Source organism: Streptomyces melanogenes, assembly GCF_014649795.1.
In the GTDB taxonomy this organism is placed as follows: domain Bacteria; phylum Actinomycetota; class Actinomycetes; order Streptomycetales; family Streptomycetaceae; genus Streptomyces; species Streptomyces noboritoensis.
The window spans coordinates 285,171-340,290 of sequence record NZ_BMTS01000008.1; the positions used below are offsets into that span (position 1 = coordinate 285,171).

Here is a 55,120-nt window from a genome sequence, read left to right on the forward strand (position 1 = left end):
GAGCACCACGTCGTCCAGGCCGACCCGGGAGACCAGCGCCACCCCGTTCCACCGCCCCGTCGCGTGGACCGCCGACTCGTAGCCCAGCTCGCGGAGCTCGGCGGCGGGGAAGCCCTCCAGGGTGGTCTTGGTCTCCTGGATGCACAGCACATCCGTGCCGGTGCTCTCCAGCCAGGCCAGGAGACGGGGCAGCCGGGCGGTGATCGAGTTGACGTTCCAGGTCGCGATGCGCATGTCCCCCAGCCTAACGGCGGGGTGTGACACTCACCCGTGTCAGAGCTGCGCCGAGTCCCCCGGGCTCAGCCGGGCGTGGTCGGCGCCGCCCAGATTGCCCAGGTGGGTGTCGTAGATGGGCCGGGCCAGGTCGGTCAGGAGCGCGTCGTGGATGTCGATGGCGCGGCGCGGCTTGACCTCCCGTACGTACTCGATCACCTCGGAGATCTTGCTCCAGGGCGCCTGCACCGGCAGCATCAGCGTGTCCACCGGGTGGTCCGGGACGGTGAGCGCGTCGCCGGGGTGGAAGAGCGAACCGTCCACCAGGAAGCCGACGTTGGTGATCCTCGGGAGGTCCGGGTGGATCACCGCGTGCAGCTCGCCGTGGACCTGGACGTCGAACCCGGCCGCGTGGAAGGCGTCGCCGTGCCCGACGGTGTGGACGCGGCCGGGGAACGCCGCCGAGATCTTCTCCGCGACGCTGCGCAGGGTCCAGATATCGGCCGCCGGATTGGCCTCCAGGGCGGTCCGCAGCCGGTCCTCGGCGAAGTGGTCGGGGTGCTCGTGGGTGACGAGGACGGCGTCCGCGCCGAGCGCGGCGTCCGCCTCGCTGAAGGCGCCGGGGTCGATGACCAGCGTCCGGCCGTCCTTCTCCAGCCGGACGCACGCGTGGGTCTTCTTGGTCAGCTTCAGGCTCATGACCCCATCCTGCTACGGCGGGCGCCGCCTCGCCCGGACGGCTCAGTGCTGCGGGGTGGTCTCCTCGCGGATGACGGCGGCGGCCGCCCGGAAGGCCGCGCCCGCCGCCGGGAGGCCGCAGTACACGGACGTCTGGAGCAGCACTTCCCTGATCTCGTCGGGGGTGAGCCCGGCCCGCAGCGCGGCGCGGGTGTGGGCCGCGACCTCGTCGAGGTGGCCGCCCGCGACCAGCGCGGAGAGCGCCACGACGGCCCGGGTGCGCCGGTCGAGCCCGTCGCGGGCCCACACCTCGCCCCAGGCGTAGCGGGTGGCGAGCTCCTGGAAGTCGCCGGTGAAGCCGTCGGCCTCGGCGGTCTCGGCGTCCACGCGCGCGTCCCCGAGGACCTCGCGCCGCAGCTTCATGCCCTGTTCGTACGGGTCGGGCCGGCCGGGGACCTCGGGCGCCGGGGCCGGTACGGGCTCGGCGGCCATCGGGACGGGCACGTGCAGGGTCTGCGGCGACGGCGAGGCGGCGGCGACCGGCGGCGCGGGCGGCACCGGGATCGCCGGGAGCGTCTCGTGCCAGGCCGTCGAGAAGTGGTGCACCAGCAGGTCGGTGACGGCGGCGGGCTGCTCGACCGGCGCCAGGTGCGCGGCGCCCGGCACCACCGCGAGCCGCGCGTCGGGCACCCCGGCGACCAGGGTGCGCGCGTCGCCGGGCCCGGTCACCCGGTCCTCGGCGCCGGCCAGCACCAGCGTGGGGACGCCGATACGGGCGAGGTCGGCGCGGATGTCGAAGGCGGCCAGCGCCTCGCAGGCCGCGATGTAGCAGCCGGGGTCGGTGGTGCGGACCATCTGGACGGCCCACTCGACGATGGCGGGCTGCGCCGCCGCGTACGCGGGCGTGAACCAGCGCTCGGGCGCGCTGCGGGCCATCGGGTCCATGCCGTTGCTGCGCACGACCACGCCGCGCTGGCGGAACTCGTCGGCGGTGCCGAACCGGGCCGAGGCGGCGATCAGCGCCAGCGAGGCGAGCCGCTGCGGGTGGCGCAGGGCCAGATCGGCGCCGACGGCCGCGCCGATCGCGCTGCCCGCGTAGCCGAACCGCCGCACGCCCAGCTCGTCCAGGGTGGCGATCAGCCGGTCGGCGAGCTCGGAGACCGAGACCGCCGGGTGGGCCGGGGCGCCGCCGTGGCCGGGAAGGTCGAACCGCACGATCCGCCAGGTCCCGGCGAGTTCGGGTATCTGGCGGTCCCACATGTGCCAGGTCGTCCCGAGCGAGGGGCCGAGCACCAGGACCGGCGCGTCGTCGGGACCGTCGATCCGGTACTGGAGGGTCGGCGCCTTCGCGGGCTCGGGCGTCTCGGTCACAGGCGTCTCAGTCACGTCGCTCACTCGCTCCAGACTAGTGAGCGGACCGGCACGCTCCGGTCAGGGGGTCGCGGTAGCCGCCCGTCCGGTCACGGCGTCGCCGTGGAGACCACGAAGACGACCGGGTTGTCCGGGTCGCTCTCGTCCACCGTGATGTCCTGCGTGGGCAGCGGGTCCTTCTGGGCGTGCCGGGTGCCCGCCCAGTCGTGGCCCGACGGGAAGGACCAGCCGACCGTCCTCGCGTCCGTCGCTCCGATCGCCACCGAACCGGGCCGCAGCGCCGCCGTACTGGTGCCGGAGTCCTTCAGGAACTCGGCGAGACCGGCCGCGGTGGTCTTGAACTGCACGTACAGCTTGCTGACCGCCCAGCTGTTGGTCTCGAGGTACTTGACGTCCGTGGCGGACGAGGGGACCGGCACGTCGTAGATGCGCCGCTGGGTCTTGGACGGCCAGTCGTTCTGCAGCCCGGTCGCCGAGGCCTCGCTCTCCTTGTCGCGGCCGCTGTCGCGGCTCTGCCCGGCGGAGATGGCCAGGTAGCCGGCCGGGACCCCGATGAGCAGCACGATGATGATCGCGGTGAGCCAGCGGCGGCGGATCATGTGCCGGTGGTCCTCCGGGGCCGGGGGCTGGTCCGGGGACGGGGACTGGCGCGGCACGGCGGGCCGCTCTGCGGGGGTCATCACGGCGATCCCTGGGTGGTGCGGGCGGAGCTCGACTTGCGGACGGCCTCGGCGACCTGGGCGTACCGCTCGTAGCGCTCCACCCGGCGGCGGTTGGCTCGGCGGAAGCGGCGGGCGACCAGACGGGCCAGGTCGGCGGCGCCGACCATACCGGCCTCGGGGCCCAGCTGCGCCTTGGCGATACGGGCCTCCGGCCGGTAGCCGCGGCCGGTCAGATGGCGCCGGAAGGCGTCCCTGGCCGGGCCGATCAGCAGGTCGTCGGCCGCGCTGACGCCGCCGCCGACGACGAAGCAGGACGGGTCGAGGGCGGCCGCCAGGTTGGCGATGCCGACGCCGAGCCACTGGCCGATGTCCTGGAGGAGCTCGACGCACATGGCATCGCCCTCCCGGGCGAGCTCGGTGATCAGCGGCCCGGTGATGTCGGGGATGTTGCCCTTGACCCGCTCCAGGATGTTGTACGCGACCGGCGAGTCCGCGACCGCCAGCTCGCGGGCCTCGCGGACCAGGGCGTTGCCCGAGCTGTACTGCTCCCAGCAGCCGCGGTTGCCGCACGGGCAGCGGTGGCCGCCGGGCACGACCTGCATATGGCCGAACTCGCCGGCCACGCCGTACTTGCCGCGCTTGACCCGGCCGTCCTCCAGGATCGCGCCGCCGATGCCGGTGCCGAGTGTGATCATGACGAGGTGGTCCTCGCCGCGGCCCGCGCCGAACCGCCACTCGGCCCAGGCGGCCGTGTTGGCGTCGTTGTCGACCATGACGGGGACGGCGAGCCGGGACTGCAGGGCGTCCCGCAGCGGCTCGTTGCGCCAGGCGAGGTGCGGGGCGAAGAGAATGGTGCTGCGGTCGGCGTCGACCCACCCGGCCGCGCCGATGCCGACGGCGTGCACGTCGTGGCGGTCCGAGAGGTCCAGGACCAGCTCGGTGATGGTGTCCTCGACGACCTTGGGGCTCTTGGACTTGTCCGGCGTCTCGGTGCGGATCTTCTCCAGGATGGTGCCGTCGGCGTCGACGACGCCCGCCATCACCTTGGTGCCGCCGATGTCGATGCCGACGGTGGGGACGCGGGGTGCGGTCAGGTGCGAGCGGCGCTCGCGGGTGCCGACGGTGCGCAGGACGGTGGCCCGGGCGGAGCCTCGGTAGGTGTTCATCGGGCCGCACCCCTTCGCGCAGGGAGAGGGGTGTCCTGGAGTGCTCGCACGAGGGGTGTCGTCCCTGGAGGTCTCGGGGAGCCGGGGTGACCGGCGGCGGACGGCGCCCGCCGTGCCCGATTCTGCCACCCCGGCCGGGACCCGACCTCGTGTGCCCGGGCCGCCCCGGCCGTTACTCGCCGGTGTCGGCGGCCCCGCCGCCCAGGTGCGGCTCGGGGGCCCGCTGGAGCTCGTGGCTGAGCTCCTCCAGCTCGCTGCCGCCCGCCATCTGGCGGGTGAGCTCGTCCAGGGTGATCTGGGTGCGCAGATGGCTGCCGGTCATCGTGCCGCGCTTGAGCAGCACGAACCGGTCGCCGACCAGATAGGCGTGGTGCGGGTTGTGCGTGATCAGGACCACGCCGAGGCCCGCGTCCCGGGCGGCCGCCACGTACTTGAGCACGACGCCGGACTGCTTGACGCCGAGCGCGGCGGTGGGCTCGTCCAGGACCAGGACCTTGGCGCCGAAGTAGACGGCGCGGGCGATCGCCACGCACTGGCGCTCGCCGCCCGACAGGGTGCCGATGGGCTGGTCCACGTCGCGCAGGTCGATGCCCATGCGCAGCAGCTCCGCGCGGGTGGTGCGGCGCATCAGGTCGACGTCGAGGCGCTTGAAGGGGCCCGCGCCCTTGGTCGGCTCGGAGCCGAGGAAGAAGTTGCGCCACACGGGCATCAGCGGGACGACCGCGAGGTCCTGGTAGACGGTGGCGATGCCCCGGTCCAGCGCCTCGCGCGGGTTGCTGAGCGAGACGTCCTCGCCCTCGATGCGGAAGGCGCCGGCGTCGTGCCGGTGCAGCCCCGCGATGATCTTGATGAGGGTGGACTTGCCGGCGCCGTTGTCACCCAGCACACAGGTGATCTCGCCGCCGTGCACCTCCAGGGAGACGCCTTCGAGGGCGCGGATGTTGCCGTAGTACTTACTGACGTCGTCGAGCTCCACCAGGGGGCTCGCGGCGCTCTTGGTCAGGGTCGCGTCCGTCATGCCGTCGCCTCCGCCCGCTTGCGCACCCAGGCGTTGAGCAGGGTGGCCAGCAGGAGCATCGCTCCCAGGAAGAACTTGAACCAGTCCGGGTTCCACTCGGCGTAGACGATGCCCTTGCTGGTCATGCCGAAGATGAACGCGCCGACCGCGGAGCCGATCGCCGAGCCGTAGCCGCCGGTGATCAGACAGCCGCCGATGACGGCCGCGATGATGTAGATCAGCTCGTTGCCGACGCCCTCGCCCGACTGGACCACGTCGAACGAGAAGAGCAGGTGCTGGCCGGAGATCCAGGCGGCGAACGCCACGCCCATGTACAGGCCGATCTTGGTCTTGTAGACCGGCACGCCGACCGCGCGGGCCGCGTCCGCCTCGCCGCCGACCGCGAAGATCCAGTTGCCGAAGCGGGTCCGCAGCAGGACCCAGGTGGCCAGCGCGACCAGGCCGAACCACCACAGGATGGTCACCTTGAGGTCGACCGAGCCGATGGACAGCTGGGAGGCGAACACCTTCTTCGCCGAGGCGAAGCCCTCCATGTCGGCGATGGACTTGGTGGAGACCGTACCGCTGATCAGCTTGGTGAAGCCCAGGTTGAGTCCGGTCAGCATGAGGAAGGTGCCGAGCGTGATGATGAAGCTGGGCAGTTTGGTACGGGTCAGCATGAAGCCGTTGAACGCGCCGAGGGCGAGCGTGGTCAGCAGCGAGACCCCGACGCCCACCCAGACGTTCGCGGTCATCTGGTAGCTGAACATCGACGACACCAGCGCCGACGTCGTCACCAGCACACCGGCCGACAGGTCGAACTCGCCGCCGATCATCAGCAGCGCCACCGGCACCGCCATGATGCCGATGGTCGACGCCGCGTACAGGACGGTCGAGAGGCTGGAGGCCCGCAGGAAGCTGTCGGCGACGACCGAGAAGAAGACGAAGACGGCGACGGCGCCCACGACCGAGCCGAGCTCCGGGCGGCCGAGCAGCTTGCGCAGCACCGACCGGTGGATCAGCCGCTCGTCCTTCGCGGACGCCGGCGCTGGGGCGGTGGCGGTCATCGGGTCCCCCGCTTCGTGTAGTCCTCCAGCTTGGCGGCCGCGTCCTTGGTGATGATCTGGGGTCCGGTCAGCACCGGCAGCCCGCCGCCGAGGACGTCGCCGTTGTACTTGTAGAGCCAGAGCAGGTCCACGGCCTCGTACCCCTGGAGGTAGGGCTGCTGGTCGACGGCGAAGCCGAGGGTGCCGTCCTTGAGTTCGGCGGCGACCTTGGCGTTCAGGTCGAAGGTGTCGACCTCGGCGGAGCTGCCCGCGGAGCCCTTGGCCTTGACGGCGGTGTCCGCGAACGGCGCGCCGAGCGTGACCACCGCGTCGATGGACTTGTCCGCCTGGAGCTTGGCCTCGATGGAGGACTGCACGTCGGGCATGTTGGTGCCGGTGACGTAGAGGTTCTGCAGCTCGCCCTTGAAGGCCTTCTTGGTGCCCGCGCAGCGCTGCTCGTGGCCCACGTTGCCCTGCTCGTGCAGGACACAGAGCGCCTTCTTCTTGCCGCGCTTGTTGAGCTCCTCGCCGACGGCCTCGCCCGCGATGGTCTCGTCCTGCCCGATGTGGGTGAGCGCGCCGTACTCCTTGGACTTCTCGGAGCCCGAGTTCACCGTGATGACCGGGATACCGGCCTTGGCGGCCTTGGCGACGACGTCCTTCATGGCGTCCGGCTTGGCGAGCGTGACGACGATGCCGTCGACCTTCTGGTCGATGGCCGCCTGCACGAACTGCGCCTGCTGCTGGCCCTGGTCGCTGTGCGAGTACAGGAAGTCGATGTTGTCCTTGACGGCGGCCTGCTTGGCGCCGCTCTGGACGATGTCCCAGAAGGTGTCGCCGTCGCCCGAATGGGTGATCATGGCGATCTTCCAGCGGGGCGTGTTCACCGCCGCCTTGCCCTGCGCCGAGGCGGCCTTGCGCGCGTCCTCGGCGCGCTTGCCCCCGGTACTGCTGCATCCCACCAGGGAAGCTCCGAGCACCGCCGCCAGCACCGCGCCGATCGCGCGTACCCCTGTCCGAACCCTTGCCACGACGCCGTGCTCCTCTTGCTGTACTCCCAGGTGCGTCCGGGACTGGTGCGGACCTGTCCCGGCCGCCCAAGTATGGGTCACGTGAGGTCGGCGGCGGATCATCGGGTACCGCGAGCGGTGTACTTCTCCAGCGCCGGCACGTCCTTCTCGGTGACGATCGCGGGGCCGGTGAGGACCGGCCTGCCGCCGCCGATCACATTGCCGTTGGTCTTCTGGAGCCACAGTTCGTCGACCGCCAGATACCCCTGGAGATAGGGCTGCTGGTCGACCGCGAAGCCGATCTCGGCGGCCTTGAACTGCTTGATCACGGCCGCGTTGAGGTCGAAGGTGTCGACCTCGGCGGAGCTGCCCGCGTCGCCCTTGGCCTTGACCGCGGCGGCCGCGACCGGCGCGCCGAGCGTGACCACCGCGTCGATGTCCTTACCGGCCTGGAGTTTCGCCTCGATGGAGGACGTGGCGGCGGGCGTGTTGGTCCCGTCGACGTTCAGGTTCTCGACCGAGCCCTTGAAGGTCTTCTTCACCCCGGCGCACCGCTCCTCCAGCGACACGTTGCCCTGCTCGTGGATCACGCAGACGGCCTTCTTCTTGCCGTTCGCGTTGAGCTGCTCGCCGACCGCCTCACCGGCGACGCCCTCGTCCTGCCCGATGTGGCCGAGCGCGCCGAGCTGCTTCGAGTACTGCGCACCGGAGTTGATGGTGACGACCGGGATGCCCGCCGCGACCGCCTTCTTGACGACGTCCTGGACGGCCTGGGGCTTGGCGAGGGTGACCACGATCCCGTCGACCTTCTGGTCGATGGCCGCCTGGACCAGCTGCGACTGCTGCTGGCCCTCCTTGTTGGCCGAATAGAGGAAGTCGACGTTGTCCTTGGCGGCGGCCTGTTTCGCGCCGCTCTGCACGATGTCCCAGAAGGTGTCACCCTCGCCCGAATGGGTGATCATCGCGATCTTCATCCGGGGTGTGGAGACGCCTTTGCCGCCGCCCGAGCCGTCCTTGGTCTTCTCCTCGGAGCTCTTGCCGCCCGAGGAGCTGCATCCGGCGACCGTGAGTGCGAGGGCCGCGACGACCGCCGTCGCCGTGGCCGCGGTGCGGGATATGCGCATGGGGTCCGCCTTCCGTCCCGGCCGCCCGGTTGCGGCACGTGAGTTCTAGCGGCGGGCCGACACACCCGTCAATACTTTGTCCGAACATTCTTACGTGATGTACGAATGCGATGTACGAGCATGACCGACGGGCCGAGCCCTCACGGCCGTACGAGCAGCTGGAACTCGAAGGCGTACCGCGACGCCCGGTAGACGTGCGTGCCGAACTCGACCGCCCGCCCGGTGTCGTCGAAGGTGGTGCGCTGCATGGTCAGCAGCGGCGCGCCCTCCGCCTCGGCGAGCAGCTCCGCCTCGGCGGCGGTCGCGGCCCGCGCCCCCACCGACTGCCGGGCGCTGTGCAGCGTGATGCCCGCGCCGCGCATCAGCCGGTACAGGCCGGTGGCCTCCAGGTGCGCGGTGTCGAGGGCGAGCAGCCCGGTCGGCAGGTAGTTGCGCAGCTGGGCCATCGGCTCGCCGTGCGCGTACCGCAGCCGCTCCACCAGATGGACGTCGTCGCCCTCGGCCACGCCGAGCGCCGCCGCCACTTCCGCGGTGGCCGGTTCCACAGTGTTGCGCAGCACCTTGGTGGCGGGCTTCTGCCCGGCCGCCTCCAGGTCGTCGTAGAGGCTGCTCAGCTCCAGGGGGCGCTTGACCTGGCTGTGCACCACCTGGGTGCCGACTCCCCGGCGGCGCACCAGCAGGCCCTTGTCGACCAGGGCCTGGATGGCCTGGCGGACGGTGGGGCGGGACAGGCCGAGGCGGCCCGCGAGGTCGATCTCGTTGCCGAGGAGGCTGCCGGGCGTGAGGGTGCCCCGCTCGATGGCCGCCTCCAGTTGCTGGGACAGCTGGAAGTAGAGCGGGACCGGGCTGGTGCGGTCCACGCTGAGCTGGAGCGGCACGGCGGGATCCGGCACGGTTCTGGGCTGCTTGGACACGGGGTGAGCGTAGTGCGCGGGCCATGTTGACGGGAAGTCGTGAAGTCTGATTGTCAGGACAAACTCTTGACAGGACGTGCGGGCACCGTCACCTTTTGGCCATGCGTATCGGACTCATCGGAACGGGACGTATCGGCTCCTTCCACGCGGAGGTACTGGCCCGCCATCCCTCGGTCAGCGAGCTCGTCGTCGCCGACGCCGACCCCGCGCGGGCCGCCGAGGCCGCGGGGCGGACCGGGGCTACGGCCGCCACGGTCGACGAGCTCTTCGCGGGCGGCCCGGACGCGGTGGTGATCGCCTCGGCGACCGCAGCGCACGCCGGTCTGATCGCCCGGGCTGCCCGGGCCGGGCTCCCCGCCTTCTGCGAGAAGCCGATCGCCCTCGACCTGGCCGGGACGCTGGCGGCCCTGGACGAGGTGGAGAGCGCGGGGACGGTCCTGCAGATCGGGTTCATGCGGCGCTTCGACGCCGGATACGCGGCGGCCCGCGCGCGGGTCCGGGCCGGTGAGCTGGGGCGGCTGCACACCGTACGGGCGGTCACCTCGGATCCGGCGCCGCCGCCCGCCGCGTATCTGCCGCTCTCCGGCGGCCTCTACCGGGACTGCCTGGTCCACGACTTCGACAGTCTGCGGTGGGTGACCGGCCGCGAGGTCGTCGAGGTGTACGCGATGGGCTCGGACGCCGGGCCCGCCATGTTCCGCGAGGCCGGGGACGTCTCCACGGCCGCGGCCCTTCTCACCCTCGACGACGGCACCCTCGCCACGGCGACGGCGACCCGATGCAACGGCGCCGGGTACGACGTACGGATGGAGCTCGCCGGGGACCGTGACCAGCTGGCGGTGGGGCTCGGCGAGCGCACGCCGCTGACCTCGGCCGAACCCGGGGCGCCCGAGCCCGCCGGGAAGCCCTGGCCCGGCTTCCTGGAGCGGTTCGCCCCCGCCTACCGGGCCGAGCTCGACGCGTTCGTGCGAGTCGTGCGGGGCGAGCTGGCGAACCCCTGCGACGGCCGGGAGGCGCTGCACGCGCTGCGCGTCGCCGAGGCGTGCGAGCGCTCGCGGCACGAGCGCCGCCCGGTCGCCGTCGCGGAGTTCACCGACTGAGGTTCACCAGCTGACCGGCAGGCTCTCCGGGCCGCGCACCAGCATCCCCGAACGCCAGGTCAGCGCCGCCGGATGGATGTCGAGCGCCAGGTCGGGACAGCGCTCCAGGAGCGAGCGGATGGCGATCCGCGCCTCCAGGCGGGCCAGCGGCGCGCCCAGGCAGTAGTGGATGCCGTGCCCGAAGGCCACATGGCCGCGGGCGTCGCGCCGGATGTCGAAGCGGGACGGCTCGGCGTACTTGGCCGGGTCGCGGTTGGCGTCGGCCATGGCGACCAGGACGAGCTGGCCGCCGCCGGGGACCACCGTCCCGGCGATGTCGACCGGCTCGGTGGTGAAGCGGTACGTCGGGGTCTCGACCGGGCCGTCGTAGCGCAGCATCTCCTCCACCGCGTTGTCGATCAGCCCGTCGAAGTCGGATCGCAGATCGGCCAGTTGATCCGGATTGCCGAGCAGTGCGAGGACGCCGTTGGAGATCAGGTTGACGGTCGTCTCGTGGCCCGCGACCAGGAGCAGCCAGGCCATGCCGAGCAGTTCGGGGCCCGACAGCCGGTCGCCGTCCTCGTCGGCCGTGGTGATCAGCGCGCTCATCAGGTCGTCGCCGGGCCGCTCGCGCTTGCTCTCCAGGAGCGCGGTCAGATACTCCGACATGGCCTTGGCGGCCGCCATCCGGTCGGCGAGGACGGGCGCGGATATGGAGGTGTTGGACCACTCGCGGAAGCTGTCCTGGTCGAGGGCGGGCACCCCGAGCAGCTCGCCGATGACGGTGATCGGCAGCGGGAAGGAGAGCGCCTCGACGAGGTCCGCCCGGCGGTCCGGCCGCTCCAGCATGGCGTCGAGCAGCGCGTCCGTCATCTCCTGGATGCGCGGGGCGAGCAGCTCGACGCGGCGCGGGGTGAACTCCCGGGTCACCAGCTTGCGCAGCCGGGTGTGGGCGGGGGCGTCGGAGCTGAGCATGGTGGTGCCGGAGGCGACCGCCTTCACCCCGAGGTCCGGGTCGGCGTTGCGCCACTCCTTGGACAGACGCGGGTCGGCGAGGGCGGCGCGACCCGCCTCGTAGCCGACGACGAGCCAGGCGTCGGCGCCCTCGGGCATCCGGACGCGGTGCACCGGGCCGCGCTCGCGCAGCCCGGCGTAGACGGAGTAGGGGTCGCGGGTGAACCCGTCGCCGAGAGCGGCGAGATCGACCACGGCGTCCTCAGTGGCTTCGCTGGTCATCAACGCAGGTCCTTTCAGGGCGTCGTGACGGAGCGGCTCACCCTAACTCTCCAGTAGCTTCGAGGGCTTCTACCCTGGTCGCAGCGAGGGGAGGCGCGGTGCTGAGGCGTTGGTGGTTCATGGGGGCGCTGCGTCCGGGCATGCCCGCACAGCGGACGTGGGAACCGTCGAAGGAGGAGCAGCAGCGGGTCCTCGACGAGTGGGAGACGGCCCGCGAGCGCCTGGAGCGGCTGGTGTCGGCCCGGGTCACGGCCGTCGGCGACGTGCTGCGGGCGGCCGAACTCCCGGTCGGCCGGGGCGGTCCGGACGCGCCGAGGCCCGGCGGGGACGCCCGGGACGGGCGCGACTACGCGTGGGTGCTCGACGCCTTCCAGGCCGCGGGCAAGCTCCTGGACGAGGCGGCCGACCTGCCGGACCTGGCCGCCGCCGCGGTCCTGGCCGAGCGCGCCCTGGTCAGGTTCGCCGCGCTGCACGCCCGCCGAGCGGGGCAGCCGGTGCCCAGGCCGCCCGAGCGCTGCTACTACAACCCGCTGCACGCGGCGGCCGAGAGCGGCGGGCCGCCCGCGCGCAAGCAGCACCGGCAGCGGGCCCGGCGCCGGACCGGGCCGCGCGAGGCGGCGGCCGACCGCCGTCCCGCCTGCCCGTCCTGCCGCAAGGCGATCCTGGCGGGCCAGCAGCCGGACGTGCTGCCCGCGCTTCTCCCGGTGAAGGTGTCCCGGCTGCGCACCGCGCGGCTGCTGGTGCCGTACTACTCGGTGCCGCAGCAGTGGTCGCTGTGGTCGGTCTCGGCGTGCGGCGCGTACGGCGACGAGTGGCCGGCCCTGGTGCTGCGCGGCGAGCACCGGCGCAGGGCGGCGGCCGCCCGCAAGGCGTGAGCGCCTGGCCTCACCAGCGCACCGGCAGATGGCGCACACCCCGGATGAGCATCCCCGGCAGCCACTCCAGCGAGCCCCCGTCCAGGGCGAGTTCGAGGCCGGGGGCGCGCTCCAGGAGCGTACGGATCGCGATGCGGCCCTCCATCCGGGCGAGCGGGGCGCCCAGGCAGTAGTGGATGCCGTGCCCGAAGCCGAGGTGGCTCTGCGGGGTGCGGCGGATGTCGAAGCGGTCCGGGTCGGGGTGGCGGGCCGGGTCGCGCCCGGCGGAGGCGAGGGCGACGAGGACGGCCGCCCCGGCGGGGATGACCGTGCCGCCGCACTCGACGGCCTCCTTGGTGAACCGGTACGTGGCGGTCTCCACCGGGCCGTCGTAGCGCAGCATCTCCTCGATCGCGCCGTCGATCAGCCCGTCGAAGTCGGCGCGCAGCGCGGCCAGTTGCTCGGGGTGCGCGAGCAGCGCCCGTACCCCGTTGGAGATGAGGTTGACGGTGGTCTCGTGGCCCGCGACGAGGAGCAGGAAAGCCATGCCGATGAGCTCGTCCGGGGAGAGCTGGTCGCCGTCCTCGTGCCGGGTGCGGATCAGCGCGCTCATCAGGTCGTCGGCGGGGGCGGTGGCGCGCTTGTCCTCGATGAGCTGCACCAGGTAGGCGCCCATCTCCAGCATGGAGGCGTTCGTCCCGTCGTTCTCGGTGGGCGCGACGGCCTCGTTGGAGAGTCTGCGGAAGGTCTCCCGGTCCAGGTCCGGCACGCCGAGGAGCTCGCAGATGACCGTGATCGGCAGCGGGAAGGCGAACGAGTCGACCAGGTCGGCCGTGCGGCCGGGCGCGGCCAGCATGGTGTCGAGCAGCCCGTCGGTGATCTCCTGGACGCGCGGGCGCAGCGCCGCGATCCGGCGCGAGGTGAACTCGCGGGCCACCAGCTTGCGCAGCCGGGTGTGCTGCGGCGGGTCCGAGTCCAGCATGTTGGCGCTGACCGCGGTGAACTCGTAGTCCCCCTCGGCGATCGCCCGCCAGTCCTTGGAGAAGCGGGCGTCGGCGAGCGCGGCCCGCGCCTCGTCGTGTCCGACGATCAGCCAGACCTCGTCCGTCTCATGGGTGCGGACGCGGTGCACCGGCCCCTCGGCGCGCAGCTTCGCGTAGTACGGATACGGGTTGGCGGTGAAGTCCTCGTGGTCGCGCAGATCGACGAGCGGCATGCTCTGTTCCCCCTCCGGTTGTTCGATTCAGCGTACGTCGCCGTCCTCGTCGAGCAGCCCGGCGTCGTGGACGAGCAGCGCGATCTGGACACGGTTGTTGAGGTCCAGCTTGGCCAGCACGCGCGAGACGTGGGTCTTCACCGTCGGCACGCTGAGGAAGAGGGCGGCGGAGATCTCCGCGTTCGACTGGCCCCGGCCGACGGCGACCGCCACCTCCCGCTCCCGCTCGGCGAGTTGCCCGATCCGCGCCCGGGCCCGGGCCGCCCGGTCGTCGGAGCCCTCCGGCGCACCCGCGACCTGGTGCATCAGCTGGCGGGTGACGGCCGGGGAGAGCACCGGCTCGCCCGCCGCCACCCGGCGTACGGCGGCGACGATCTCGGCGGGCGCGGTGTCCTTCAGGACGAACCCGGCGGCCCCCGCGCGCAGCGCCCGTACCACCTGCTCGTCGGCGTGGAAGGTGGTCAGGACGATGACCTCGGGGGCGTCGGGGCGGGCGCGCAGGGTCTCGGTGGCGGTGAGCCCGTCGACGCTGGGCATCCGGATGTCCATCAGGACCACGTCCGGGCGCAGCCGGTCGGTCAACTCCTCGACCTGGGAGCCGTCGGAGGCCTCCCCCACGATCTCCAGGTCGTCGGAGCCGCCGAGCATGAAGGTGAGTCCCGCGCGGACGAGGGGGTCGTCGTCGACGACCAGGAGGCGGATGGTCATGAGGGCCACGGTAGCCAGGCGCGGACCTCGAACCCGCCACCGGGCGTGCGCCCGTGCTCCAGGCGGCCGCCCGCGAGCGTGGCGCGCTCGGTCAGCCCGATCAGCCCCTGCCCCGACCCGGGCACCTTCGGTACGTCGCCGACGGGCGCCGGGTTGCGCACCTCGACGGTGAGTCCGTCCCCCGGGCGGCCGTTGACGGTCACGGTGACCTCGGCGCCGGGAGCGTGCTTGCGGGCGTTGGTGAGGGCCTCCTGGGCGATGCGGTAGGCGTTGCGCCCGGTGGCCGCCGGGACGCCGTCGGGATCCCCGATCCGGCTGTCCAGGGTGACCTTCATCCCGGCCTCGCGGGACTCGGCGACCAGCGCGTCCAGGGTCGCCAGCGTCGGCTGGGGCCGGTCCTCGGCGCCCTCGTCGGGGCTGCGCAGCACGCCGATGATCTGGCGCAGGTCCTGCAGGGCCTCGTGGGCGCTGTCGCGGATGACCCCGGCGGCGCGGGCGACCTCGGCCGGGGGCGCGTCGGGGCGGAACTCCAGGGCGCCCGCGTGCACGCTGAGCAGGGTGAGCCGGTGGGCCAGCACGTCGTGCATCTCGCGGGCGATGGCCTCGCGGGCGAGCCGCTGGGCGTTCTCGGCCCGCAGCGCCGCCTCCGCCTCGGCGCGCACGGCCCGCTCCCGCAGCGCCACGACGAGCTGGCGCCGGGCGCGCACGAGCATGCCCCAGCCCGTGGAGAGGAGGACCATCACGGTGCCGGTGATCGCGTTGGCCAGCAGGCCGGTGTGCGGGTCGGGGCGGACCACCGGCTGGAGCACGGCGCTGGCCACGGCGGCGGTGCCGACGAGCGCGACGGCGGGCTTGAGCGGCCGGTGCACGGCCAGGCTGAACAGGGCGACGAGCAGCGCCCCGGAGGCGACCGGCGCCACGGTGGTGACGGCGACCAGCACGGCCGCGAGCTGTACGGGCCACCGCCTGCGCAGCCAGACCGCGCAGCAGGCGACGGCCCCCACCAGCTGGTCGACCGCCTGAAGGGGCTCGGGGTAGTCGGACGCCTGGTTCATGGCGTCGGCGGCGAGCACGCCGATCAGCGCGGCGCAGAGGAACGCGCAGGTGTCGACGACCCAGTCCCGTACGGTACGGCGCGGCGCACGCCCCTCGGGCCGGTCGCCCGGCAGCTCGGGGGCGACGACGGCGGAGGGCAGCAGCCAGCGGTACTCGGGACCAGCGCGGTTCATGCCACCCAAGCTACGCAGGTCAGGGGTGGCGTGGCGGGTTCCGCCGGGGGCGCGCTACCAAAGTCGTACGGGTCGAGACTTTCGCCGCGCCGGACGAGCCGGAAGGCCGACGCGGGGCGCTCCGCAGGGAGTGTGGTGGTTTGGCTGCGGGCCGTCTGTGGCTGGTCGCGCAGTTCCCCGCGCCCCTAAGGGGCGCGGAGCGCCCCGGTGCTGTCGGCCGGGGCGCTCCGCGCAGGGGCGGGTGTCGTCAGCCGCCCAGCTCCTGGTGGCGGGCGTTCAGCCGCGCCGCGCCGTCGCTCGTGAGCGAGCCGAACAGACGCAGGCGGGAGATGCCGCCGTCGGGGAAGATGTCGATGCGCACGTGCGTGGCGACCGCCGGGGCGTCGAGCACGAACCGGTGGTTGGTGTCGGGCTGCAGCCGGGTGCGGGGCAGGATCTCGCGCCACTCGCCCGACTCGCCGTCGCGCACCGAGAGCGCCGCCCAGCCCGCCGAGTTGCCCTTGAGGTACGCGGTGTCGATCTCGACCGCGCGGATCTCGGACTGCGCCACCAGCTGGTAGCGGATCCAGTCGTTGCCCTTGTCGCGGCGGCGGCGGGTCTCCCAGCCGTCGTCCATCTTGCGGGAGCGGCCCGGCTGGATGGTGTTGGTGGCGGGCGAGTAGAAGCGGTCCGAGGCGTCCTCGACCTGGGCGCCGTTCTCCAGCGCCGCGAGGTCGAAGGTGCCGAGCACGGCGAGCCACTCCGGGTCCGGGGCGACCTCGCCGTACACGCGCAGCCGGGCGATGCCCCCGTCCGGGTGCTGGTTGACGCGCAGGTGCGTGAAGCGCTGCTCGACGTCGACGGCGAACCCGTTGGCCGCGTGGCCGCCGACCGCCGTACGCGGTACCAGGGTCACCCACTTCACGTCGTCGGCGAGCAGCTCCTCGGGCGACGGGGAGCCCGCCACCGAGGTGGCCTCGACGGAGACGGCCTGCGGGTAGTTGCCCCGGAAGTGGGCGGTGTCGACGACGATGCCGCGCACCACGCCGGGGGCGCCGAGGCGTACGAGCGCCCAGTCGTGGTCGTCCTCGGTGGGGTGCGGCACGGCGGCCGAGACGCCTCGGCGGCGGCGGGTCTCCCAGCCGTCCATGATCTTGCCCTTGTGGCCGAAGTGCTCGGGGTCGAACTCGGCGGCGTCGGGCTTGAGGAGGTTCTCGCGCTCGGCGAAGAACTCGTCGTTGGCGGCGATGACGCCCGCGCCCAGGCGCCGGTCGGCGAGGTCGGCGTACTGCGTGAACGGGAAGTCGGCGGTGCGGTAGTCCGCGTACGGGTCGCCGCCGCCGTAGGGGCTGGCGTCACCGGTGAAGGAAGGGATCTCGCTCACGGTTTCAGTTGTTCCTTTCGAGCAGGCGGCCGGTGGGCTCGGTGAGGGTGCCGTTCTCCTGGATGCGCTCGCCGCGCAGCCAGGTCGACTTGACGACACCGTGCAGGGTCTTGCCCGCGTACGCGGTGACGCGGTTGCGGTGCTGGAGTTCCGCCGGGTCGACGGTGAAGGTCGCGTCGGGGGCGAGCACGGCGAAGTCGGCGTCGCGGCCGGCCTCGATGGCGCCCTTGCGGTCCAGGCCGACCAGCGAGGCGGTGGCGGAGGACATCCAGCGCACCACGTCCTCCAGGGTGTGGCCGCGCCGGCGCGCCTCGGTCCAGACGGCGGAGAGGCTGAGCTGGAGGCCGGAGATGCCGCCCCAGGCGGTGGCGAAGTCGTCGGTCTTGAGGTCGGCGGTGGACGGCGAGTGGTCGGTGACGACGCAGTCGATGGTGCCGTCGGCGAGCGCCGCCCACAGCAGGTCCTGGTTGGCGGCCTCGCGGATCGGCGGACAGCACTTGAACTCGCTGGCGCCGTCCGGGACTTCCTCGGCGGTGAGCGTGAGGTAGTGCGGACAGGTCTCGACGGTGAGCCGGACGCCCTCGCGCTTGGCGGCGGCGATCACCGGCAGCGCGTCGGAGGACGACAGGTGCAGGATGTGCACCCGGGCGCCGACCCGCTTCGCGGCGGCGATCAGGGACTCGATGGCGGTGTTCTCGGAGACGCGCGGACGGCTGGCCAGGTAGTCGGCGTACTTGGGGCCGGGCGTCTGCGGCGCGGCCGCCAGCTCGTGCGGGTCCTCGGCGTGCACGATCAGCAGCCCGTCGAAGCCCGCGATCTCGGCGAGCGACTGGGCCAGCTGGTCCTGGTTCAGCTCGGGGAACTCCTCCACGCCGGAGGGCGACAGGAACGCCTTGAAGCCGAAGACCCCGGCGTCGTGGAGCGGCCGCAGGTCCTTGACGTTGTCGGGCAGCGCGCCGCCCCAGAAACCGACGTCCACGTGCGCCTTGGCGCGGGCGACCTCCTGCTTGACGCGGAGGTTCGCGACCGTGGTGGTCGGCGGCAGGGAGTTGAGGGGCATGTCGACGAGGGTGGTGATGCCACCGGCGGCAGCGGCCCGGGTGGCGGTCCAGAAGCCCTCCCACTCCGTGCGGCCCGGGTCGTTCACGTGCACATGGCAGTCGACGAGGCCCGGCAGCAGCACGTCGTCGCCGAAGTCCTCCAGGCGCGCCCCGGCGGGCACCTCGGCGTCGTACGGCAGTACGGCGTCGATCACCCCGCCGGCGACGGCGACCGAGGCAGGGCGGGTGCCGTCGGGCGTGATGACGCGCGACGAGCGCAGTACCAGGTTGACGTCGGACACCCGAGCCCCTTCCAGCGAAATTCAACGAACTGTTGAAGGAGTCTTCACGCCGATCAGGGAGCCGTCAAGGGTGCCCCGGGTCCGGTGACGGCCAACGGCGTGGGTCTTGGAGGTTTCCACAGAATGGAATTAGACTTTCACTTCCCAGAATGTAGCTATCGCCACGGGGTGCCCCACCGGAACGGACAAACCCGCTCTGACCGGCAAGGACTCCCTACGTACGCACTGTACGGCGAAGAACACACAGGTAGGCTGCTGCCTCGCCTGCCAGCTGAAAGGACCGCGCCGTGCCGACGTCCAGCGCCAGCACCACCGACGCCTCCAAGCCATCCGCCGCGAGCGGTGGCGTCCAGTCCCTCGAGCGCGCCTTCGACCTTCTGGAGCGGATGGCCGACGCCGGGGGCGAGGTCGGCCTCAGCGAGCTCTCCGCCAGCAGCGGCCTCCCCCTGCCGACCATCCACCGTCTGATGCGCACGCTGGTGGCCTGCGGTTACGTACGCCAGCAGGCCAACCGGCGGTACGCGCTGGGCCCGCGGCTGATCCGCCTCGGCGAGTCCGCGTCGCGGCTGCTCGGCACCTGGGCGCGGCCGTATCTGGCCCGTCTGGTCGAGGAGACCGGCGAGACGGCGAACATGGCGCTGCTCGACGGGGACGAGATCGTGTACGTCGCCCAGGTCCCCTCCAAGCACTCCATGCGGATGTTCACCGAGGTGGGCCGACGGGTGCTGCCGCACTCCACGGGCGTGGGCAAGGCGCTCCTCGCGCACACCCCGCCGGAGGAGGTCCGGGCGCTGCTCGCCCGCACCGGCATGCCCGCCGCGACCGAGAAGACGATCACCACGCCCGAGGGCTTCCTCGACGCGCTGGAGCAGGTGCGGCACGCGGGGTACGCGGTCGACGACAACGAGCAGGAAATAGGAGTCCGCTGCCTCGCGGTGTCGGTACCGAACTCCCCCACCGCCGCCGCCATCTCCATCTCGGGCCCGGCGGGCCGCGTGACGGAGGCGGCCACGGAGAAGATCGTCCCGATCCTGCAGGGGATCGCGGAGGAACTGTCGGCGGCGCTGGCGAACACGGGGCAGGGCTGAGCGATTCGGGTGCGGCCCGGTGGTGGGCTGGTCGCGCAGTTCCCCGCGCCCCTAAAGATGCGCCCCTCCGGGCCGCCCAGGGGATTGCCGCGCAGCGGCATTCTTAGGGGCGCGGGGAACTGCGCGACCAGCCACCGACAACCGTCAGCCGACCACGCGCCCCACACCCAACCTCCCGTCCGCCATCTCCACCACGTGATCCACCCGCGACAGGTGGGCCACGTCGTGGGTGACGAGCACGGTCGCCGTCCCCCGCTCCCGGGTGAGCCGGACCAGCAGGTCCAGCACAGACGCCCCCCGCGCGTGATCGAGCGCGCTCGTCGGCTCGTCCACCAGCAGCACCGACGGCGCATTCATCAGCGCCCGAGCGATGTTCACCCGCTGCCGCTGTCCCCCGGACAGCTGATGCGGACGCCGGTCCGCCCGGTCCGCGAGGCCGACCGCGTCCAGCAGTTCGAGGGCCCGCGCCCGGGCGGCCCCAGGGGCCCGGCCCGCCAGATGCGCCATCACCTGGAGCTGCTCCGCCGCCGTCAGCGACGGCAGCAGGTTCGGCTGCTGGAAGACGATCCCCACGCGCTCGCGCCGCAGCACCGCCCGCTCGGCCGCACTCAGCTCCCCCGTCTCCGCCCCGGCGAGCACCACCCGCCCCCGGTCGGGCGCGATCAGCGTCGCGGCCACGGCGAGCAGACTGGACTTGCCCGACCCGGACGGCCCGACGCACGCCGTGAGCGTGCCGGGCGGCACCGCCAGGGACACCTCGTCGAGCGCGGTGAGCCGCCCGTCCCCGTCCGGGTAGGTCAGCGTCACACGGTCCAGCAGCAGCGCGGTCATCGGGCACTCCCCAGCGCGGTCAGCGGGTCGACGGCGGTGATCCGCCGGATGGACAGGGCGGCGCCGAGCACGCCGAGGCCGATCAGGACGAGCGCGGGCACCAGCGTGGTGCGCACGTCGAGCACGAACGGCACCGCGCCCTCGACCAGCCCGCCGACCGCCGCCGCGAGCCCCGTCCCGGCCGCCGTCCCCGCGCACAGCATCAGCACGGCCTGCCCGAGCGCGTCCCGCAGCAGATAGGGCGTGGAAGCGCCGAGCGCCTTGAGGACCGCGATGTCCCCGCTGCGCTGGATCGTCCACACCGTGAAGAACGCGCCCACCACCAGCGCCGAGATGCCGAAGAGGAAGCCGCGCATCAGCTGGAGCGAACCGTTCTCGGCCTTGTAGGACGGCAGCGCCGAGAGCGCGCCGTCCGGGGTGCGCGTCGTGGTGCCCAGGGCCCGGTCCGCCGCCGCGAGGTCCACGCCGTCGCCGAGGGTGAGGGCCACCACTGTGGCCGGGGCCCCGGGAGCGAGCGCCGTCCAGACGACCGGGGTGTGGCTGTACGAGTCCTCGCCGCGCACCGCCGACACCGTCAACGAGCGACCGTTGACGACGACCGCTTCCCCCACCGCCGCCCGCAGCTTGTCCGCCGCGCCCCGCGAAAGGACCACGGCCCCCTCTCGTACCGGAGCCAGAGCGGAGCCGGGACGGACGGCGAACACCGACACCGCCTCCGTCCGCTCCCCCGCCTTCGCGTTCACCGTGGAGATCGCGATCGGCTCGGCGCCCCGCACCCCCGGCACCCTGCCCCACCCCTCCCACACCGACGGGCCCAGGACCGAGCTGGTGAACGAGACCGCACGGCCGCCGGGCGGCGCCGCGAAGGCGAGCCGGTCGGCGGGCAGGCCCACCACGGCCGAGGTGTTGTCCCGGGCGAGCCCGGCGGTCAGCCCGGACAGCAGGCCGACGAGCAGGGTAATGAGCACCACCACCGTGCCCATCAGCGCGAACCGGCCCTTGGCGAACCGGAGGTCTCTCCATGCGACGAACATGGCTCCAGCCTTGCGGCCCGGGGCCGCCGGGACATCGCGCCACAGCACACATCGACCGGATCGAAGGACGGATCCGCACATCAAACTTTCGGTTGACCGGGCCGGGGCCGGGCCCGCTTACGCTGGAAGACCTATGGACCCCCGCCCCCACACCCCCGTATCCCGGCTGCTGCGCCTGTGTCTGCACGCGCTGCTCGCCGGGCTGCTCGCGCTGGTCGCGGCCCGGTCGGTGGGCGACGCGGCGGTCCTGGCGGCGGCGGGCGCGATGGCGGCCGTGTACGCGGCGGGGGTGCTGACGCCCGCCGTGCGGCCCCGCACGGGCCCGGGCGCCGGCTGGCTCGGGGTGCTCTGCGGTGTCTGGCTGGTGCTGCTCGCGCTGTCGCCGGACGCCCTGTGGGTGGCCTTCCCCCTCTACTTCCTCCAGCTGCACCTGCTGCCGCGACGCTGGGGCCTGCCCGCCGTGGCGGCGACGGCGGGCGCGGCCATCGCGAGCTTCCTGTTCCACGGCGAGCAGGTCACGCCCGGCACCTTCATCGGGCCGGTCCTCGGCGGGGCCGTCGCGGTGGCGACCGTGTTCGGCTACGACGCGCTGTACCGGGAGAGCGAGCGGCGGCGCGAGCTGATCGAGGAGCTGGTGTCGACCCGGGCCGAGCTCGCCGAGGCGGAGCGCGCGGCGGGCACCCTGGCCGAGCGCGAGCGCCTCGCCCGGGAGATCCACGACACGCTGGCGCAGGGCCTGTCCTCCATCCAGCTCCTGCTGCGCGCCGCCGAGCGCGCGCTCGCACCGGACGACCCTGCCCGTACGCACGTCGAGCAGGCCCGCGCGGCCGCCCAGGACAACCTGGCGGAGGCCCGCCGGTTCGTCCGGGCGCTGACCCCGCCCGGCCTGGAGCGGGCCTCGCTGCCCGGCGCCCTGGAGCGGCTGTGCGCCTCGACGCCCGGCCCCGCCGTGCAGTTCGGGGTGAGCGGCACCCCGGTCGAGCTGCCCACGCCGTACGAGGTCGCGCTGCTGCGGATCGCCCAGTCGGCGCTCGCCAACACGGTCCAGCACGCGGCGGCCGGGCGCGCGGAGATCACGCTGAGCTTCATGGACACCTCGGTGGCACTGGATGTCGTCGACGACGGCAAGGGCTTCGACCCGGGCCGCGAGCGCCCGTCCGGCACCGGCGGCTTCGGGCTCCCGGCGATGCGGTCGCGGGCCCGTTCGCTGGGCGGCACCCTGAGCGTCGAGTCGGCGCCGGGCCAGGGCACGGCGGTCGCGATCACCCTGCCGTTGCCGGTACGGGAAGGGAGCGCCCGGTGACCGCCGAGCCGATCAGACTGCTGCTCGCCGACGACCACCCGATCGTACGGGCGGGGCTGCGGGCCGTCCTGGACACCGAGCCGGACTTCACGGTGGCCGGGGAGGCCGCGACCGCCGAGCGGGCGGTGGAGCTGGCGGCCTCGGGCGGCTTCGACGTGGTGCTGATGGACCTTCAGTTCGGCGCCGGGATGCACGGCTCGGCCGCCACCGCCGCGATCACCGCGCGGCCGGGCGCGCCCCGGGTGCTCGTCCTCACCACGTACGACACGGACGCCGACATCCTGGCGGCCGTGGAGGCGGGCGCGGCCGGGTACCTGCTCAAGGACGCGCCGCCGGAGGAGCTGGCGGCGGCCGTGCGGACGGCGGCGGCCGGGCAGTCGGCGCTCGCCCCGGCGGTGGCGCACCGGCTGATGGACCGGATGCGCACCCCGGCCGAGGCGCTCACCCGCCGGGAGCTCGAAGTGCTGCAACTGGTCGGCGACGGGCTCTCCAACCTCCAGATCAGCAAGCGGCTCTTCCTGAGCCAGGCGACCGTCAAGTCCCATCTCGTCCATATTTACGCAAAGCTGGGAGTGGAGTCGCGCACGGCGGCGGTCGCGGCGGCCGGCGCGCGCCGGCTGATCCGGCAGCCGGGCTGATTTCCTCTACGCCCACGCGTCACGGGCGCCCCGAACGGGCATGCAAGCGGCATGTGTCCGGCCTGACCCGCGCGGAGGCCCCGTATGCCACAGACAGCCCGCCAGTACTGGTGGAATCTGCAAGGACGCACCAGACTCAACTTCAACTGGGGCATCATCAACCACGACTCCACGGTGATCGTCACCGCGTCCGAGTACAGCGTGGACAACAACGATCCCCGGCACAGCCCCCGGTTCGTCGGCGCCGCCACGATCACGGTGGAGAACATCAGCCCGCACTCGCCGCCCTACGACCCCAACCACGGCGTCACGTTCACGGTCAACGTGGAGTGGGGCGCGCCGCTGCACATCGTCACGGACATCACGGTCCTGGACGGCCCGCCGGTCGCCATCGAGTACCAGAACGGCTGAGGGGGGCCGATGCCGCGTACCGCACGCCAGTACTGGGCCGGCCTCCAGGGCCGTACCGCGCTGAACTTCAACTGGGGCATCATCGACCACGACTCGACGGTCGTGGTCACGGTGTCCGAGTACAGCGTCGACCCCAACGACCTCAAGCACAGCCCCCGGTTCGTGGGCGCGGCGCCGGTGCGGGTCAGCAACATCAGCCCGCACTCCCCGCCGTACGACCCCAACCACGGGGTGACCTTCGTGGTCACCGTCGACTGGGGCGCGCCGCTGCACATCGTCACCGACATCACGGTCCTGGACGACAAGCCGGTCTACCGGCTGTGGGACGGCGGCCGCCTCGCCTTCGCGATGCAGGCGCAGCAGCAGACCAACTGGTGCTGGGCGGCCGTGTCGACCAGCATCGCGCTCTTCTACAACGCGGGCAGCACCTGGACGCAGTGCGCGGTGGCCAACTCGCAGACCGGGCGCACCGACTGCTGCGGCGGCGGGGCGAGCGGGGCGGGCTGCAACTCGCAGCAGCCGCTGGACAATCCGCTGAGGATCGTCGGCCACCTCGACCGGATGGTCGGCAACCGGGTGGACTTCGCGACCGTCGAGTCCGAGATCAAGGCGGGCCGCCCGCTGTGCGTGCGGATCGGCTGGTCGACGGGCGGCGGGCACTTCCTGACCGCGATGGGCGTGGACGCGCCGCTGAGCGGCTCGGACGCGATCGTGGCCGTCGACGACCCGATCTACGGCCGCTCCGACCAGGTCTACAACACGCTCGCGACCAACTACCAGGGCAGTGGAACCTGGACCCACAGCTACTACACCCGGGCATAGGGACGGACCATGGCGCTTCAAGTACCGCAGCCACCCCAGGAGTCGCGCTCGGCCGCCGAGGCCGGGGTCGAGCTCCTCGCGGGCCTCGGCCGGGTCCGCACCGCGACACTGCTGCCCGCCACGGCCGACGAGCTCCGGCTGGCGCATCCGCTCCAGATGTACGTGATCGGGCTCGGCGATCTGCCGGGCGGCCTGGACCGGGCCCGGCCGGTCGCCTGGCGCTATCTCGTCCAGCACGACTCGGGGCCGGTGGCGCTCGCCGAGACGGTACGGGACGAGGCGGGCGGCCATGTCTTCAGCCAGCTCAACTACGGTCCGTTTGTGGCCGGGACGGCGGCAGCGCTGGCGGCCGCCGGGCGTGAGCCGGGCGACGCGGAGGTGCGGCTGCTGCACCTGCCGGCCGTCCATCTGATCGCCGTCTGGCTGCACTCGCCCGGCTCGGACTCCTTGGTCCCGGCGGCCCCGGCCCCGCCGGACGTCGAGGCGAACCGCTCGTACCCGGCGGCCGAACTCTTCGCGCTGCTGGCCCGGAACGCGCCGCAGGACGTGCTGCCGCCGGAGGCGGAGGACGACCGGGGCGGCGGCTGACGCGGGTCGCGCTCGTGAGCCCCCGGCCGCCGGGGGCTCACACCCGCAGCGCGAAGTCCTGTGCCGTCGCCCGGCGCAGCTCCCGGGCCGCACCCCTGGGGGCGCGCGGCGCCGGCACGGTCAGCAGCGGGCACTCCGCGTGCCGCAGCACGTACCGCCGCGCCCGGGTCCGCCAGGCGCCCATGCGGGCGCCCACCACCAGCAGGTCGTCCGGCCTGTGCGCGACCGTGCACAGCGCGGGCCCCGGCCGCCCGCGCACCGCCGCCTTGCGGACCTCGACGCCCGGCGGCAGCCCGCCGAACGCGTCCGCGAAGGCCGCGTCCAGGCGCTGCCTGGCGTCCTGCTCCCAGTGCGCCGCCCACGCCCGGTCGGGGTGGCGCAGATACAGGTACTCGCCCTCGGGCGGCTCCCACGCGATCACCGCGACCAGTCTGCGGCCGCTGCGCCGCGCCTCCTGGGCGGCCGCGCGCAGGGCGGCCAGGCTGCCGAGCGAGCCGCTCACGCCCACGACCACCCGTCCGGGGCCCGGCCTGCCGTGCCGCGCGTTCATCTGCCCCGCCCCTTCCACGGCCGAAGGGCCCACAGCCGACCGAGCGAGAGGGGCCTTTGCCCCTCCTCGTGGCGCCGCTGCATCTCCCGCTCGAACCGGTCCGTCACCGTGCCCGTGACCGTCGCCTCGCCCTGCATGGTTCTCGCCCTTTCCGGCCGTTCCAGACCAATGCGCTGACACCTCCGGATTCTGTAGGGTGATTGGCCTGGACAGCAGGGCCAATCCACGGGAGTTGGTATGGCAGGGATGGGAACGGTCCACTCCTTGGGCGGGGTGGCCGACAGCAGCCGGACCCTGGGCAGCCGCCAGCTGGCCACGCTGGTCGCCGCCACCGCCGGGGAGCGCCCCGGCTATCGCGCGCTCGCCCAGGGCGTCCGAACGCTCCTGTTGGACGGGCGCATTCCGCTGCACACGAGGCTGCCCGCCGAGCGGGAGCTGGCCGGGGCGCTCTCAGTGAGCCGGGCCACCGTGACGGCCGCGTACGACCTGCTGCGCGAGGGCGGGTACGCGGTGAGCCGTCGGGGCGCGGGCACCTGGACCGAGCTGCCGGCCGGCCGGCGCCCGGCCAATGTGGCCAGCTTTCCGGACGGGGCGGACACCATCGACCTGGCGATGGCGGCGCCCGCCGCGCCGGAGGCCGAGTACGCCGAGGCGCTGGCGCTCGCCGGTGCGCGGCTGACCGGCCATCTGCGCACCCCCGGCTACCACCCGCTGGGCCTGCCCGAGCTGCGCGCGGCCGTCGCCGAGCGGTACACGCGGCGGGGGCTGCCGACGCTCCCCGACCAGATCCTCGTCACCACGGGTGCCCAGCAGGCCCTCTCCCTGGTGATGGGGCTCCTCGCCCGCCCCGGCGACCGCGTCCTGGTCGAGAGTCCGTCGTACGCGAACGGTCTGGACGCGATCCGGTACGCCGGGCTGCGCATGACGCCGGTGCCGGTGACGGACGACGGCTGGGACGGCGAGCTGATGGAGTGCGCACTGCGGCAGACCGCGCCCCGGCTCGCGTATCTGATCCCGGACTTCCACAATCCGACCGGCGCGCTGATGGGGCCGGAGCAGCGCGCCCGGCTACTGCGGTCGGCGCGCGCCACCGGCACCTGGCTGCTGGTCGACGAGACGATGGCGGAGATGGCGCTGGACGTCCCGGCGCCCGCCCCGCTCGCCTCGCTGGCGCGCCACGGCGAGGGGGAGCAGGTGGTGACGGTCGGCTCGCTGAGCAAAACGCACTGGGGCGGGCTGCGGATCGGGTGGGTGCGGGCGAGTTCGCGGCTGATCACCGAGCTGGCGGCCACCCGGATCCACCGGGACATGGCGTCCTCGGTGCTGGACCAGCTGGTGGCGATCGAGCTGCTGCCGGGGATGGACGAGGTGCTGGTGACCCGGCTCGCACAGATGCGCGAGCGCCGGGCGGCTCTGGCGGGGGCGCTGTCTCACCACTTCCCCGAGTGGCGCTGGCAGTTGCCGCCCGGCGGTCTGACGCTCTGGGTGGACCTCGGCCGCCCCATCGCGGGGGCGCTGTGCGATGCGGCGCTGGCCCATGGGGTACGGCTCCAGGGCGGGGCCCGTTTCGCGGCGGACCCCGGGACGCACGAGCACCGCCTGCGCCTGCCGTACTGCATGCCACCGGAAGTGACCCGCGAGGCGGTCCGCCGCCTGGCGGCCACTCTGTCGGCGGGCCTGCCGGCGACCCCCAGGGAACTGGACCGCCCGCACTGGGTGGCGTAGCCCTGGCCTGTTCGTCTGCGACCCGGTGATGGGCTGCTCGCGCAGTTCCCCGCGCCCCTGAAGGGGTCCGTCGTTGTCTGCGGATCGTGGTCGGTTGCTCGCGCAGTTCCCCGCGCCCCTAAGGATGCCGCTCCGCGGCAATCCCCGGGGGCGGCCCGAAGAGGCGCATCTCAGGCGCGCGGGGAACTGCGCGCTCAGCCCGCCACCGGTCCGCAGACGAACACCGGGCCTCACAGGGGCAGCGCACCACCGGCCCGCAGACAAAGGCCGGGCACCGCGTCAGCGCGTCGGCTCGCCGAATAAGTCGACCGCCTCCCGGACCCCCTTCACCGCGACGGACAGCGCGCTCACCGAGCCGATCGACCCCGCGATCAGCAGCAGCGAGCGCCGCAGGCGCGGTACCTCCGGCGTCCCGGACACCGCCATCGCGTCCAGCGCCGCGAGCTCGTCCTCCGCGACGGCCCGGTCGGGGAACTCCCCGGGATACCCCGCCAGCTCCCGCCGCAGCCGCGCCACGGCGACCCGCAGCCCCGCCACCCTGGGATCCGCACTGCCGGTCACAGGCGCCTGCTCCACGCGTCGCAACAAAATTCCTTCCCCACGCACATCTTCGTGCCGGTGCTCACAGCCCGTCAGCGAAGGTCAACTGACGGGAGTTGCGGGCCAGTTAACGCCATCGCGCCCGGCGCGCGCCACCGTGTGGACGGAATTCGGCGGGCGCATTCGGTATACGTGGGGCCATGACAGCAACGACGAAGGACGAAGCGCAGGTCGTGGGCCTGCTGCTGGCCGCGGGCGGCGGACGCCGCCTCGGCGGACGGCCCAAGGCCCTGTTGACGCACCGGGGCCGCCCGCTGGTCGAGCACGCGGTGCGGATGCTCCGCGAGGGCGGCTGCACCACCGTGCACGTGGTGCTCGGCGCCGCCGCGGCCGAGGTGCGCGCCCGCGCGCACCTCGACGGCTGCGTGCTGGTCGACAACCCGGAGTGGACCGAGGGCATGGGCTCCTCCCTGCGCGCGGGCCTCGCCTCGCTGGCCGCGACGGGCGCGGGCGCCGCCCTGGTCAGCCTGGTCGACCAGCCCGGCATCGGCGCGGAGGCGATCGGCCGCGTCAGGGCCGCCTACCGCTCACCGGATTCGCTCGCGGCGGCCGCGTACGACGGAAAGCGCGGCCACCCCGTGCTCTTCGGCGCCGACCGCTGGCGGCCGATCGCGGCGAGCGCGCGCGGCGACCGCGGGGCGCGCGCCTATCTCGCCGAGCACGAGCCGGAGATCACGCTCGTCGAGTGCGGGGACGTGGCCGAGCCGTACGACATCGACACGGCGGCCGATCTCGGGCGCCTGGACTGATCCTCCGGTACACCTGGAGTGAACGCGGTGGCACCGAGCGCCACGGTCTGTCGACCCGGAGAATCTCGATATCAACAAACCATTGAACTTCCACTATGAGGAAACTAGTATCCACTGTTCAGAAGCGCCCGATTGATTGAGACGGCGCCCCCAGTCGCATTCCGGGGTCCTGGCACTGAGTGCCTTTTCTGACTTCCGGCGGCCGGTGAGGGCACCGCCCGCGAAGGAGTGACAGCACATGTCCGCACCAGCGCCGTCCCCGCTGGCCATCGTCGACGCCGAGCCCCTGCCCCGGCAGGACGAGGTGCTCACCGACGCGGCCCTCGCCTTCGTGGCCGAGCTGCACCGGCTGTTCACGCCCCGCCGTGACGAGCTCCTGCTCCGCCGCCAGGACCGCCGCGCCGAGATCGCCCGCACCTCCACGCTGGACTTCCGCCCCGAGACCGCCGCCGTGCGCGAGGGCGACTGGAAGGTCGCCCCGGCCCCGGCCGCGCTCAACGACCGCCGGGTCGAGATCACCGGTCCGACCGACCGCAAGATGACCATCAACGCGCTCAACTCGGGCGCCAGGGTCTGGCTCGCCGACTTCGAGGACGCCTCCGCGCCCACCTGGGAGAACGTCGTCACGGGCCAGCTCAACCTGATCGACGCGTACGAGCGCCGGATCGACTTCACCGACCCCAAGTCGGGCAAGTCGTACGCCCTCAAGGACGCGGGCGAGCTCGCCACCGTCGTGATGCGCCCGCGCGGCTGGCACCTGGAGGAGCGCCACCTGCGCTTCGACGGCCGCCCGATGCCCGGCGCCCTGGTCGACTTCGGCCTCTACTTCTTCCACAACGCCAAGCGTCTGATCGAGCTCGGCAAGGGCCCGTACTTCTACCTCCCCAAGACCGAGTCGTACCTGGAGGCCCGCCTGTGGAACGACGTCTTCGTCTTCGCGCAGGACTACGTCGGCATCCCGCAGGGCACGGTCCGCGCGACCGTCCTGATCGAGACGATCACGGCCGCGTACGAGATGGAGGAGATCCTCTACGAGCTGCGCGACCACGCCGCCGGGCTGAACGCGGGCCGCTGGGACTACCTCTTCTCGATCGTCAAGAACTTCCGTGACGGCGGCGCCAAGTTCGTCCTGCCGGACCGCAACGCGGTGACCATGACGGCCCCGTTCATGCGCGCGTACACCGAACTCCTGGTCCGCACCTGCCACAAGCGCGGCGCGCACGCCATCGGCGGCATGGCGGCCTTCATCCCGTCCCGCAAGGACGCCGAGGTCAACAAGGTCGCGTTCGAGAAGGTCAAGGCCGACAAGGACCGCGAGGCGGGCGACGGCTTCGACGGCTCCTGGGTCGCCCACCCCGACCTGGTCCCGATCGCCATGGCCTCCTTCGACGCGGTCCTCGGCGACAAGCCGAACCAGAAGGACCGGCTGCGCGAGGACGTCTCGGTGGCGTCGGGCGATCTGATCGCCATCGACTCGCTCGACGCCAAGCCCACCTACGACGGGCTGCTGGGCGCCGTCCAGGTCGGCATCCGCTACATCGAGGCCTGGCTGCGGGGCCTGGGCGCCGTCGCCATCTTCAACCTGATGGAGGACGCGGCCACCGCCGAGATCTCCCGCTCGCAGATCTGGCAGTGGATCAACGCGGGCGTGGTGTTCGAGAACGGCGAGCTCGCCACCGCCGACCTCGCCCGCAAGGTCGCGGCCGAGGAGCTGGCCGCGATCCGCGCCGAGATCGGCGAGGAGGCCTTCGCGACCGGCCGCTGGCAGCAGGCCCACGACCTGCTCCTGAAGGTCTCGCTCGACGCGGACTACGCGGACTTCCTGACGCTGCCCGCGTACGAGCAGCTGGTCGGCTGACCCGCCGTCACTCCACGCGGGGCCGGGGCGAATCCTTCGCCTCCGGCCCCGCGCCGCATCCGCCCTGTCAGAATGAGCGGATGTTACGTGGAGGCAGGGTCGCCGTAGTCGGCGGCAGTATCGCCGGGTGCGCCGCGGCGCTGGCCGCGCACCGGGGCGGCGCGGCGGAAGTCACCGTCTTCGAACGGGCCTCGGGCCACCTCGCGGACCGGGGCGTCGGGCTCGCCATGCACAACGACCGGTACGCGGAGCTGGAGGCGGCCGGTTACGTCGACGCCACGATGCCGTGGCTCCAGCTGGGCCGCAGGTGCTGGTACGTGAAGGACGGCTCGGCGCCGCTGGGCCGACGGATCGGGGTGCTGCCGTTCCCGTTCCGTACGTACAACTGGGGACCGCTCTGGCACGAACTGCGCGGCCGGGTGCCCGAGTCGGCCGACTTCCGCTCCGGGACGACCGTCGACGCGGTCGAGGTCACCCCGGACGGCGTGGAGCTGGCGACCGGGTCCGCCAGCGAGCGGTTCGACGTGGTGATCGGCGCCGACGGCTACCGCTCGGCGGTCCGCACCGCCGCGTGCCCCGAGGTGCGGCCCCGGTACGCGGGCTATCTGGCCTGGCGGGGCGCCTTCGAGGCCGACCGGCTGATGGCCCCGGAGCTGTGGCCCGACGAGGACTGCGTGTACGCCGTGTTCCCCGGCGGGCACGTCATCATCTACCGCATCCCCGACGGCCGGGGCGGGCTGCGGGTCAACTGGGTCCTCTACACCGCCCCTCCCCCGGACCTCGACCTGCGCTTCGACAACCCGACCAGCCTGCCGCCCGGCACCCTGGCCGCGACCCTGCACATCCGGCTCGCGCACATCGCCGACACGCAACTGGCGCCCTACTGGGGCCAGTTGGTGCGCACGACCACCGCCGACGAGCTCTTCGTCCAGCCGATGTACGACTTCACCGCGCCGCACTACGCCACCGGCCGGCTGGTCCTGGCGGGCGACGCGGCGACGGTGGCCCGCCCGCACACCGGCGGCGGCGCGGTCAAGGCGCTCCAGGACGCCACCGCCCTGGAGACGTGCCTCACCGGCACACCGGACTGGGAGGCGGCGCTGCGCGCCTATGACACGGGCCGGGCCGCGAGCGGCCGGTCCATGGTGGAGCTGGGCCGCCAGCTCGGCATCGGCCTGGTGGAGCGGACGCCGGACTGGAGCGCGATGGACCAGAGCGGCCTGGAGAAGTGGTGGCAGCAGGCCGACGGCTCGGGCGCGTTCGGCGGACGCCGGCTCAACTCGTAGCCGTTCCGCCGCCGATGACAACCGTGCGCTGGGCCGAGAAGTCGCCCCACTTCCCGTCGGGCAGCTGGGCACGCAGCTTGACGCTGTAGCGCGTGCCCGGCTTCTCGGAGGAGACGGTGAGGCTGTACGACGCCCGGCCCGGGGGCGGCGCCGCGCCGAACACGATCGTGGTGGTCAGCCGTCCGTCGAGGAAGAGCTGGTACGAGGTGACCGGGCCGCCGGTGTCCGGCGGGAGCCAGGACAGGTCGACGGTCGGCACGCCCGCCACTTTCCCGTAGCGCGCGGTCAGTTCGGTGGGCGCGGTGCTCGCGGGCGCGCCCGGCTCCGAAGCCGTGGTCAGGTCCACCGCGTCGCTGTCCGGCGAGGAGTTGTCGGCGGCGTCCCGCGCCCGCACGGTGAAGGTGTAGACGGTCCCGGGCCGCAGTCCGGTGACCCGGGCGCCGGTCTCGCGCCCGGAGACGCTGTGGATGCGCACGTCCTCCTGGTAGATGTCGTACGAGGTCACACCCACGTCGTCGGTCGCCCGCCGCCAGCTCAGGGTCGCCGCGCGGCTCCCGTCGGCCCGGCCCCGCAGGGCGCCCGGCGCGGTGGGCGGCCCGTGATCGGCGGGGCTCGGCGCGGGCGTGGTGACGGCCACGGGGGCGCTGGGAGCGGAGAAGTTCCCGGCGGCGTCGCGGGAGCGCACGGTGAAGCTGTAGGCGGTCGCCGGGGCGAGCCCGTCCACGTCGATCATGTGCTTCTCGCCCGGCACCGCCTTGACGCGGGTGCCCCGCTGGAGGATCTCGTACCCGGTGACTCCTTTGTCGTCGGCCGACGCCTCCCACATGACGTGCACGGAGGTGGCGCTGCTCGCCTGCGCGGTCACTCCGCCCGGCACGGTCGGCGCCCGCCGGTCGCGCTCGTCGGCGGTGGCCGAGCAGGCGGCGAGGACGAGGGCGGCACAGGCCAACAGGGCGTATCCGGTGGGGCGTTGCACGGCCGGGCCTCCCTCCGTACGAGATGGTCCAGACCTATATCGCACAGGTGGCCGCGCTCGGCAAGGGGTCGGACGGTTCCGGCGTCCCGCGAACAAGTTCGGCCGGACGCGATGAGTTCCCGCCGCCGGGCCGGTCTGCCCTGTCATGGATACGCAGACACAGACCCCCGGGCCCGACCTCGGCCCCGCCGCCCGCGCCGTGGCAGGACTGCTCGCCGGAGTACGGGACGAGCAGCTCGGGGCGCCGACGCCCTGTCCGAAGTACTCCGTACGCGAGCTGCTCGGGCACCTCGCCGGGCTCACCGCCGCCTTCACCTCGGCCGCCGCCAAGAAGTCGGGACCCGAGACCGCCACCGACCCCGGGTCCGTCACGCCCGTACTGCCCGAGGACTGGCGCACCGGGCTCCCGGGGCGGCTCGACGCGCTGGCCGAGGCTTGGCGCGCGCCGGAGGCCTGGGCCGGGGACACCCAGGCGGGCGGCATCACCTTCCCCGCCGCGATCGCGGGTGTCGTCGCGCTCGACGAACTGGTCGTCCACGGCTGGGACCTGGCCCGGGCCACCAAGCAGCCGTACGACCCGGGCGCGGCGAGCCTGGAGGTGGTGCACGGCTTCCTCGACGCGAGCCGGGACGACGCGCTGCGCGCGCCCGCGTTCGGGCCGGTCGTCGAGGTGCCGCAGGACGCCCCGCTGCTCGACCGGGTGGTCGGGCTCAGCGGGCGGGATCCGCGCTGGGCCGCCTGAGCCCGGCGGCCACGGCCACCGCCGTCGCGAGGAGCAGCGCCCCGGCGGCCCAGAAGGCCCGTTGGGCGCCGTCGGCCGGGTCCGCCGCCCCCAGGAAGACACCGCCGAGCAGGGCCGTGCCCAGGGTGCCGCCGAGTTGCTGCACCGCGTTGAGCAGCCCGGCGGCCGAGCCGGTCTCGGCGGGGCCGACGCGGTGCAGGGCGGCCGTGAAGAACGGGACGGTGAACAGCCCGACCCCCGCGCCGCACACCGCGAGCGCGGCGGGCAGCGGCCACGGGTAGGCGGCGGGGTCGCTCGCCGCATACACCGCCGTCGCGGCCAGGACGCCCGCGAGAAGGGTGGCGAGCCCCGCGTACATCAGGCGCGGCCCGTACCGGGGCACGAGCCGGGCGCCCGCGACCCAGGACGCGACGGCCATGCCGAACGACCAGGGCAGCAGGGTGAGGCCGGCGGTCAGCACATCGGCGTCCAGGCCGAGTTGGAGGTGCAGGACGACCACCAGCATCAGGCCGTTCATCACCGCGAAGAAGAGCGTGGAGGTCACCAGGGCGGCCGGGAAGCCCCGGTGCCGGAAGAGCCCGGCCTCGACCAGCGGGCTGCGGCCGCGGCGGCTCTTGCGGCGCTGGTCGAGCCCGAAGAGCCCGAGCAGCGCCGTCCCGCCCGCCAGCAGCGCCCAGGTCCAGCCGGGCCACCCGGCGTCGTGGCCCTGGATCAGCGGGTAGACCACCGCGCCCGAGCCGGTCACCACGAGCGCGGTGCCGGAGAGGTCGAGGCGCGGGCGCACGGCCGCCCGGTCCTCGTGCAGCAGCGGGGCCGCGAGCAGCACGGCGGCGCCGAGCGGCAGGTTCACCAGGAACACGGCCCGCCAGGACGAGCCGAACAGGTCGGCATGGGTCAGCAGCCCGCCGAGCGCGGGCCCGCAGACGGCGGCCAGCCCCATCACCGGGCCGATGGTCCCCAGCGCCCGCGCCCGCTCGTCGCCGTCGAACATGGCCCGGATCAGGCCGATGGTCTGCGGGATGACGAGCGCGGCGGCGGCGCCCTGCACGGCCCGCGCGCCGATCAGCACCCCGGCCGAGGGCGCGGCCGCGCACAGCAGCGAAGCCGCGAGGAAGGCGGCCACGCCGACGCGGAACACCCGCCTGCGCCCGAGGATGTCGCCGAGGCGGCCGCCGGTGATGAGGAACATGGCGAAGGGGAGGGTGTAGGCGGCGGCGTACCACTGGATGACGGAGTCCGGGCCGCCCAGGTCGGTGTGGATGACGGGCGCCGCGACCTGCACGATCGTCGCGTCCAGCAGGTTCATCGCCTCGGCGGTGAGCAGCACGGCCAGCGCGGCCCAGCGCCACCGGTACGGGCCGCGGGGCACCCCGGGTGCCACGTCCGCCACCACCGGTCCTTGTCGTACGAGCTTCGGCACAGCCACTCCCTCCGTAGGCCGCCGGGCTTCCCGCGGCTCCCCCGAGCCTGCTGGCGGGTACGCTGGCTGTTCCATCCACAGCGCCAGATTCGTCGATTCGTTCCATCGATACGGCCCAGGTGAAGGAATCTCACGTGCTCGACGAGATCGACCGTGCTCTGGTCCACGCCCTGCACCTCGACGGGCGGGCCCCGTTCGCGCGGATCGCGGCGGTCCTGGACGTGTCGACGCAGACCGTCGCCCGGCGCTACCGGAAGCTGCGGGCCGAGGCGGGGCTGCGGGTGGTGGGGCTTGTCGATCCGGCGACGGCGGGGCTCGCCCAGTGGATGGTGCGGCTGAGCGCCGTGCCGCGCGCCGCGCAGGACCTCGCCCAGGCCCTCGCGCGCCGCGAGGACACCTCCTGGGTCAAGCTCGCCTCGGGCGGCACCGAGATCGTGGCGATCGTGCACGCCCCGCAGACGCTGCTGCTGCGCGAGATCCCCCGTACCGCCGGGGTGACCGCCGTGTCCGCGCACTATGTGCTGCACCTCTACCTCGGCGGGCCCACCGCCTGGCGGGGCCGGGCCCGCACCCTGGACGCAGAGCAGCAGCGGGCCCTCGCCCCAACGGACCTGCCGGACAGGGAAGTCGACGGCTCGCGCGGGCTTCCCTCGCCCGCCGACGAACCGCTCCTCGCCGCGCTGCGGCGGGACGGCCGGGTGCCTCTGGCCGAGCTCGCCGACGCCACCGGCTGGTCGCCCGCGACCGTCGCGCGGCGGCTGGCCGAACTCCGCGCGAGCCGGGCCCTGTTCTTCGACGTGGAGATCGACAACACGCTGTTCGGCGCCGCCACGCAGGCGCTGCTGTGGATGTCGGTGACCCCCGCGCACCTGGACGAGGTGGCGCGCGAGCTCGCCCGCCACGACGAGCTCGCGTTCGTCGCCGCGACCACCGGGCCGAGCAACCTGGTCGCCCAGGCCCTCTGCCCCGACCCGGCGGCGCTGCACCACTACCTCACCCACCGGCTGGGCGCGCTGGAGGCGATCCGCACCCTGGAGACCGCGCCGGTGCTGCGCACGGTGAAGGCCGCGGGCCCGCTCCTGCCCGCGGCCTCCCGTGCCGGGAACCTCAACCGGCCTCCGGCACCTCCCTCGTGGGGATCCTGAGCTGGTTGAAGCCGTAGTACACCGCGAGCACCCCGTGCGCGGCGAGCGTCAGCGGCGCGGAGACGAACGCGAGCAGGACCGTCGCCGGATAGGCGAGCGAGCCGAGCGCGAAGCGGGCGCGGGTGGCCCGGGCGGCCGCGAAGTCGACGCGGTCGTCGAAGAGATGGCCGGTCCGGGTCACATGCCACCACAGCGCCTGGAAGTTGAGGGCCATGACGACCATGAGTCCGCTGTAGACGGCGGCGGCCACGTGTGACGCGTTGTCCTCCCTGAGGTATTCGGCCATCAGCCCCGCCGGCCAGGGGATCGCCGCGACGGTCATGAGCAGCAGCAGATTGAGGAACATCAGCGTGCGGTCGACGCGCACCACATAGCTGAAGAGCGTGTGGTGGTTGACCCACATGATGCCGATGACCAGGAAGCTCACCACATAGGCGGCGTACGAGGGCCACTGGTGGCCCAGATCGCTCCAGAGGTGGTCGCCCGCGTGCGGGGGCACCTTGATTTCCAGGATCAGGAGGGTGATCGCGATGGCGAAAACGCCGTCGCTGAACGCCTCGACCCGGCTCGATTCATTCACCGGGTGAACTGAACCCGACGCGGCCGGATTCTTCAACTTCCTTGTGTCACAAGGCTGTACGTCCTCGCGGCGCTAGTGGTAGGAAAGTTTCCTAACAAAACAGTGAACGACGAACTCCCCCCAGGAGGTCAGGTGCTCACCCCCCACTTCAGCGCCACCGCACGTCGTCTCAGGATCACCGCGTCCGCCGTTCTCGGCGCCGCCGTGATCGCCGTACCCGCGGCCACGGCCACCGCCGCGACCAGCCACAATGCCCCCATGGCAGCAGCGGCGACCGGGCTCGACGACCCGGCCAAGAAGGAAATAGCGATGGAGCTCGTCTCCAGCGCGGAGAACTCCTCACTGAACTGGAAGGCCCAGTACAAGTACATCGAGGACATCGGCGACGGCCGGGGCTACACCGCCGGCATCATCGGGTTCTGCTCCGGCACCGGCGACATGCTCGACCTCGTCGAGCTCTACTCGGCCCGTGAGCCGGGGAACGTGCTCCAGAAGTACCTGCCCGCGCTGCGCACGGTGAACGGGAGCGACTCGCACGCCGGGCTCGACCCCAACTTCACCAAGGACTGGAAGACGGCCGCCTCGGAGACCGCCTTCAAGAACGCCCAGAACGACGAACGGGACCGGGTGTACTTCAACCCGGCCGTCAAGCAGGGCAAGGCCGACGGAGTGGGCACGCTCGGCCAGTTCATCTACTACGACGCCATCGTCATGCACGGCGACGGCGCCGACCCCACCAGCTTCAGCAGCATCCGCAAGAAGGCGCTGGCCAAGGCGAAGCCGCCGGCCCAGGGCGGCGACGAGACGAAGTACCTCAACGCCTTCCTCGACGCCCGCGTCTGGGCGATGAAGCAGGAGGAGGCGCACAGCGACACCAGCCGCGTCGACACCGAGCAGCGGGTATTCCTGAAGAAGGGCAACCTCAACCTCAACACGCCGCTGGACTGGAAGGTCTACGGCGACCCGTACCACATCGGCTGATCCGGCCGACGACAGAGCGGCGCGTACGACACGGGGTAGGTGTCGTACGCGCCGCTCGCGCGCGGGCCCGGCACGCGCGGCTCAGTGCGCGGCCACCACGGGTTCCGCGAGGACGGCGGACTCCTCCGAACTCGCCTTCTTTCCCAGGTGGTTGAAGGTCAGGTTGAGGACGATCGCGACCACGCAGCCGGTGGAGATGCCGGAGTCGAGGACCACCCGGACGTTCTCCGGGAAGGCGTCGTAGAAGGTCGGCGCGGCGATCGGGATCAGCCCGATACCGAGGGCGGCGGCGACGATCAGGGCGTTCTCGCCCTGCTCCAGGGCCGCCGTGGACAGCGTCTGGATGCCGCTGGCCGCGACCGAGCCGAAGAGCACGATGCCCGCGCCGCCGAGCACCGGCAGCGGCACCAGCGCGATCACGGACGCGGCCACCGGGCACAGGCCGAGCAGGATGAGGATGCCGCCGCCGGTGGCGACCACGAAGCGGCTGCGCACCTTGGTCATGGCGACCAGGCCGATGTTCTGCGCGAAGGCGCTGGCCATGAAGCCGTTGAAGAGCGGGCTCACCGCGCTGCCGAGGGTGTCGGCGCGAAGGCCGCCCTCGATGGTCCGCTCGTCGGCAGGCCGCCCGACGATCTTGCCGAGCGCCAGCATGTCGGCGGTCGACTCGGTCATGCAGACCAGCATCACGATGCACATCGAGACGATCGCGGCGGCCTCGAAGTGCGGGGAGCCGAAGTGGAACGGCGTGGGGAAGCCGACCGCGTCGGCACCGCGGATCGCGTCCAGGCTGGTCATGCCGAACGGCACGGCGATCAGGGTGCCGACGACCAGGCCGAGCAGGATCGCGATCTGCTGGAGGAACCCGCGCAGCAGCCTGCGCAGCGCCAGCACGATCACCAGGGTGAGCGCGGCCATGCCGATGTTCTTCGTCGAACCGTAGTCGTGGGCCGCGGCGTTGCCGCCCTGCGCCCAGCGGAAGGCGACCGGCAGCAGCGAGACGCCTATCAGGGTGATCACGGTACCGGTGACGACCGGCGGGAAGAAGCGGAGCAGCCTGCTGAAGTACGGGGCGAGCACGAAGCCGAGCACACTGGCGACGATCACCGCCCCGAAGATGACGGCCATGCCCTCGTGGCCGCGGTCCTTGCCGATGGCGATCATCGGGGTGACCCCGGCGAACGAGACGCCGTTGACGAACGGGAGGCGGGCGCCGACCTTCCAGAACCCTAGGGTCTGGAGCAGGGTGGCGAGCCCGGCGGTGAAGAGGCTCGCGCCGATCAGGAACGCGGTCTCCTTGGGGGTGAGCCCCACGGCGGGCCCGACGACCATGGGCGGGGCCACCACGCCCGCGTACATCGCGGCCACGTGCTGGAGGCCGCTGGTGAACATCTTCAGTGGGGGCAGGGTCTCGTCGACCGGGTGCTTCCCGGTGGCGGGATCGGGAGTGACTGCATCGTTGCGAAACCTGGGCTGCGGGGCCACGGGCGGTTCCTCCGGTCGGTTACGCGTCGGCGGTGACGCGGGTGTCAGGGAGGTGGTGCAGTGTGACGCGTGCGTGCTGCGGCGGTGTTACGTACGGCGTACGGCAGGGTCTCGTAAGCGGTACGGGTGCGGCGGAACGGGCAGTGCTCCGTGCGGGGATGGGCACGGGTCACCGTCCCGGGGAGTGCGCACGTCCATGTGGTGCGCACCCCCCGGGCGCGGCTGCCGCGGACCCCGCTCGGGTCCACGGCGACCGGCCGAGGGCCGTCCCCCTCGGCCGGACTCCTGGGCGGGAATCCCGGACCGGGATCAGCCCTGCGCGGCGATCCGCGCGAGGCGCTGCGCCTCGTCCCGCGTGGCGCGGGCGATGGCGTCCTCGTCGACCGTGAGGAGGCGGTTGTCCTCGACGATCTGCTTGCCGTTGACGAACGACGCCGTCACCGGGGCGGCGGCGCCGAAGACCAGGGCGGTCACCGGGTCGGCGATGGAGGCGTGGGCCAGGGTGTCGAGCTTCCAGAGCACGAAGTCGGCGAGCTTGCCCGCTTCGAGGGAGCCGATCTCGGCCGCGCGGCCGAGCACCTGGGCGCCGCCGTACGTCCCGAGCCGCAGCGCCTGGCGGGCGTTCAGGGCCGCCTCGCGGTGCGCGCCGAGACGGTTGATCAGGAGCGCGTTGCGCAGTTCCGTGTGGAGCTCGCCGGACTCGTTGGAGGCGGTGCCGTCGACACCGAGACCGACCGGGACACCCGCCTTCAGCATGTCGGGGACGCGGGCGATGCCGGCCGCGAGGCGCGCGTTGGAGGACGGGCAGTGCGCCACGCCCGTGCCGGTGCGGGCGAACGCGGCGATGTCCGAGTCGTTCATGTGGACGCAGTGCGCCATCCACACGTCCTGGCCGAGCCAGCCGGTCGACTCGAAGTAGTCGGTGGGGCCCATGCCGAACAGCTCCTTGCAGAACTGCTCCTCCTCCACGGTCTCCGACCCGTGGGTGTGCAGCCGTACGCCCTTGGAGCGGGCCAACTCGGCGCCCTGCTTCATGAGTTCGGTGGACACGGAGAACGGCGAGCAGGGGGCGACGGCGACCTGGGTCATCGAGCCGAAGGAGGCGTCGTGGAAGCGGTCGACGGTCTCGGCGGTCGCCGAGAGCGCTCCGTCCAGGGTCTCCACGGCGAAGTCCGGCGGCAGTCCGCCGTCCTTCTTGCTGCGGTCCATGGAGCCGCGGGCGAGGGTGAACCGTACGCCCATCTCGGAGGCGGCGCCGATGATCGCGCCGGACAGATCACCCGCGTTCCGCGGGTAGACGTAATGGTGGTCCATCGCGGTGGTGACACCGCCGCGGGCCATCATGGCGAGCGAGCCCTGCGCGGCGACGCGGCCCATCTGCTCGTCGATGCGCGCCCAGGTGGGGTAGAGCGCCACCAGCCAGTTGAAGAGGTTGTGGTCGGTGGCCAGGCCGCGCGTGATCCACTGGTAGAAGTGGTGGTGCGTGTTGACCAGACCGGGGGTCACCAGGTGGCCCGTGCCGTCGATGCGGCGGACCACGTTCTCCAGGCCCTCCGGGGCCCTGCCCGCGCCGATCGACTCGATCCTGTTGTCGGCGACGACGAGGTACCCCGAGGCGTACTCGGTGTCGTCGGCGTCCACGGTCGCGATCGCACAGTTCTCGATGACGATGCGCTGGGCTGCTGCCGATGGTGCCATCGTGCTTCCTCTTTTTTCTGCTACTGAAACGAGTGGGCACGGCAGGACCCTAGAGGATTTGAGTGCCGGGGCCGGGTGACCCACGGGTGCCGAGAGAGGGAACGCGCCCCCGGGCGGCGGGGTCCGGGGGCGCTCCGGGATCAGAGGTTGGTCATGTCGACCGGGATCCGCGGCTCGACGCCGTCCCGCAGGATGGTGGCCTCGATCAGACCGTAAGGCCGGTCGGCCGCGAAATAGACCTCGTTGTCGTTCTTGAGCCCGAACGGCTCGAGGTCGACCAGGAAGTGGTGGTTGTTCGGCAGCGAGAAGCGGATCTCGTCGATCTCGCTACGGCTGTTGATCACCCGCGAACCCATCTGGTACAGGGTCTGCTGGAGCGAGAGGGAGTACGTCTCGGCGAAGGCCTGCAGGATGTGCTTCTTCGCCTGCTCGTACGACTTCTCCCAGTTGGGCATCCGCTCTTCGTCGCTGGTCCAGTTGTAACGCCAGGCGGCGGAGACGTCGGTGCACAGGATGCGGTCGTACGCCTCCTTCAGCGTCGTGTACTTGTCCTTGACGTAGCCCCAGAACTCCGAGTTGGTGGAGTTCATGACCGTGAGGTCCTTGAGCCCCGAGATGACCTCCCAGTTCTCACCGTCGAAGGTGATCTGGGTGGTGCGCAGCTCCTGGCCCTTGCGGGCGAAGGAGTGGCGTACCTCGTCCGAGCCGATGAACTTGGAGTTGGCGTCGGAGGTGGCGATCCGCTCCCAGGCGTACTCCTCGATGCGGATGCGCGCCCGGTGGATCGGCTCCTGCGACGTCACGAAGTGACGGGCGAGGTGGATGCCGAACTGCTCGGCGGACTCGATGCCGTGCTCCTTGGCGAACGCGTACACCGTGTTCTTGGTGGTGTCGGTCGGCAGGACGTTCGCGTTCGAGCCGGAGTAGTGGACGTCGTCCATGTCGCCGGAGAGGGCGACCGAGACGTTCAGGTCCTTGATGTGGTGGGTGTCGCCGTCCCGCGTGATCTTGACGACGCGGTTCTCTGCTTTGCCGTACTGGTTCTGGCCGAGAATCGTGGGCATGTCTGCTAGCTCCCTCGGTAAACGGAGTAGCCGAACGGGTTGAGCAGCAGCGGTACGTGGAAGTGCTCGCCCGGCACGACGGCGAACGTGATCGCCACCTCCGGGAAGAACGCACCGCTGTCCCTTACGCGGGGGGCGTCCTGCTGCGCCTCGGCTTGCTTCTTTTCGAAGTACTGCTCGACCTCGAAGTCGAGTCGTACGTGGGTCGTGCCCTCCGGCAGCGCCGGAAGGTCCTTGCAGCGCCCGTCCGCGTCGGTCGCGGAGCCGCCGAGCGCCACCCACCCGGCGTCGCGGCCCGAGCGGGCGGCGAGCGAGATGACGACGCCCTCGGCGGGGCGCCCGATGCTGGTGTCGAGGATGTGCGTCGACACCGACGCGGTCGTGGCCGTACTCATCAGTGGTTGTCCTCTTCTACGAGACGGGTCAGCCGGATTCGGTTGATCTTCCCGAGTTCGGCGCGCACGATCTCGCGCTCCGCCTCGGCGGTGTTGCCGATCCTGGCCTTCATCGCGTCGCGCATCTGCTCACCGGTGGCCCCGGTGGCGCAGATCAGGAAGACGTGGCCGAACCTGTCCTGGTAGGCCAGGTTGAGTTCGAGCATCTCGGCCTTGAGCTCCTCGGTGGCGCCGGCCATCCCCCGCTGCTCGCGGGCGGAGGTCGGGTCGCCGGGCTTCGGCCGCCCGATCGGCGGGTGCCCCGCCATCGCCTCTTCCAGGTCCTTCACGTCCAGCTCGGCCATGACGGCGTCGCTGGCGGCGAAGAGCTCGTCGGCGGTGGCGTACGGGCGCCGGGCGAGCAGCTTGCTCCCCCATACCGAGCTGGCGCACACCTCGTGGAGCGCGGCGAGCGCCGTGCTGTCGTCGGAGGTGTTGAACCGGGCGAGGCCCGGCGTCGAGGTCGAAGTCACGAACGGCCTCCGTGGCCTTGGTGCTGGACGGGCTGCGGATAGCTAACGCCCTCGGAAACATCCCGTCAACACTTTGTTGAAAACTTGGAGCAACAAAAAGCCGCCGCCCGGGATTCCGGACGGCGGCGCGTCGAGCACGGCTCGCGGGCGGGCGATTTCAGTCGCTCTTGGCCGCGTTTTCCCTGTTCAGGTAGTTGTACACGGTGAACCGGCTCACTCCGAGGGCGGACGCGACGGTCTCCACCCCATGGCGTACGGAGAACGCGCCGCGCGCCTCCAGGGTCCGCACGACCGACTGCTTGGCCTTGCGGTCGAGCTCGGCCAGCGGCTTGCCGTGACGGCGCTCCATGGCGGCCAGGATGTGGTCGAGGGAGTCCGACAGCTGCGGCAGCCGCACCGCGATCACGTCCTCGCCCTCCCAGCTGAGCACCACGTCGTCAGGCTGGGCCTGGTCGGCCCCCAGTATCTCCGCGCCCATGGCGTCCACCAGCGGCTTGACCGCCGTGACCAGTGGGTGGTCGGCAGGCTCGGTCACTTCTCGCCCTCCCCGACCACGTTGACCTGGAGCGACACCCGGGTGGCACCGGCCGCCAGGGACTTGCGCAGCAGCGCGTCGACGGCGGTGAGCACCTGGTCGGCGCCGCCCTCGGCGGTGTTGCCGAAGGGGCCCACGTCCACGGCGTCGAGCGCCGCCGTCTGCAGGACCTCGCGGGCGGCCACCGCATGCGGGGGTGCCTCGTCCAGGTCGAAGGGCTCGGTCGTGAACTCCACTCTCAATCGCACGCGCACAACCTACTGCTCGGATTCGCGATTGAGGGAGGCCAATCGGAAGGGCCCCCTTGACAAGCTCGCCGGTCTCCCTGCAACCTTCCATCAAGCAGAAAGTAACTTCCGCAATACGGAAGGAGCGCCGACCCTCATGGGATACTCGGACCAGCGCTTCGATGTGAACCTCTCGATCCTCTTCACGGAACTCCCGCTCCTGGAGCGCCCCGCGGCCGCCGCCGCGGCGGGCTTCACGGCGGTCGAGCTGTGGTGGCCCTGGATCGAAACCCCCACTCCGGCGCAGGCCGAGCTCGACGCCCTGAAGAAGGCGCTCGACGACGCCGGCACCCGGCTGGTGGGGCTGAACTTCTACGCGGGCGCCCTGCCGGGCCCCGACCGCGGAGCCCTCTCCGTACCCGGCGAGGAGTCGGACCGCTTCCGCGCCAACATCGAGGTCGCGGCGGACTTCGCCGCCTCGGTGGGCTGCAAGGCGCTCAACGCGCTCTACGGCAACCGGGTGGAGGGGGCCGACCCGCAGGTGCAGGACGCGCTCGCGCTGGAGAACCTGGTGCTGGCCGCCCGCGCCGCCGACCGCATCGGCGCGATCCTCCTGGTCGAGGCCCTCAACAAGCCGGAGTCGCCGCTCTACCCGCTGGTGAGCGCCCCGTCCGCGATCGAGGTCGTGGACAAGGTGAACGCGGCGACGGGCCTGGGCAACGCCAAGTTCCTCCTCGACATCTACCACCTGTCGATGAACGGCGAGGACGTCTCCCAGGTCATCGAGGCCTACGCGGACAAGACCGGCCACGTGCAGATCGCCGACAACCCGGGCCGCGGCGCGCCGGGCACCGGCTCGCTGCCCCTGGAGGCGCTGCTCGACCAGCTCGCGAAGGCCGGTTACGACGGCTGGGTGGGCCTGGAGTACAAGGCCGCCGACGCGGCCGCGTCCTTCGAGTGGCTCCCGGCCGAGGCCCGCGCGGCTCGCTGAGGCAGTGGGCTTCCCCTGAACTTCTTGACGTACCACGGCAGTTAGAGAGGCACCCCCAATGAGCAACCTTCCCAAGATCGCATGGATCGGCCTCGGCATCATGGGCTCGCCCATGTCCGAGAACCTGATCAAGGCGGGTTACTCCGTCACCGGCTTCACGCTTGAGCAGGACAAGCTGGACCGCCTGGCCGCCGCCGGTGGCACCGCGGCCGCCTCGATCGCCGACGCGGTCAAGGACGCGGACGTGATCATCACGATGGTCCCGGCGTCCCCGCAGGTCGAGGCGATCGCCTACGGTGAGGCCGGCATCCTGGCCAACGCCAGGCAGGGCGCCCTTCTGATCGACATGTCCTCGATCACCCCGCAGACCTCGGTCGACCTGGCCAAGAACGCCAAGGACAAGGGCGTCCGCGTCCTTGACGCCCCGGTCTCCGGCGGCGAGGCCGGCGCCATCGAGGCCGTTCTCTCCATCATGGTCGGCGGCGACAAGGCCGACTTCGACGAGGCCAAGGGCATCTTCGACGCGCTGGGCAAGACCATCGTGCTCTGCGGCCCGCACGGCTCCGGCCAGACGGTGAAGGCCGCCAACCAGCTGATCGTGGCGGTCAACATCCAGGCGTGCGCCGAGGCCGTGGTCTTCCTGGAGAAGTCCGGGGTGGACCTCGCCGCGGCCCTCGACGTCCTCAACGGCGGTCTGGCCGGTTCGACCGTGCTGACCCGCAAGAAGGACAACTTCCTCAACCGGAACTTCGCGCCGGGCTTCCGCATCGACCTGCACCACAAGGACATGGGCATCGTCACCGACGCCGCCCGCAACGTCGGCGCGGCGCTCCCGGTCGGCGCGGTCGTGGCCCAGCTGGTGGCCTCGCTGCGCGCCCAGGGCGACGGCGGCCTGGACCACTCGGCGCTGCTGCGCGCGGTGGAGCGCCTCTCCGGCGCCCAGCTCTGACCCGGGTCCCGCTCTGAGCCTTCCGGCTCCCCCACACTTCCGGGCGGCGGTGGCGCTGACACCTGTCCTGTCGCGCCCAGGCGTCGCCGCCGCCCGGAACACCACACCCCATTTTCAACAAACTGTTGACGTTCGCTTCGGGGCGTACCTACGCTCCTGACACCGCAGACCGTTCAGCAGTGCAGCTCCCGTACGGAAGGTCACGATGTCGAAGCGCGTGCTTACGACCGAGTCCGGCGCCCCCGTCGCCGACAACCAGAACTCCGCCACCGCCGGCGTCGGTGGCCCCATCCTCCTCCAGGACCAGCACCTGCTGGAGAAGCTCGCGCGCTTCAACCGTGAGCGGATCCCGGAGCGCGTGGTCCACGCCCGCGGCTCCGGCGCGTACGGCTACTTCGAGGTGACGGACGACGTCACCGGCTTCACCAAGGCCGACTTCCTCTCGCAGGTCGGCAAGCGCACCGAGACGTTCATCCGCTTCTCCACGGTGGCGGACTCGCTCGGCGGCGCGGACGCGGTCCGCGACCCGCGCGGCTTCGCGCTGAAGTTCTACACCGAAGAGGGCAACTACGACCTCGTCGGCAACAACACCCCGGTGTTCTTCATCAAGGACCCGATCAAGTTCCCCGACTTCATCCACTCCCAGAAGCGCGACCCGTTCACGGGCAAGCAGGAGCCGGACAACGTCTGGGACTTCTGGGCGCACGCCCCCGAGGCGACGCACCAGATCACCTGGCTGATGGGCGACCGCGGCATCCCGGCGTCGTACCGCCACATGAACGGCTACGGCTCGCACACCTACCAGTGGACGAACGCGCAGGGCGAGGCCTTCTTCGTCAAGTACCACTTCAAGACGAACCAGGGCATCCGCAGCCTGTCCTCGGACCAGGCCGCCGAGCTGGTCGGCAAGGACGCGAACAGCCACCAGACCGACCTCCTCCAGGCGATCGAGCGGGGCGTGAACCCGTCCTGGACGCTGTACGTCCAGGTCATGCCGGCCGCCGAGGCCGCGGACTACCGCTTCAACCCCTTCGACCTGACGAAGGTGTGGCCGCACAGCGACTACCCGCTGCAGCGGGTGGGCCGCCTGGTCCTGGACCGCAACCCCGACAACGTCTTCGCCGAGGTCGAGCAGGCGGCGTTCTCCCCGAACAACTTCGTCCCGGGCATCGGCCCCTCGCCCGACAAGATGCTCCAGGGCCGCCTGTTCGCGTACGCGGACGCGCACCGCTACCGCCTGGGCGTCAACCACACCCAGCTCGCGGTGAACGCGCCGAAGGCGACCGAGGCCGACAACTACGGCCGCGACGGCCTGATGGCGACCCGCAACGGCCGCCGCTCGGACAAGAACTACGAGCCCAACTCCTACGCGGGCCCGTCCCAGTCGGACGCGGCGCTCTCCGCCCCGCTCGCGATCGCGGGCTGGACGGGCACCCACGCGGCCCCGTCCCACGTCAAGGACGACGACTTCTTCCAGGCGGGCGAGCTGTACCGCCTGATGTCGGACGACGAGAAGTCCCGCCTGATCGCCAACATCGCCGGCGGCCTCTCGCAGGTCTCCCGCGACGACGTGATCGAGAAGAACCTGGCCCACTTCCACGCGGCGGACGCCGAGTACGGCAAGCGCGTGGAGGAAGCGGTCCGAGCCCTGCGCGAGGACTGATCCTCTTCTCTTCCAGACTGCGCAGGGAATCTGACGGGAGGTCAAATTCCCTGCGCTGTCCGAACCGCCGGCCCGGATGAGGGGTGGCCGGTGGGTTCGGACGACTCGGTGATCGCGGCGGCGCGGACGATGCCAGTGCGGTGGTCAAGGTCTGCCCCGGCCCTTCTTGACCTGAAAGAAGGGCAAACTCCGGGACACACCAATCGCCCCCCGCCGCGATCCCGAACACGGGCCGAGCCCGTACCCCCTCCCCCACTCGACTCCGCCCGGCGGTGCGAACGACCACTTCTCCCGGCCGGCGCTCGCACTGCTCCGCAGGCTTCGCCCGGCCGCGCCGGACTCCGTCCGCCGGCCCCCCTCCCATCAAGCTCCGCCCGGCGGTGCGAACGTCCTGTCGCGCCAGCCTCGTCCCGTCGGGCGGTCACCACTTCGAAGCCCGGGTGCTGGGTTCGGTTTACGGTCCCGAATCGAGCACTCGATGATCAAGGCCCTGCCTGTGCTTTCAGGTGGGGCCTTGATCTGTTTCGGGGGCGTGGGAACACCGTGGGAACCCTTCCAGTCCGCACGCGTCGGCCTCGGTGCGCGGCTGCGCGAGTTGCGCACCGAGGTTGGGCCGACGGCAAGGGCATCGTCGCGGCCTGTCCCGGACAGCCGTCGGAAGCGGCGGTCTACGGTCCGCAGGCGCGCCGCCTCGGCTGCACCCGACTCGCCGACGGCTTCGACTTCACCAGCATCTCCGCCCTGCGCGCGGCCGCGATCGCCTCCATCCCGGCGGCCCTGTCCGTCGTGAAGGGCGCGATCGGTTCCGTGATCGGCGATCCCACGACGGCGGGGTGGCTGCCGAGAGGTAGCCGGTGACGCCGCAGGACCCGGGGGTGTACATCAGCCCCGCGCAGATGTACCAGGAGATGCGCTCACTCCCACGATGCCCTGACCCGGGTCGAAGGCAAGGTGGATTCGCTGGCTGGGCAGAGCACGCAACTGGGTGACCACAAGACGCGGATCCGGGTCCTGGAGCGGGCGCGGTGGCCGCTGCCCACGATCGGTGCGCTGGCCGGGTTGGCCGGTTCCGGGACCAGCCTGGTCGCCTTGTTCCAGCGGTGACGACGCGAGCCCTCTGTCTAGCCCACGGGCCGGACAGAGGGCGCATTCGTCATGCCAGCCTTGGCCAGGTGGCTGCCGGACCGGTTCACTGATGCGACGGTTCGCATAACTCTCAGAAGGGGCGCACGAAGAGACGGAAACGAGCCGCAGCGCATGAATACCGCCAAGCGAATGCCCCGGAGCTCAAGCCATGCTCAGGAATCCCTGATTCCTGTGGTCAGATGATCACGGAACTGAGTTAATGAACAGGTCGTTCATGAGGAACGGTTTTGGGGAGGGTGTCTCATGAGCAGGAAACTCAGGCGTGGGATATTGGTCTGCGCGGCTGCGACCACAGCCGTGCTGGGAGTTGGATTTCCGGCATACGCCGACGGGCCGACCGTATCGGCCCCTTCTGTGGAACAGGTGACGAATCCGGGCACTGAGCCGGGTCCGAACGACCAGCTGCCGATAACAGAGTCGGAGCCGGAGGTAGTCAATACGGTTCCGCCAGCGGAGCCGGAAGAGACCGACCTGGTTGAGAACCCCACGCCAGAGCCACTGCCGGAGACTAATGACGAGTCACCGGCTATGAACGGTGGCGTGTACTGCGGACCTGGAACCACCTCCGTCTACATACCGAAGACGAAGGGTGCGCAGTACCACTACGGCGTAGGACCTACGAACTCCAATTACAACGGCACCTCTCGGACCGCTCGGAGCACCTTCACGTCCGAGGTGACGGGGGAAGTCGGCGTGAGTGTCTCCGCTGGCCTCAAGACAACCGTTGGGTTCCTGGTGGCAAAGACTGAGGTTCAATGGAACCTCAGCCTTTCGACAAAGATCACGGCGAAGCTAGGGAATCAGATCTCCGTCGACACGCCGCCCCACAAGACCACCAACGCGAAGTACGGGGTATACAGGCTGAAGACCACTGGGGTCAGTTACCTGATGTACAGCAACTGCAAGACCAGCGCCCGTACAACGGTCACCAGCTACATCCCACTGCGCCGCGGATGGTACCTGTGGGAAAACTGAACCACCCTCGCGCTCTCAACCTCTGCCGAACCTCCTGGGCACTGACGTCTCTACTGCTCATGATGGGGGCCGTCGGCTGTAGCGGCGATGACGATACACACGCCGCACCCTCGTCCAGGATCCCCTCTCCCTCTGCTCCGAGGGCCGGTACATCGCCTGCTGGAAGTACGGAGCACGTCGACGGCGAAACGGTTACTCAAGCTCCACGACCTGTCAACGACGGAAAAGTGCTCACCAGTGCACACTCCCGCAAGGGCAATGCCGAGCTCCCTCTGGGAAAGATCCGTGCAGGACGATTGGCTATTCAGGTGAACTGCCAGGGGAAGGGAGCGGTCGAAGTGTCAGTTGATCCAGTAGGCCTGAGCTTCCCCATGAAATGTGTTGCTGCGGAGTCAAGCAGCACTTACAACGAAATGCACCTGAAATCCGATCGAGCCGAGGGGACTATTCGCATCACGGCACCTTCGACGGTTCAGTGGGCGCTGACGGTCGAGCAGTAGAGAGCCCTCGCCTCCATTCAGGCGCTATGCCCCTTCCCGCCATCAGGAGGGAAGGGGCGCTTTCGTCATGCCGCTTCGTAGTGGTGGGCCCGTCTGCCCCGCCATTCGATCAGCGCAGAGTCCCCGGCGACCATGTCCTCGGCGGTCGTCTCGTCGAGGCCCGTCTGCCGCAGGAATTCCACGAGGTCCCGGTCGCTGAAGGCGAGGCCGATGATCTGTCCGCGCACGGTGACGCGCCGGCCGCCGGTGCCGCGCGGCCGGTGGACGATTATCGGCGCTCCGTCCATCTCTTCAGGGTGCTCTTGCTCGGTCACTCCAGCACCCCGAGCTCACTGTCCGGGCGGCAGAAAGCGCAGGCCGGGACGCCCTCGGCGAGGGCGGCGAGGGCCTGCTCGCGGGTGATGGCCTCGGGCTCGCCGGGAGCCATGGTGCATCCGCCGATGTGAACGCCTTCGGGTAGCCGGGGCTTGTCGGCGCCTCGCCGTACGTAGGCGATCACCCAGTCCGGTGGTGGCGGGGGCGGGCGCCGGGCGGCTTCTTCGGCGGCGCGCTTCCGCTCCTGCTCGATCCAGCGCTGCGTCCGGGCGAGGTCGGCCCGCTGGACGCGCTCCAAGAAGAGGAGGGCGGCGAGACGCGGCGAGGCTACTTCGAACACGCATTCGAGTATAGATCGTTCCGGGTGCGGCGCCACACTGACCGATCTCGGGGCGCGCGATGCCGCTCCCGTGCGGCGGGGCCTCCACCGTTGCGCGCAACGCAGCCGTCTTAGCCAAGATTCGCAATCTCCGGCAATCCCCACCCGCTCTCTGGCTATCCGTCGCATCCTGGTCCTCCACCCAGCACAGATGGAGGGCACTATGACGCTCCGGTTCATCGGCACCACGTCCGAGTACGGCAACTGCCCCACCCTGTATGAGATCGCCGAGACTGGAGACATCGTCGTCCAGGGGGCCAAAATCACTGATCCGGCCGACCTCGCGGGGCTCCGAGACCTTGGTGCTGACGAGACTGCCGTCATCATCCCCCGCGAGCTGCTGACTCGCTTCGCACCGAAGGAGTGACGTTGCCGTCGCTGATCCCGTTCGAGGAGATCACTCACCTGTTCTCCGAATTCCAGCACACTGCCTTCCGGCTGGAGACTCGCGGTTCCTACGCCTCCGATCGACAAGGCGCCCGCTTCCAGGCATTCCTGCAAGGCATTGAGCCGCAGCCCGAACCTGATCACCCATGGAACGTCAACGTGAGGGCGAGGACCGCACAGGGCGCGCGCTTCTCGCGGATCCGCATCATCGACGAGCCGCCGACGGACGGGCAGCGGTTCCTCATGGCCTCAGCAGCGGCGAATACTGCGGGTGAGGAGATCCGTGTGTTGCCTCGGTCGGTGGCCGGACAGCTGGAACTCCCGGGCTACGACTTCTGGCTCTTCGACTCCAGCACTCTGGTGCGAATGCACATCGACGAGTCCGACACCACCACTGGCGTTGAGGTCAGCGCCGACCCTGCTCAGGTGCTGGAGGCCTGTCGCGCGCGGGACGCCGCTTGGCCGCTCGCTGTGCCTGCCGCCGTGGTCTGGCCGAGGGTACGTTCCTCTGTGTGACGGACTTCCAGAGCGCACGGGTCGCTCTCGGCGCGCGGCTACGGGAGCTGCGCGCCGAGACTGGCTTGAACGGCAAGGACTTTGCGTCGCGGCTGGGGTGGCAGCGCTCGAAGGTGTCACGGCTGGAGAACGGCAAGCAGACCGCGACGTCTGGCGACCTCGACGCATGGGCGGCCGCAGCCGACGCATCGGACCAGGCCGCAGACCTCAAGAGCCGCTTGCGCGGTCTGGAGTCGCAGCAGCGCTCATGGCGCCGCCAGGTTGCAGCAGGCCAGCGCCCGGTGCAGGAGCGCTACGTCGTGGAATACCAGCGCACGGCCACGATGCGCGGCTACGAAGCCACCGTGATTCCCGGCCTGTTCCAGACTCCTGACTACGCTCGGGCACTCATGGTCCACAACGCCGAGGTGATGCAGACCCCGCGCGACACGGACGAGGCTGTCCAGGCGCGCATGCGGCGCCAAGAAGTGTTGTATCAGGTAGGGAAGCTGTTCCGGGTGCTCGTGTGGGAGGGCGCGCTACACGCGCTGATCTGCCCTCGCGAGGTGATGGCCGGGCAGCTCGACCGGCTGGTAGGGCTGATCGGTATGAGCACGGTGGAGCTCGGGATCGTCCCGTTCGGGGCCCGGCTGAAGCTGACCCCCAAGCACGGCTTCTGGATCTTCGATGAAGAGCGGATCATCGTGGAGACGATCAACACCGAGTTGCAGTTCGACTCTCCCGACGACCTGGCCTTGTACGGGCGGGTCTGGGATCGACTCAACGACGCGGCTGTGTACGGCCCCCAAGCACGGCTCCTGATCGGACGCGCCCGCACGTCCCTGGGGCTCCCATAAGCAATCTCTGTCACTCGATCGGCGTTGCACGCAATCACGCGCAATCGGCGCGCGCCACTGAAACTGGCGTCCCTACGGTGCTCGTCATGGCCCCCAAGACGCGTAATCCCCAGCACGCGGACGCCGACAACACCCAGACCAGCAACCCTGCGCAGTACCGGCGTTGCGAGGTGTGCTGCGAGCCGGACGCCGACATCGTCACCCTCATGGTCATCGGCGACGGTGGCGACGCCTCGATGTACCCGCACCGGAACTGCACAGCAACCGCCGCAGCGGGGGTGGTGTCGGAATGACGGAGCACACCCGGATCGCTCAGTGGCTCGCCTCCGCGCACGACACGCCGTCGACGGCCTGGTTGGAGTGGTCGCAGAGCGGTGCCGCGCTGCTGCCGACCGGCCGAGTTTTCGACGCCCTCCGTATCTCTGCCGCGATCATCCACGCCGCCGCACAAAGTGGCAGCCCAGACGCCGTCGCCGTGTACCTTGCACGGGTCATGGATGGCCCGGTCATCCATGACCCCTACGCCCAGAGCGTCTCGTACTTCGCCCTGGTGCCCGTCGGCGCATGCACCCAGCACGACACCCCGGACGTGCAGCGCCTCGCCCCCGGAACTTGGCTCGGCGTCCCGGACGTGCCCCGCACTGCCCGCCCCGGGACGTACTGGATCCGCCCGCCGCGCCGTCGTGAGGACCTGTGCGTCCCGGCCGGGGTCGACCAGGTGGTCCGGGTCGGCCGCCAGCGGAGCACCGCGCCGGGGGCGGACGGCTCGGTCGGGCTCGACTTGGATGGGATCAAGGAGGAGTGCGAGGCACTTCTGCGCGGGACCACGCCGAACGTCGACTCCCCGTCGCTGGAAGACGCTACGGAATCGACCCTGCGGGCGCGCGGCCACCTGATGCTGTTGCTGCCCGCGCTTCAGGACGCCGAGGCGCGGCTACTCTCCGACGATCCCGTGCGCAGCCGTGTCCTACTTGGCGTAACAGAGGCGCACCGGCAGTTGGGCCTCGACAGCTCCTCGGTGAACCTCGCCCGCCAGTACGCGCACATGCAACGCCTGGCTCGCTGCTGCCTAGGCGCGGTGGACCTACTGCGGGCGCTGGGGGCGTCGGCCGTATCCCGGTGACCGCCCGCCCCCGGATGGTTGGGCGCCCCGGGGGGCGGGTTCCGGTCTCGGTCGCTGGCGCGGCTAGGCCGGCGCCGACATGCCGTACACGGTGACTGGCACGCGACTGATGTAATGGACATACATCGCATACATCCCTCTTGGCGACCCTCCTGCCCTAGCCCCCCAGGCAGGCGGGAGTGGTCGGCGGTGCCCCTGCCTTCGGGTGGGGGCACCGCCATGTTCCCATCGGCTCGGATGCCCTCGTCTGCACTCATCCGCACGACTGGCTGGGCAACCTCCACAGCCCCTGTTCCCATGGGAACAGGGGCGGGAATCCAGCGGCATTGAGGCACATCGAGCGGCATCGACCTACACCGTTCTGTCCAAGTTCGAGACATCACCGCAGGTCAAAGGGGGGTCAATTATCTGGTTACGGTCCCGAATCGAGCGCTCGATGATCAAGGCCCTGCCTGTGCTGTCAGGTGGGGCCTTGATCTTTGTCAGGGGGCGGCAGCCTCCGCGTCACAGGCCCCGGCCCGTAGGATCCGCCTCATGATTCGCGCAGTGGTGTTTGATGTAGGCGAATGCCTGGTGGACGAGACCCGCGAGTACGGCACCTGGGCCGACTGGCTCGGTGTCCCGAGACACACCTTCCACGCGATGTTCGGCGCGGTCATCGCCCAGGGCCGCGACTACCGCGAGACCTTCCAGGAGTTCCGGCCCGGCTTCGATCTGTACGAGCAGCGCGAGGCCCGCGCGCAGGCCGGGCAGCCGGAGCACTTCGGTGAGTCGGACCTGTACGCCGACGTCCGCCCGGCGCTCACCCGGTTGCGGGCCGACGGGCTGTGGCTGGGTATCGCGGGGAACCAGACCGTCCGGGCCGGCCGCATCCTGCGGGAGCTGTTCTCCGACGACGTCGACCTGATCGGCACCTCGGACGACTGGGGTGCGAGCAAGCCCGACCCGCTGTTCTTCGAGCGCGTCGCCGAGGTCGTACCGTTCGAGAACAGCGAGATCCTCTACGTCGGGGACCGCGTCGACAACGACCTGCGGCCCGCCGTCGCGGCGGGCATGGAGACGGCGCTCGTGCACCGGGGCCCGTGGGCGACGATCCAGTGGAACACCGAGGAAGCGGAGAAGCTCCCGACCTTCAGAGTCGAGAGCCTCTTGGAGCTGTCCGGGCAGATCATCGACTTCAACGCGCGAGGGCGCTGACCGTCGTCGACCAGCGGTACAGCCGGTCGTCGAGGTCGCGAACACACGGCTCGTGCTGGTGCGGCGCCAACGCGCGCCGCACCTCGCGTACGCGGTCCATGCCCGTGGCGTACCAGGTGCGCTCCAGCTGGTCGAGTGCCCGCACGGCGTACGTACAGGCCTGTTCGGGGTGTCCGGCTGCGGCTTCCACAGCTGCCAGGTCCCCCAGGATGACGGTCGCCTGCTTCTCCTCGCCGGGCTCCAGAGCAGCGAGCGCGCCGATCAAATGGCGCGCCGCGAGGCCACCGGCTGGTCGTAGCCGGGCGGAGGCGTAAAGCCAAGGGCTTCCATGTCCTGGCCGAGCAGGTTGGTCAGCGCCTGCTGATGGTCGGGCTGGGGCCATGGCGGGCTCGCTGATTCCCAGCGGCACAGTTGCCGCGAACTCACCGAGAGACCAAGGCCGCGGAGCGCTTCGACCAGCGCCTCCTGTGAGCGATAACCAGCGGCCATGCGAGCCGACTTGAGCTTGATGTTGCCTGCGGGTCGAGGCACACGTCACCTCCGAGTCCGGGTTACGGAACCAGTGTCGCCAAAAGGGCATCGCAACGGCTAGTCCTCACCCGGACGGTGACATGAAAGTCTGATTTGCCGTCACTGAAAGGCAGTTGGAAGTCGTCGTATCGGGGCGGCGGCAGGACCAGGCTGGTGGTCAC

At 71.5% G+C, this 55,120-nt stretch carries 60 protein-coding genes and 1 pseudogene (1 of these 61 running past the window's edge); 27 read left to right on the forward strand and 34 right to left on the reverse strand.

From position 1 onward, the window contains the following. The 10 genes from IE252_RS19715 to IE252_RS19760 all read right to left on the reverse strand — a co-directional run. Positions 1-234, reverse strand: partial view of an exodeoxyribonuclease III gene (locus IE252_RS19715; protein ID WP_101392686.1) — the beginning only. The gene continues 546 nt to the left of window position 1, outside the view; the window shows 234 of its 780 coding nt (coding positions 1-234); it begins with the start codon at positions 232-234; its stop codon lies beyond the left edge, outside the window. Positions 235-273: 39 nt separating this feature from the next. Further along, the gene (locus IE252_RS19720) at positions 274-912 is read right to left on the reverse strand and encodes an MBL fold metallo-hydrolase (protein WP_190090755.1); all 639 of its coding nucleotides are present in this window, start codon (positions 910-912) and stop codon (positions 274-276) included. Positions 913-954: 42 nt separating this feature from the next. Further along, complete coding sequence (pcaDC, locus tag IE252_RS19725) at positions 955-2,295, reverse strand: bifunctional 3-oxoadipate enol-lactonase/4-carboxymuconolactone decarboxylase PcaDC (RefSeq protein ID WP_190090846.1); 1,341 nt, start codon at positions 2,293-2,295, stop codon at positions 955-957. Between the two features lie 56 nt (positions 2,296-2,351). Next, positions 2,352-2,942 (reverse strand): hypothetical protein, encoded by a 591-nt coding sequence (locus tag IE252_RS19730; protein WP_190090756.1) that lies wholly within the window; start codon positions 2,940-2,942, stop codon positions 2,352-2,354. Next, on the reverse strand, positions 2,942-4,090 hold the full coding sequence (locus IE252_RS19735) for an ROK family glucokinase (protein WP_190090757.1): 1,149 nt from the start codon (positions 4,088-4,090) through the stop codon (positions 2,942-2,944). Before IE252_RS19735 ends, IE252_RS19730 begins: the two co-directional genes overlap by 1 nt. Before the next feature lie 172 nt (positions 4,091-4,262). Then, positions 4,263-5,108, reverse strand: a complete 846-nt coding sequence (locus tag IE252_RS19740) for an ATP-binding cassette domain-containing protein (RefSeq protein WP_190090758.1) — start codon at positions 5,106-5,108, stop codon at positions 4,263-4,265. Further along, complete coding sequence (locus IE252_RS19745; RefSeq protein ID WP_190090759.1) at positions 5,105-6,154, reverse strand: ABC transporter permease; 1,050 nt, start codon at positions 6,152-6,154, stop codon at positions 5,105-5,107. Before IE252_RS19745 ends, IE252_RS19740 begins: the two co-directional genes overlap by 4 nt. Continuing rightward, on the reverse strand, positions 6,151-7,164 hold the full coding sequence (locus tag IE252_RS19750; RefSeq protein ID WP_373298578.1) for a sugar ABC transporter substrate-binding protein: 1,014 nt from the start codon (positions 7,162-7,164) through the stop codon (positions 6,151-6,153). Before IE252_RS19750 ends, IE252_RS19745 begins: the two co-directional genes overlap by 4 nt. Positions 7,165-7,262: 98 nt before the next feature. After that, positions 7,263-8,267, reverse strand: coding sequence for a sugar ABC transporter substrate-binding protein (locus IE252_RS19755; RefSeq protein WP_190090761.1), 1,005 nt, complete (start codon positions 8,265-8,267; stop codon positions 7,263-7,265). Between the two features lie 140 nt (positions 8,268-8,407). Further along, a complete protein-coding gene (locus IE252_RS19760) occupies positions 8,408-9,127 on the reverse strand; it encodes a GntR family transcriptional regulator (RefSeq protein WP_308434549.1) in 720 nt (239 codons plus the stop codon). Positions 9,128-9,282: 155 nt separating this feature from the next. Between IE252_RS19760 and IE252_RS19765 the strand changes: the two genes are divergently transcribed. Then, complete coding sequence (locus IE252_RS19765) at positions 9,283-10,281, forward strand: Gfo/Idh/MocA family protein (protein ID WP_190090762.1); 999 nt, start codon at positions 9,283-9,285, stop codon at positions 10,279-10,281. 3 nt (positions 10,282-10,284) lie between these two features. On the opposite strand, the gene IE252_RS19770 is transcribed toward IE252_RS19765, so the two are convergent. Continuing rightward, positions 10,285-11,496, reverse strand: a complete 1,212-nt coding sequence (locus tag IE252_RS19770) for a cytochrome P450 family protein (RefSeq protein ID WP_190090763.1) — start codon at positions 11,494-11,496, stop codon at positions 10,285-10,287. Between the two features lie 98 nt (positions 11,497-11,594). Here IE252_RS19770 and IE252_RS19775 point away from each other — a divergent pair, with 98 nt between their 5' ends. Continuing rightward, entirely contained in the window at positions 11,595-12,371 is a 777-nt protein-coding gene (locus tag IE252_RS19775; protein WP_190090764.1) for a hypothetical protein, read from the forward strand. Between the two features lie 10 nt (positions 12,372-12,381). Here IE252_RS19775 and IE252_RS19780 read toward each other — a convergent pair whose 3' ends face one another. From IE252_RS19780 to allB, 5 genes are all read right to left on the reverse strand, one after another. Continuing rightward, the gene (locus IE252_RS19780; RefSeq protein ID WP_190090765.1) at positions 12,382-13,566 is read right to left on the reverse strand and encodes a cytochrome P450 family protein; all 1,185 of its coding nucleotides are present in this window, start codon (positions 13,564-13,566) and stop codon (positions 12,382-12,384) included. A 27-nt stretch (positions 13,567-13,593) separates the two neighbouring features. Continuing rightward, complete coding sequence (locus tag IE252_RS19785) at positions 13,594-14,274, reverse strand: response regulator (protein WP_190090766.1); 681 nt, start codon at positions 14,272-14,274, stop codon at positions 13,594-13,596. After that, entirely contained in the window at positions 14,271-15,503 is a 1,233-nt protein-coding gene (locus tag IE252_RS19790) for a sensor histidine kinase (protein ID WP_190090767.1), read from the reverse strand. The genes IE252_RS19785 and IE252_RS19790 overlap by 4 nt, the downstream gene beginning before the upstream one ends. A gap of 247 nt (positions 15,504-15,750) precedes the next feature. After that, positions 15,751-16,866: an allantoicase gene (gene alc, locus IE252_RS19795; protein WP_190090768.1), complete on the reverse strand. Its 1,116-nt coding sequence runs from the start codon at positions 16,864-16,866 to the stop codon at positions 15,751-15,753. 4 nt (positions 16,867-16,870) lie between these two features. Next, entirely contained in the window at positions 16,871-18,208 is a 1,338-nt protein-coding gene (gene allB / locus IE252_RS19800) for an allantoinase AllB (RefSeq protein WP_190090769.1), read from the reverse strand. 287 nt (positions 18,209-18,495) lie between these two features. Between allB and IE252_RS19805 the strand changes: the two genes are divergently transcribed. Then, positions 18,496-19,296: an IclR family transcriptional regulator gene (locus tag IE252_RS19805; RefSeq protein ID WP_190090770.1), complete on the forward strand. Its 801-nt coding sequence runs from the start codon at positions 18,496-18,498 to the stop codon at positions 19,294-19,296. A 144-nt stretch (positions 19,297-19,440) separates the two neighbouring features. Here the strand turns inward: IE252_RS19805 and IE252_RS19810 are convergent, their stop codons facing one another. Next, positions 19,441-20,127: an ABC transporter ATP-binding protein gene (locus IE252_RS19810; protein ID WP_190090771.1), complete on the reverse strand. Its 687-nt coding sequence runs from the start codon at positions 20,125-20,127 to the stop codon at positions 19,441-19,443. Then, positions 20,124-21,161 (reverse strand): ABC transporter permease, encoded by a 1,038-nt coding sequence (locus tag IE252_RS19815; RefSeq protein ID WP_190090772.1) that lies wholly within the window; start codon positions 21,159-21,161, stop codon positions 20,124-20,126. Before IE252_RS19815 ends, IE252_RS19810 begins: the two co-directional genes overlap by 4 nt. A gap of 133 nt (positions 21,162-21,294) precedes the next feature. Between IE252_RS19815 and IE252_RS19820 the strand changes: the two genes are divergently transcribed. From IE252_RS19820 to IE252_RS19840, 5 genes are all read left to right on the forward strand, one after another. Continuing rightward, complete coding sequence (locus IE252_RS19820) at positions 21,295-22,464, forward strand: sensor histidine kinase (protein ID WP_190090773.1); 1,170 nt, start codon at positions 21,295-21,297, stop codon at positions 22,462-22,464. Next, entirely contained in the window at positions 22,461-23,102 is a 642-nt protein-coding gene (locus IE252_RS19825) for a response regulator (protein WP_229848590.1), read from the forward strand. Before IE252_RS19820 ends, IE252_RS19825 begins: the two co-directional genes overlap by 4 nt. A gap of 84 nt (positions 23,103-23,186) precedes the next feature. Further along, positions 23,187-23,513, forward strand: a complete 327-nt coding sequence (locus IE252_RS19830) for a hypothetical protein (protein ID WP_101390813.1) — start codon at positions 23,187-23,189, stop codon at positions 23,511-23,513. A 9-nt stretch (positions 23,514-23,522) separates the two neighbouring features. Next, positions 23,523-24,335: a C39 family peptidase gene (locus IE252_RS19835; protein WP_190090774.1), complete on the forward strand. Its 813-nt coding sequence runs from the start codon at positions 23,523-23,525 to the stop codon at positions 24,333-24,335. Positions 24,336-24,344: 9 nt separating this feature from the next. Continuing rightward, positions 24,345-24,923 carry a hypothetical protein gene (locus IE252_RS19840; RefSeq protein ID WP_190090775.1) on the forward strand — a complete coding sequence of 193 codons (579 nt, stop codon included), beginning with the start codon at positions 24,345-24,347 and terminating at the stop codon, positions 24,921-24,923. A gap of 37 nt (positions 24,924-24,960) precedes the next feature. Here IE252_RS19840 and IE252_RS19845 read toward each other — a convergent pair whose 3' ends face one another. Beyond that, positions 24,961-25,473: a universal stress protein gene (locus tag IE252_RS19845; RefSeq protein WP_190090776.1), complete on the reverse strand. Its 513-nt coding sequence runs from the start codon at positions 25,471-25,473 to the stop codon at positions 24,961-24,963. Between the two features lie 237 nt (positions 25,474-25,710). Between IE252_RS19845 and yczR the strand changes: the two genes are divergently transcribed. Beyond that, entirely contained in the window at positions 25,711-27,198 is a 1,488-nt protein-coding gene (yczR, locus tag IE252_RS19850; RefSeq protein ID WP_229848592.1) for a MocR-like transcription factor YczR, read from the forward strand. Between the two features lie 279 nt (positions 27,199-27,477). Here the strand turns inward: yczR and IE252_RS19855 are convergent, their stop codons facing one another. Then, a complete protein-coding gene (locus tag IE252_RS19855; protein WP_373298579.1) occupies positions 27,478-27,786 on the reverse strand; it encodes a DUF5955 family protein in 309 nt (102 codons plus the stop codon). 152 nt (positions 27,787-27,938) lie between these two features. Here IE252_RS19855 and IE252_RS19860 point away from each other — a divergent pair, with 152 nt between their 5' ends. From IE252_RS19860 to IE252_RS19870, 3 genes are all read left to right on the forward strand, one after another. Beyond that, positions 27,939-28,547 (forward strand): nucleotidyltransferase family protein, encoded by a 609-nt coding sequence (locus tag IE252_RS19860; protein ID WP_190090778.1) that lies wholly within the window; start codon positions 27,939-27,941, stop codon positions 28,545-28,547. Positions 28,548-28,785: 238 nt separating this feature from the next. Continuing rightward, positions 28,786-30,405: a malate synthase A gene (gene aceB, locus IE252_RS19865; protein WP_190090779.1), complete on the forward strand. Its 1,620-nt coding sequence runs from the start codon at positions 28,786-28,788 to the stop codon at positions 30,403-30,405. Between the two features lie 80 nt (positions 30,406-30,485). Then, on the forward strand, positions 30,486-31,691 hold the full coding sequence (locus IE252_RS19870) for an FAD-dependent monooxygenase (protein ID WP_190090780.1): 1,206 nt from the start codon (positions 30,486-30,488) through the stop codon (positions 31,689-31,691). Here the strand turns inward: IE252_RS19870 and IE252_RS19875 are convergent. After that, positions 31,681-32,667 (reverse strand): fibronectin type III domain-containing protein, encoded by a 987-nt coding sequence (locus tag IE252_RS19875; protein ID WP_229848594.1) that lies wholly within the window; start codon positions 32,665-32,667, stop codon positions 31,681-31,683. The genes IE252_RS19870 and IE252_RS19875 overlap by 11 nt on opposite strands. A gap of 145 nt (positions 32,668-32,812) precedes the next feature. Between IE252_RS19875 and IE252_RS19880 the strand changes: the two genes are divergently transcribed. Next, complete coding sequence (locus IE252_RS19880; protein ID WP_190090782.1) at positions 32,813-33,409, forward strand: TIGR03086 family metal-binding protein; 597 nt, start codon at positions 32,813-32,815, stop codon at positions 33,407-33,409. Here IE252_RS19880 and IE252_RS19885 read toward each other — a convergent pair. Next, the gene (locus tag IE252_RS19885) at positions 33,378-34,829 is read right to left on the reverse strand and encodes an MFS transporter (protein ID WP_229848596.1); all 1,452 of its coding nucleotides are present in this window, start codon (positions 34,827-34,829) and stop codon (positions 33,378-33,380) included. The two genes, IE252_RS19880 and IE252_RS19885, sit on opposite strands and share 32 nt — an antisense overlap. 134 nt (positions 34,830-34,963) lie before the next feature. On the opposite strand from IE252_RS19885, the gene IE252_RS19890 reads away from it, so the two are divergent. Continuing rightward, positions 34,964-35,974 carry an Lrp/AsnC family transcriptional regulator gene (locus IE252_RS19890; protein WP_190090784.1) on the forward strand — a complete coding sequence of 337 codons (1,011 nt, stop codon included), beginning with the start codon at positions 34,964-34,966 and terminating at the stop codon, positions 35,972-35,974. On the opposite strand, the gene IE252_RS19895 is transcribed toward IE252_RS19890, so the two are convergent. Continuing rightward, on the reverse strand, positions 35,937-36,554 hold the full coding sequence (locus tag IE252_RS19895) for a TMEM175 family protein (RefSeq protein WP_190090785.1): 618 nt from the start codon (positions 36,552-36,554) through the stop codon (positions 35,937-35,939). The genes IE252_RS19890 and IE252_RS19895 overlap by 38 nt on opposite strands. A 132-nt stretch (positions 36,555-36,686) precedes the next feature. On the opposite strand from IE252_RS19895, the gene IE252_RS19900 reads away from it, so the two are divergent. Then, positions 36,687-37,535 carry a chitosanase gene (locus IE252_RS19900; protein WP_308434548.1) on the forward strand — a complete coding sequence of 283 codons (849 nt, stop codon included), beginning with the start codon at positions 36,687-36,689 and terminating at the stop codon, positions 37,533-37,535. A gap of 81 nt (positions 37,536-37,616) precedes the next feature. Here the strand turns inward: IE252_RS19900 and IE252_RS19905 are convergent, their stop codons facing one another. From IE252_RS19905 to IE252_RS19935, 7 genes are all read right to left on the reverse strand, one after another. After that, positions 37,617-39,020 carry a nucleobase:cation symporter-2 family protein gene (locus tag IE252_RS19905; RefSeq protein ID WP_229848597.1) on the reverse strand — a complete coding sequence of 468 codons (1,404 nt, stop codon included), beginning with the start codon at positions 39,018-39,020 and terminating at the stop codon, positions 37,617-37,619. Positions 39,021-39,329: 309 nt separating this feature from the next. Beyond that, positions 39,330-40,718: an 8-oxoguanine deaminase gene (locus tag IE252_RS19910; RefSeq protein WP_190090786.1), complete on the reverse strand. Its 1,389-nt coding sequence runs from the start codon at positions 40,716-40,718 to the stop codon at positions 39,330-39,332. Between the two features lie 140 nt (positions 40,719-40,858). Beyond that, on the reverse strand, positions 40,859-41,782 hold the full coding sequence (pucL, locus tag IE252_RS19915; protein ID WP_190090787.1) for a factor-independent urate hydroxylase: 924 nt from the start codon (positions 41,780-41,782) through the stop codon (positions 40,859-40,861). A gap of 5 nt (positions 41,783-41,787) precedes the next feature. Further along, positions 41,788-42,177, reverse strand: a complete 390-nt coding sequence (uraH, locus tag IE252_RS19920; protein ID WP_190090788.1) for a hydroxyisourate hydrolase — start codon at positions 42,175-42,177, stop codon at positions 41,788-41,790. Continuing rightward, positions 42,177-42,689 (reverse strand): 2-oxo-4-hydroxy-4-carboxy-5-ureidoimidazoline decarboxylase, encoded by a 513-nt coding sequence (gene uraD / locus IE252_RS19925; RefSeq protein WP_190090789.1) that lies wholly within the window; start codon positions 42,687-42,689, stop codon positions 42,177-42,179. The genes uraH and uraD overlap by 1 nt, the downstream gene beginning before the upstream one ends. A 157-nt stretch (positions 42,690-42,846) precedes the next feature. Further along, complete coding sequence (locus IE252_RS19930; protein ID WP_190090790.1) at positions 42,847-43,224, reverse strand: helix-turn-helix domain-containing protein; 378 nt, start codon at positions 43,222-43,224, stop codon at positions 42,847-42,849. Further along, positions 43,221-43,472 (reverse strand): hypothetical protein, encoded by a 252-nt coding sequence (locus IE252_RS19935; protein ID WP_101392679.1) that lies wholly within the window; start codon positions 43,470-43,472, stop codon positions 43,221-43,223. Before IE252_RS19935 ends, IE252_RS19930 begins: the two co-directional genes overlap by 4 nt. Positions 43,473-43,608: 136 nt before the next feature. Between IE252_RS19935 and IE252_RS19940 the strand changes: the two genes are divergently transcribed. From IE252_RS19940 to IE252_RS19965, 6 genes are all read left to right on the forward strand, one after another. Next, complete coding sequence (locus tag IE252_RS19940; RefSeq protein WP_190090791.1) at positions 43,609-44,442, forward strand: TIM barrel protein; 834 nt, start codon at positions 43,609-43,611, stop codon at positions 44,440-44,442. Positions 44,443-44,500: 58 nt separating this feature from the next. Beyond that, a complete protein-coding gene (locus IE252_RS19945) occupies positions 44,501-45,391 on the forward strand; it encodes a 2-hydroxy-3-oxopropionate reductase (RefSeq protein ID WP_190090792.1) in 891 nt (296 codons plus the stop codon). 205 nt (positions 45,392-45,596) lie between these two features. After that, positions 45,597-47,054 (forward strand): catalase, encoded by a 1,458-nt coding sequence (locus tag IE252_RS19950; RefSeq protein ID WP_190090793.1) that lies wholly within the window; start codon positions 45,597-45,599, stop codon positions 47,052-47,054. 543 nt (positions 47,055-47,597) lie between these two features. Further along, positions 47,598-47,912, forward strand: a complete 315-nt coding sequence (locus IE252_RS19955; protein ID WP_190090794.1) for a hypothetical protein — start codon at positions 47,598-47,600, stop codon at positions 47,910-47,912. Positions 47,913-48,005: 93 nt separating this feature from the next. Then, positions 48,006-48,158 (forward strand): hypothetical protein, encoded by a 153-nt coding sequence (locus IE252_RS43320; RefSeq protein ID WP_229848600.1) that lies wholly within the window; start codon positions 48,006-48,008, stop codon positions 48,156-48,158. Between the two features lie 285 nt (positions 48,159-48,443). Continuing rightward, on the forward strand, positions 48,444-49,175 hold the full coding sequence (locus IE252_RS19965) for a hypothetical protein (protein ID WP_190090795.1): 732 nt from the start codon (positions 48,444-48,446) through the stop codon (positions 49,173-49,175). A gap of 565 nt (positions 49,176-49,740) precedes the next feature. Here IE252_RS19965 and IE252_RS19970 read toward each other — a convergent pair. Then, positions 49,741-49,962, reverse strand: a complete 222-nt coding sequence (locus IE252_RS19970; RefSeq protein ID WP_190090796.1) for a hypothetical protein — start codon at positions 49,960-49,962, stop codon at positions 49,741-49,743. A gap of 23 nt (positions 49,963-49,985) precedes the next feature. After that, positions 49,986-50,330: a DUF6233 domain-containing protein gene (locus IE252_RS19975; protein ID WP_190090797.1), complete on the reverse strand. Its 345-nt coding sequence runs from the start codon at positions 50,328-50,330 to the stop codon at positions 49,986-49,988. Between the two features lie 202 nt (positions 50,331-50,532). Between IE252_RS19975 and IE252_RS19980 the strand changes: the two genes are divergently transcribed. The 6 genes from IE252_RS19980 to IE252_RS20005 all read left to right on the forward strand — a co-directional run bounded on the left by IE252_RS19980 (position 50,533) and on the right by IE252_RS20005 (position 54,428). Beyond that, positions 50,533-50,736: a hypothetical protein gene (locus IE252_RS19980; protein ID WP_190090798.1), complete on the forward strand. Its 204-nt coding sequence runs from the start codon at positions 50,533-50,535 to the stop codon at positions 50,734-50,736. A gap of 2 nt (positions 50,737-50,738) precedes the next feature. Then, positions 50,739-51,272, forward strand: a complete 534-nt coding sequence (locus IE252_RS19985; RefSeq protein ID WP_190090799.1) for a DUF6879 family protein — start codon at positions 50,739-50,741, stop codon at positions 51,270-51,272. After that, on the forward strand, positions 51,269-52,108 hold the full coding sequence (locus IE252_RS19990; protein WP_229848603.1) for a helix-turn-helix domain-containing protein: 840 nt from the start codon (positions 51,269-51,271) through the stop codon (positions 52,106-52,108). Before IE252_RS19985 ends, IE252_RS19990 begins: the two co-directional genes overlap by 4 nt. Before the next feature lie 86 nt (positions 52,109-52,194). Continuing rightward, on the forward strand, positions 52,195-52,401 hold the full coding sequence (locus tag IE252_RS19995; protein ID WP_190090800.1) for a hypothetical protein: 207 nt from the start codon (positions 52,195-52,197) through the stop codon (positions 52,399-52,401). Continuing rightward, a complete protein-coding gene (locus IE252_RS20000; RefSeq protein ID WP_190090801.1) occupies positions 52,398-53,231 on the forward strand; it encodes a DUF6415 family natural product biosynthesis protein in 834 nt (277 codons plus the stop codon). The genes IE252_RS19995 and IE252_RS20000 overlap by 4 nt, the downstream gene beginning before the upstream one ends. A 534-nt stretch (positions 53,232-53,765) precedes the next feature. After that, positions 53,766-54,428: an HAD family hydrolase gene (locus IE252_RS20005; RefSeq protein ID WP_190090802.1), complete on the forward strand. Its 663-nt coding sequence runs from the start codon at positions 53,766-53,768 to the stop codon at positions 54,426-54,428. Here the strand turns inward: IE252_RS20005 and IE252_RS20010 are convergent. Together IE252_RS20010 and IE252_RS20015 are read right to left on the reverse strand one after the other, a co-directional pair. Next, positions 54,409-54,693 (reverse strand): annotated as a pseudogene (locus IE252_RS20010) (transcriptional regulator); the annotation flags it as partial. The gene IE252_RS20005 and the pseudogene IE252_RS20010 sit on opposite strands and share 20 nt — an antisense overlap. After that, positions 54,690-54,959 (reverse strand): hypothetical protein, encoded by a 270-nt coding sequence (locus IE252_RS20015; protein ID WP_190090804.1) that lies wholly within the window; start codon positions 54,957-54,959, stop codon positions 54,690-54,692. The gene IE252_RS20015 and the pseudogene IE252_RS20010, both read right to left, overlap by 4 nt. Between the last annotated feature and the right edge of the window lie 161 nt (positions 54,960-55,120).

Coding starts and splice junctions, on each gene's coding strand:
- aceB (WP_190090779.1), top strand. CDS start 28,786: ATGTCCGCACCAGCGCCGTCCCCGCTGGCCATCGTCGACGCCGAGCCC.
- IE252_RS19845 (WP_190090776.1), bottom strand. CDS start 25,473: ATGAACGCGCGGCACGGCAGGCCGGGCCCCGGACGGGTGGTCGTGGGC.
- IE252_RS19740 (WP_190090758.1), bottom strand. CDS start 5,108: ATGACGGACGCGACCCTGACCAAGAGCGCCGCGAGCCCCCTGGTGGAG.
- IE252_RS19820 (WP_190090773.1), top strand. CDS start 21,295: ATGGACCCCCGCCCCCACACCCCCGTATCCCGGCTGCTGCGCCTGTGT.
- IE252_RS19950 (WP_190090793.1), top strand. CDS start 45,597: ATGTCGAAGCGCGTGCTTACGACCGAGTCCGGCGCCCCCGTCGCCGAC.
- yczR (WP_229848592.1), top strand. CDS start 25,711: ATGGCAGGGATGGGAACGGTCCACTCCTTGGGCGGGGTGGCCGACAGC.
- IE252_RS19880 (WP_190090782.1), top strand. CDS start 32,813: ATGGATACGCAGACACAGACCCCCGGGCCCGACCTCGGCCCCGCCGCC.
- IE252_RS19730 (WP_190090756.1), bottom strand. CDS start 2,942: ATGACCCCCGCAGAGCGGCCCGCCGTGCCGCGCCAGTCCCCGTCCCCG.
- IE252_RS19755 (WP_190090761.1), bottom strand. CDS start 8,267: ATGCGCATATCCCGCACCGCGGCCACGGCGACGGCGGTCGTCGCGGCC.
- IE252_RS19735 (WP_190090757.1), bottom strand. CDS start 4,090: ATGAACACCTACCGAGGCTCCGCCCGGGCCACCGTCCTGCGCACCGTC.
- IE252_RS19870 (WP_190090780.1), top strand. CDS start 30,486: ATGTTACGTGGAGGCAGGGTCGCCGTAGTCGGCGGCAGTATCGCCGGG.
- IE252_RS20005 (WP_190090802.1), top strand. CDS start 53,766: ATGATTCGCGCAGTGGTGTTTGATGTAGGCGAATGCCTGGTGGACGAG.
- IE252_RS19810 (WP_190090771.1), bottom strand. CDS start 20,127: ATGACCGCGCTGCTGCTGGACCGTGTGACGCTGACCTACCCGGACGGG.
- IE252_RS19995 (WP_190090800.1), top strand. CDS start 52,195: ATGGCCCCCAAGACGCGTAATCCCCAGCACGCGGACGCCGACAACACC.
- IE252_RS19785 (WP_190090766.1), bottom strand. CDS start 14,274: ATGACCATCCGCCTCCTGGTCGTCGACGACGACCCCCTCGTCCGCGCG.
- IE252_RS19965 (WP_190090795.1), top strand. CDS start 48,444: ATGAGCAGGAAACTCAGGCGTGGGATATTGGTCTGCGCGGCTGCGACC.
- uraH (WP_190090788.1), bottom strand. CDS start 42,177: ATGAGTACGGCCACGACCGCGTCGGTGTCGACGCACATCCTCGACACC.
- IE252_RS20000 (WP_190090801.1), top strand. CDS start 52,398: ATGACGGAGCACACCCGGATCGCTCAGTGGCTCGCCTCCGCGCACGAC.
- IE252_RS19860 (WP_190090778.1), top strand. CDS start 27,939: ATGACAGCAACGACGAAGGACGAAGCGCAGGTCGTGGGCCTGCTGCTG.
- IE252_RS19790 (WP_190090767.1), bottom strand. CDS start 15,503: ATGAACCGCGCTGGTCCCGAGTACCGCTGGCTGCTGCCCTCCGCCGTC.
- IE252_RS19815 (WP_190090772.1), bottom strand. CDS start 21,161: ATGTTCGTCGCATGGAGAGACCTCCGGTTCGCCAAGGGCCGGTTCGCG.
- IE252_RS19720 (WP_190090755.1), bottom strand. CDS start 912: ATGAGCCTGAAGCTGACCAAGAAGACCCACGCGTGCGTCCGGCTGGAG.
- IE252_RS19945 (WP_190090792.1), top strand. CDS start 44,501: ATGAGCAACCTTCCCAAGATCGCATGGATCGGCCTCGGCATCATGGGC.
- IE252_RS19780 (WP_190090765.1), bottom strand. CDS start 13,566: ATGCCGCTCGTCGATCTGCGCGACCACGAGGACTTCACCGCCAACCCG.
- IE252_RS19835 (WP_190090774.1), top strand. CDS start 23,523: ATGCCGCGTACCGCACGCCAGTACTGGGCCGGCCTCCAGGGCCGTACC.
- IE252_RS19970 (WP_190090796.1), bottom strand. CDS start 49,962: ATGGACGGAGCGCCGATAATCGTCCACCGGCCGCGCGGCACCGGCGGC.
- IE252_RS19765 (WP_190090762.1), top strand. CDS start 9,283: ATGCGTATCGGACTCATCGGAACGGGACGTATCGGCTCCTTCCACGCG.
- IE252_RS19770 (WP_190090763.1), bottom strand. CDS start 11,496: ATGACCAGCGAAGCCACTGAGGACGCCGTGGTCGATCTCGCCGCTCTC.
- IE252_RS19830 (WP_101390813.1), top strand. CDS start 23,187: ATGCCACAGACAGCCCGCCAGTACTGGTGGAATCTGCAAGGACGCACC.
- IE252_RS19840 (WP_190090775.1), top strand. CDS start 24,345: ATGGCGCTTCAAGTACCGCAGCCACCCCAGGAGTCGCGCTCGGCCGCC.
- pucL (WP_190090787.1), bottom strand. CDS start 41,782: ATGCCCACGATTCTCGGCCAGAACCAGTACGGCAAAGCAGAGAACCGC.
- IE252_RS19745 (WP_190090759.1), bottom strand. CDS start 6,154: ATGACCGCCACCGCCCCAGCGCCGGCGTCCGCGAAGGACGAGCGGCTG.
- IE252_RS19910 (WP_190090786.1), bottom strand. CDS start 40,718: ATGGCACCATCGGCAGCAGCCCAGCGCATCGTCATCGAGAACTGTGCG.
- IE252_RS19940 (WP_190090791.1), top strand. CDS start 43,609: ATGGGATACTCGGACCAGCGCTTCGATGTGAACCTCTCGATCCTCTTC.
- IE252_RS19980 (WP_190090798.1), top strand. CDS start 50,533: ATGACGCTCCGGTTCATCGGCACCACGTCCGAGTACGGCAACTGCCCC.